General features: G+C 38.1%; 56 protein-coding genes and 1 pseudogene (2 of these 57 running past the window's edge). 23 read left to right on the plus strand and 34 right to left on the minus strand.

Annotated features, from left to right (window positions below):
* From H4J69_RS04790 to fadA, 6 genes are all read left to right on the plus strand, one after another.
* Nucleotides 1–238 carry the 3' end of an HlyD family secretion protein gene (locus H4J69_RS04790; protein ID WP_182244189.1) on the plus strand. 734 nt of this gene lie to the left of the window's left edge, so 238 of the gene's 972 nt are visible here — the last part of the coding sequence; its start codon lies beyond the left edge, outside the window; the stop codon is at nucleotides 236–238.
* Nucleotides 231–1,388: an HlyD family efflux transporter periplasmic adaptor subunit gene (locus tag H4J69_RS04795; protein WP_182244188.1), complete on the plus strand. Its 1,158-nt coding sequence runs from the start codon at nucleotides 231–233 to the stop codon at nucleotides 1,386–1,388. The genes H4J69_RS04790 and H4J69_RS04795 overlap by 8 nt, the downstream gene beginning before the upstream one ends.
* Nucleotides 1,385–2,596: an efflux RND transporter periplasmic adaptor subunit gene (locus H4J69_RS04800; RefSeq protein ID WP_182244187.1), complete on the plus strand. Its 1,212-nt coding sequence runs from the start codon at nucleotides 1,385–1,387 to the stop codon at nucleotides 2,594–2,596. The genes H4J69_RS04795 and H4J69_RS04800 overlap by 4 nt, the downstream gene beginning before the upstream one ends.
* On the plus strand, nucleotides 2,596–3,831 hold the full coding sequence (locus tag H4J69_RS04805) for an ABC transporter permease (protein ID WP_182214680.1): 1,236 nt from the start codon (nucleotides 2,596–2,598) through the stop codon (nucleotides 3,829–3,831). Before H4J69_RS04800 ends, H4J69_RS04805 begins: the two co-directional genes overlap by 1 nt.
* 419 nt (nucleotides 3,832–4,250) lie before the next feature.
* The gene (fadB, locus tag H4J69_RS04810; protein ID WP_182214679.1) at nucleotides 4,251–6,419 is read left to right on the plus strand and encodes a fatty acid oxidation complex subunit alpha FadB; all 2,169 of its coding nucleotides are present in this window, start codon (nucleotides 4,251–4,253) and stop codon (nucleotides 6,417–6,419) included.
* 15 nt (nucleotides 6,420–6,434) lie between these two features.
* Nucleotides 6,435–7,598 carry an acetyl-CoA C-acyltransferase FadA gene (gene fadA, locus H4J69_RS04815; RefSeq protein WP_070374925.1) on the plus strand — a complete coding sequence of 388 codons (1,164 nt, stop codon included), beginning with the start codon at nucleotides 6,435–6,437 and terminating at the stop codon, nucleotides 7,596–7,598.
* Between the two features lie 435 nt (nucleotides 7,599–8,033).
* Here the strand turns inward: fadA and H4J69_RS04820 are convergent, their stop codons facing one another.
* The 4 genes from H4J69_RS04820 to H4J69_RS04835 form a co-directional block, all read right to left on the minus strand.
* Entirely contained in the window at nucleotides 8,034–8,573 is a 540-nt protein-coding gene (locus H4J69_RS04820; RefSeq protein ID WP_182244186.1) for a GNAT family N-acetyltransferase, read from the minus strand.
* Nucleotides 8,574–8,575: 2 nt separating this feature from the next.
* Nucleotides 8,576–9,496 carry a manganese-dependent inorganic pyrophosphatase gene (locus H4J69_RS04825; protein ID WP_182244185.1) on the minus strand — a complete coding sequence of 307 codons (921 nt, stop codon included), beginning with the start codon at nucleotides 9,494–9,496 and terminating at the stop codon, nucleotides 8,576–8,578.
* A gap of 152 nt (nucleotides 9,497–9,648) precedes the next feature.
* Entirely contained in the window at nucleotides 9,649–10,839 is a 1,191-nt protein-coding gene (chrA, locus tag H4J69_RS04830) for a chromate efflux transporter (RefSeq protein ID WP_182214675.1), read from the minus strand.
* A 392-nt stretch (nucleotides 10,840–11,231) separates the two neighbouring features.
* The gene (locus H4J69_RS04835; protein ID WP_182243118.1) at nucleotides 11,232–12,200 is read right to left on the minus strand and encodes a class 1 fructose-bisphosphatase; all 969 of its coding nucleotides are present in this window, start codon (nucleotides 12,198–12,200) and stop codon (nucleotides 11,232–11,234) included.
* 222 nt (nucleotides 12,201–12,422) lie between these two features.
* On the opposite strand from H4J69_RS04835, the gene H4J69_RS04840 reads away from it, so the two are divergent.
* Entirely contained in the window at nucleotides 12,423–14,855 is a 2,433-nt protein-coding gene (locus H4J69_RS04840) for a zinc-dependent metalloprotease (protein WP_182244184.1), read from the plus strand.
* A 69-nt stretch (nucleotides 14,856–14,924) separates the two neighbouring features.
* On the opposite strand, the gene H4J69_RS04845 is transcribed toward H4J69_RS04840, so the two are convergent.
* From H4J69_RS04845 to H4J69_RS04855, 3 genes are all read right to left on the minus strand, one after another.
* A complete protein-coding gene (locus H4J69_RS04845) occupies nucleotides 14,925–16,034 on the minus strand; it encodes a M28 family metallopeptidase (protein ID WP_220467857.1) in 1,110 nt (369 codons plus the stop codon).
* 148 nt (nucleotides 16,035–16,182) lie between these two features.
* Entirely contained in the window at nucleotides 16,183–16,944 is a 762-nt protein-coding gene (locus H4J69_RS04850; RefSeq protein ID WP_182244183.1) for an ABC transporter substrate-binding protein, read from the minus strand.
* A 218-nt stretch (nucleotides 16,945–17,162) separates the two neighbouring features.
* Nucleotides 17,163–18,059: a DMT family transporter gene (locus tag H4J69_RS04855; RefSeq protein WP_182214669.1), complete on the minus strand. Its 897-nt coding sequence runs from the start codon at nucleotides 18,057–18,059 to the stop codon at nucleotides 17,163–17,165.
* Between the two features lie 197 nt (nucleotides 18,060–18,256).
* Between H4J69_RS04855 and H4J69_RS04860 the strand changes: the two genes are divergently transcribed.
* Genes H4J69_RS04860 through elbB form a run of 3 tightly spaced genes read left to right on the plus strand, consistent with a single transcriptional unit; the run spans nucleotide 18,257 to nucleotide 21,559 of the window.
* Nucleotides 18,257–19,705, plus strand: a complete 1,449-nt coding sequence (locus H4J69_RS04860) for a PLP-dependent aminotransferase family protein (protein ID WP_182221204.1) — start codon at nucleotides 18,257–18,259, stop codon at nucleotides 19,703–19,705.
* The gene (locus H4J69_RS04865; RefSeq protein WP_182243124.1) at nucleotides 19,702–20,904 is read left to right on the plus strand and encodes a multidrug effflux MFS transporter; all 1,203 of its coding nucleotides are present in this window, start codon (nucleotides 19,702–19,704) and stop codon (nucleotides 20,902–20,904) included. Before H4J69_RS04860 ends, H4J69_RS04865 begins: the two co-directional genes overlap by 4 nt.
* Before the next feature lies 1 nt (nucleotide 20,905).
* Nucleotides 20,906–21,559 carry an isoprenoid biosynthesis glyoxalase ElbB gene (gene elbB / locus H4J69_RS04870; RefSeq protein WP_182244182.1) on the plus strand — a complete coding sequence of 218 codons (654 nt, stop codon included), beginning with the start codon at nucleotides 20,906–20,908 and terminating at the stop codon, nucleotides 21,557–21,559.
* Between the two features lie 2 nt (nucleotides 21,560–21,561).
* Here the strand turns inward: elbB and H4J69_RS04875 are convergent, their stop codons facing one another.
* From H4J69_RS04875 to aroQ, 5 genes are all read right to left on the minus strand, one after another.
* Nucleotides 21,562–21,717: an oxidoreductase-like domain-containing protein gene (locus H4J69_RS04875; protein WP_182243128.1), complete on the minus strand. Its 156-nt coding sequence runs from the start codon at nucleotides 21,715–21,717 to the stop codon at nucleotides 21,562–21,564.
* 30 nt (nucleotides 21,718–21,747) lie between these two features.
* Nucleotides 21,748–21,945, minus strand: a complete 198-nt coding sequence (locus H4J69_RS04880) for an oxidoreductase-like domain-containing protein (RefSeq protein WP_182214663.1) — start codon at nucleotides 21,943–21,945, stop codon at nucleotides 21,748–21,750.
* A gap of 137 nt (nucleotides 21,946–22,082) precedes the next feature.
* Nucleotides 22,083–23,429, minus strand: a complete 1,347-nt coding sequence (gene accC / locus H4J69_RS04885; protein ID WP_070374912.1) for an acetyl-CoA carboxylase biotin carboxylase subunit — start codon at nucleotides 23,427–23,429, stop codon at nucleotides 22,083–22,085.
* A gap of 31 nt (nucleotides 23,430–23,460) precedes the next feature.
* Complete coding sequence (accB, locus tag H4J69_RS04890) at nucleotides 23,461–23,898, minus strand: acetyl-CoA carboxylase biotin carboxyl carrier protein (RefSeq protein WP_182214661.1); 438 nt, start codon at nucleotides 23,896–23,898, stop codon at nucleotides 23,461–23,463.
* 79 nt (nucleotides 23,899–23,977) lie between these two features.
* Nucleotides 23,978–24,433, minus strand: coding sequence for a type II 3-dehydroquinate dehydratase (gene aroQ, locus H4J69_RS04895; protein WP_182214659.1), 456 nt, complete (start codon nucleotides 24,431–24,433; stop codon nucleotides 23,978–23,980).
* 418 nt (nucleotides 24,434–24,851) lie between these two features.
* Here aroQ and H4J69_RS04900 point away from each other — a divergent pair, with 418 nt between their 5' ends.
* Genes H4J69_RS04900 through H4J69_RS04910 form a run of 3 tightly spaced genes read left to right on the plus strand, consistent with a single transcriptional unit; the run spans nucleotide 24,852 to nucleotide 28,912 of the window.
* On the plus strand, nucleotides 24,852–25,250 hold the full coding sequence (locus H4J69_RS04900; protein ID WP_182244181.1) for a hypothetical protein: 399 nt from the start codon (nucleotides 24,852–24,854) through the stop codon (nucleotides 25,248–25,250).
* Nucleotide 25,251: 1 nt separating this feature from the next.
* Nucleotides 25,252–26,436: a hypothetical protein gene (locus tag H4J69_RS04905; RefSeq protein ID WP_182244180.1), complete on the plus strand. Its 1,185-nt coding sequence runs from the start codon at nucleotides 25,252–25,254 to the stop codon at nucleotides 26,434–26,436.
* 13 nt (nucleotides 26,437–26,449) lie between these two features.
* On the plus strand, nucleotides 26,450–28,912 hold the full coding sequence (locus H4J69_RS04910; protein WP_182244179.1) for a bifunctional diguanylate cyclase/phosphodiesterase: 2,463 nt from the start codon (nucleotides 26,450–26,452) through the stop codon (nucleotides 28,910–28,912).
* A gap of 38 nt (nucleotides 28,913–28,950) precedes the next feature.
* Here the strand turns inward: H4J69_RS04910 and H4J69_RS04915 are convergent, their stop codons facing one another.
* Nucleotides 28,951–30,777: a protein-disulfide reductase DsbD gene (locus H4J69_RS04915; protein ID WP_182244178.1), complete on the minus strand. Its 1,827-nt coding sequence runs from the start codon at nucleotides 30,775–30,777 to the stop codon at nucleotides 28,951–28,953.
* Between the two features lie 5 nt (nucleotides 30,778–30,782).
* Nucleotides 30,783–31,094, minus strand: a complete 312-nt coding sequence (gene cutA, locus H4J69_RS04920; RefSeq protein ID WP_182214650.1) for a divalent-cation tolerance protein CutA — start codon at nucleotides 31,092–31,094, stop codon at nucleotides 30,783–30,785.
* Nucleotides 31,095–31,252: 158 nt separating this feature from the next.
* Between cutA and H4J69_RS04925 the strand changes: the two genes are divergently transcribed.
* From H4J69_RS04925 to groL, 3 genes are all read left to right on the plus strand, one after another.
* Nucleotides 31,253–31,765 carry an FxsA family protein gene (locus H4J69_RS04925; RefSeq protein ID WP_182214649.1) on the plus strand — a complete coding sequence of 171 codons (513 nt, stop codon included), beginning with the start codon at nucleotides 31,253–31,255 and terminating at the stop codon, nucleotides 31,763–31,765.
* A 117-nt stretch (nucleotides 31,766–31,882) separates the two neighbouring features.
* Nucleotides 31,883–32,176, plus strand: coding sequence for a co-chaperone GroES (locus H4J69_RS04930; RefSeq protein WP_070374905.1), 294 nt, complete (start codon nucleotides 31,883–31,885; stop codon nucleotides 32,174–32,176).
* A 120-nt stretch (nucleotides 32,177–32,296) separates the two neighbouring features.
* The gene (gene groL, locus H4J69_RS04935; RefSeq protein ID WP_182244177.1) at nucleotides 32,297–33,940 is read left to right on the plus strand and encodes a chaperonin GroEL; all 1,644 of its coding nucleotides are present in this window, start codon (nucleotides 32,297–32,299) and stop codon (nucleotides 33,938–33,940) included.
* Between the two features lie 386 nt (nucleotides 33,941–34,326).
* On the opposite strand, the gene H4J69_RS04940 is transcribed toward groL, so the two are convergent.
* The 5 genes and pseudogenes from H4J69_RS04940 to H4J69_RS04960 form a co-directional block, all read right to left on the minus strand.
* Complete coding sequence (locus H4J69_RS04940; RefSeq protein WP_182221197.1) at nucleotides 34,327–35,211, minus strand: LysR family transcriptional regulator; 885 nt, start codon at nucleotides 35,209–35,211, stop codon at nucleotides 34,327–34,329.
* 128 nt (nucleotides 35,212–35,339) lie between these two features.
* Nucleotides 35,340–36,170, minus strand: a complete 831-nt coding sequence (locus H4J69_RS04945; protein WP_182221196.1) for a sulfite exporter TauE/SafE family protein — start codon at nucleotides 36,168–36,170, stop codon at nucleotides 35,340–35,342.
* A 166-nt stretch (nucleotides 36,171–36,336) separates the two neighbouring features.
* Nucleotides 36,337–37,371, minus strand: a complete 1,035-nt coding sequence (locus H4J69_RS04950) for a methionine synthase (RefSeq protein ID WP_182214646.1) — start codon at nucleotides 37,369–37,371, stop codon at nucleotides 36,337–36,339.
* A gap of 54 nt (nucleotides 37,372–37,425) precedes the next feature.
* Nucleotides 37,426–38,403 (minus strand): annotated as a pseudogene (locus H4J69_RS04955) (DUF1852 domain-containing protein).
* A gap of 854 nt (nucleotides 38,404–39,257) precedes the next feature.
* Nucleotides 39,258–40,328 (minus strand): OmpA family protein, encoded by a 1,071-nt coding sequence (locus tag H4J69_RS04960; protein WP_182244176.1) that lies wholly within the window; start codon nucleotides 40,326–40,328, stop codon nucleotides 39,258–39,260.
* A gap of 261 nt (nucleotides 40,329–40,589) precedes the next feature.
* Here H4J69_RS04960 and H4J69_RS04965 point away from each other — a divergent pair, with 261 nt between their 5' ends.
* From H4J69_RS04965 to H4J69_RS04980, 4 genes are all read left to right on the plus strand, one after another.
* On the plus strand, nucleotides 40,590–40,856 hold the full coding sequence (locus tag H4J69_RS04965) for a hypothetical protein (protein WP_070374895.1): 267 nt from the start codon (nucleotides 40,590–40,592) through the stop codon (nucleotides 40,854–40,856).
* Nucleotides 40,856–41,680 (plus strand): mechanosensitive ion channel family protein, encoded by an 825-nt coding sequence (locus H4J69_RS04970; protein ID WP_182214641.1) that lies wholly within the window; start codon nucleotides 40,856–40,858, stop codon nucleotides 41,678–41,680. The genes H4J69_RS04965 and H4J69_RS04970 overlap by 1 nt, the downstream gene beginning before the upstream one ends.
* Before the next feature lie 19 nt (nucleotides 41,681–41,699).
* The gene (gene sigX, locus H4J69_RS04975) at nucleotides 41,700–42,233 is read left to right on the plus strand and encodes an RNA polymerase sigma factor SigX (RefSeq protein ID WP_182244175.1); all 534 of its coding nucleotides are present in this window, start codon (nucleotides 41,700–41,702) and stop codon (nucleotides 42,231–42,233) included.
* 110 nt (nucleotides 42,234–42,343) lie between these two features.
* Nucleotides 42,344–42,853, plus strand: coding sequence for a DUF3016 domain-containing protein (locus tag H4J69_RS04980; protein WP_182243142.1), 510 nt, complete (start codon nucleotides 42,344–42,346; stop codon nucleotides 42,851–42,853).
* 90 nt (nucleotides 42,854–42,943) lie between these two features.
* On the opposite strand, the gene H4J69_RS04985 is transcribed toward H4J69_RS04980, so the two are convergent.
* Together H4J69_RS04985 and epmB are read right to left on the minus strand one after the other, a co-directional pair.
* Nucleotides 42,944–43,255, minus strand: a complete 312-nt coding sequence (locus H4J69_RS04985; protein WP_182244174.1) for a hypothetical protein — start codon at nucleotides 43,253–43,255, stop codon at nucleotides 42,944–42,946.
* Between the two features lie 38 nt (nucleotides 43,256–43,293).
* Nucleotides 43,294–44,310: an EF-P beta-lysylation protein EpmB gene (gene epmB, locus H4J69_RS04990; RefSeq protein WP_182243166.1), complete on the minus strand. Its 1,017-nt coding sequence runs from the start codon at nucleotides 44,308–44,310 to the stop codon at nucleotides 43,294–43,296.
* Nucleotides 44,311–44,366: 56 nt separating this feature from the next.
* Between epmB and efp the strand changes: the two genes are divergently transcribed.
* Nucleotides 44,367–44,936 carry an elongation factor P gene (gene efp / locus H4J69_RS04995; RefSeq protein WP_070374890.1) on the plus strand — a complete coding sequence of 190 codons (570 nt, stop codon included), beginning with the start codon at nucleotides 44,367–44,369 and terminating at the stop codon, nucleotides 44,934–44,936.
* Between the two features lie 153 nt (nucleotides 44,937–45,089).
* Here the strand turns inward: efp and yjgA are convergent, their stop codons facing one another.
* On the minus strand, nucleotides 45,090–45,614 hold the full coding sequence (gene yjgA, locus H4J69_RS05000) for a ribosome biogenesis factor YjgA (protein WP_182244173.1): 525 nt from the start codon (nucleotides 45,612–45,614) through the stop codon (nucleotides 45,090–45,092).
* A 107-nt stretch (nucleotides 45,615–45,721) separates the two neighbouring features.
* Here yjgA and pmbA point away from each other — a divergent pair, with 107 nt between their 5' ends.
* On the plus strand, nucleotides 45,722–47,089 hold the full coding sequence (gene pmbA, locus H4J69_RS05005) for a metalloprotease PmbA (protein ID WP_404842817.1): 1,368 nt from the start codon (nucleotides 45,722–45,724) through the stop codon (nucleotides 47,087–47,089).
* Nucleotides 47,090–47,192: 103 nt separating this feature from the next.
* Here pmbA and mgtE read toward each other — a convergent pair whose 3' ends face one another.
* The 12 genes from mgtE to H4J69_RS05065 form a co-directional block, all read right to left on the minus strand.
* Complete coding sequence (gene mgtE, locus H4J69_RS05010) at nucleotides 47,193–48,551, minus strand: magnesium transporter (protein ID WP_182214634.1); 1,359 nt, start codon at nucleotides 48,549–48,551, stop codon at nucleotides 47,193–47,195.
* A 119-nt stretch (nucleotides 48,552–48,670) separates the two neighbouring features.
* The gene (locus tag H4J69_RS05015) at nucleotides 48,671–48,946 is read right to left on the minus strand and encodes an HPr family phosphocarrier protein (protein ID WP_070374887.1); all 276 of its coding nucleotides are present in this window, start codon (nucleotides 48,944–48,946) and stop codon (nucleotides 48,671–48,673) included.
* A gap of 13 nt (nucleotides 48,947–48,959) precedes the next feature.
* Nucleotides 48,960–49,814 carry an RNase adapter RapZ gene (gene rapZ, locus H4J69_RS05020; RefSeq protein WP_182176378.1) on the minus strand — a complete coding sequence of 285 codons (855 nt, stop codon included), beginning with the start codon at nucleotides 49,812–49,814 and terminating at the stop codon, nucleotides 48,960–48,962.
* A 31-nt stretch (nucleotides 49,815–49,845) separates the two neighbouring features.
* Complete coding sequence (ptsN, locus tag H4J69_RS05025; protein WP_182229930.1) at nucleotides 49,846–50,301, minus strand: PTS IIA-like nitrogen regulatory protein PtsN; 456 nt, start codon at nucleotides 50,299–50,301, stop codon at nucleotides 49,846–49,848.
* A gap of 45 nt (nucleotides 50,302–50,346) precedes the next feature.
* Nucleotides 50,347–50,634, minus strand: coding sequence for a ribosome hibernation promoting factor (gene hpf / locus H4J69_RS05030; protein ID WP_146798691.1), 288 nt, complete (start codon nucleotides 50,632–50,634; stop codon nucleotides 50,347–50,349).
* A gap of 23 nt (nucleotides 50,635–50,657) precedes the next feature.
* The gene (locus H4J69_RS05035; RefSeq protein ID WP_182221193.1) at nucleotides 50,658–52,166 is read right to left on the minus strand and encodes an RNA polymerase factor sigma-54; all 1,509 of its coding nucleotides are present in this window, start codon (nucleotides 52,164–52,166) and stop codon (nucleotides 50,658–50,660) included.
* Nucleotides 52,167–52,245: 79 nt separating this feature from the next.
* Nucleotides 52,246–52,977, minus strand: a complete 732-nt coding sequence (lptB, locus tag H4J69_RS05040) for an LPS export ABC transporter ATP-binding protein (RefSeq protein ID WP_070374882.1) — start codon at nucleotides 52,975–52,977, stop codon at nucleotides 52,246–52,248.
* A complete protein-coding gene (gene lptA, locus H4J69_RS05045) occupies nucleotides 52,974–53,516 on the minus strand; it encodes a lipopolysaccharide transport periplasmic protein LptA (protein ID WP_070374881.1) in 543 nt (180 codons plus the stop codon). The genes lptB and lptA overlap by 4 nt, the downstream gene beginning before the upstream one ends.
* Entirely contained in the window at nucleotides 53,497–54,063 is a 567-nt protein-coding gene (gene lptC / locus H4J69_RS05050; RefSeq protein ID WP_182214628.1) for an LPS export ABC transporter periplasmic protein LptC, read from the minus strand. Before lptC ends, lptA begins: the two co-directional genes overlap by 20 nt.
* On the minus strand, nucleotides 54,060–54,605 hold the full coding sequence (kdsC, locus tag H4J69_RS05055; RefSeq protein WP_182244172.1) for a 3-deoxy-manno-octulosonate-8-phosphatase KdsC: 546 nt from the start codon (nucleotides 54,603–54,605) through the stop codon (nucleotides 54,060–54,062). Before kdsC ends, lptC begins: the two co-directional genes overlap by 4 nt.
* A gap of 1 nt (nucleotide 54,606) precedes the next feature.
* Entirely contained in the window at nucleotides 54,607–55,572 is a 966-nt protein-coding gene (locus H4J69_RS05060; RefSeq protein ID WP_182176371.1) for a KpsF/GutQ family sugar-phosphate isomerase, read from the minus strand.
* Nucleotides 55,573–55,615: 43 nt separating this feature from the next.
* The gene (locus H4J69_RS05065; RefSeq protein ID WP_182176370.1) at nucleotides 55,616–56,599 is read right to left on the minus strand and encodes a calcium/sodium antiporter; all 984 of its coding nucleotides are present in this window, start codon (nucleotides 56,597–56,599) and stop codon (nucleotides 55,616–55,618) included.
* A 316-nt stretch (nucleotides 56,600–56,915) separates the two neighbouring features.
* On the opposite strand from H4J69_RS05065, the gene mlaF reads away from it, so the two are divergent.
* A protein-coding gene (gene mlaF, locus H4J69_RS05070; protein WP_182244171.1) for a phospholipid ABC transporter ATP-binding protein MlaF crosses the window boundary here: on the plus strand, nucleotides 56,916–57,671 show its 5' portion. Its footprint extends 51 nt past the window's final position; 756 of the gene's 807 nt are visible here — the first part of the coding sequence; it begins with the start codon at nucleotides 56,916–56,918; its stop codon lies off the right edge, out of view.

Genomic DNA, 57,671 nt, shown 5'->3' on the forward strand with positions numbered 1-57,671 from the left:
AGTTGACTATAAAAATATGCGTGTGGATAGCGTTGTCGATTTTAAGCTAGATGCTTTTCCACAATATAACCTTGTGGCTACATTAACCGAAATATCGAGCCAACCCGAAGAACGTAAAGAATGGGGCAACGATGTTTATTATCGCGCTGTGTTTTCTTTTACGCTTGATGAAGCCTTAACGTTATTACCGGGCATGAGCGCTCAATTAGAATTTACAGGAGTAAGCCCAAGTGAATAAATATTTTGCAATCATGTTGTTAGTATTGCTTTGTGCTTGTGAAAAAGCACCTAGCGAAACCGTGAAGTTAGAACAAGTGCGTCTAATTGTTACCGCTAGTGGAGAATTAGAGTCAAAACAAACGGCAATGATAGCACCACCGTCAGTTTCTGGTATGTGGCAGTATCAAATTAAGCAGCTAACACCGGAGAATACCCGTGTAAAAAAAGGCGAAGTGATCGTTGCCTTTGACAGTAAAAAGGTGGTGGATAGGTTGGTTGATAAACAAGCTGACTTAGACCGGGCGCAAAAAGAATTAGAAAATAAGAAAATTAAGGAAGAAGAATCAGAGCAAGAACTTATTCTCAGTATTGCTGAAAAGAAAATGGAATATGAAAAAGCGGAGCGTAAAGCCGATATTATTGATAACAGTCGCGCTGAAAATGATCGTAAAAAGTCTGTGATTGATTTTACTATTGCCGAAAATGATTTGTTTCTTGCGAAAGAGCGACTGACTTTTCATAAAAACAATAAAGCACTTAATTTAAAGTTAGCTAAAGGAAAAGTAAACCGCTTAACCGCAGAGGTAAATGATTTTAAAAGTGACATTGAGCGTTTGAAAGTTAAAGCACCGATTGATGGTATGGTTATCTACCGAGCTAATTGGCAAGGAGAAAAGCCAGCGGTGGGTGAGAGTATTCAATTTGGCCAACCGGTTGTTGAGCTTGCTGTTATTGAACAGATGCAATTAAAAGCACAAATTGCTGAACCTGACAGTGGTAAAATCAAACTTAATCAAAAAGTTAAAATTATGATTGATGGTACTCAAGAAATTGTTTTACAAGGTAGTATTGTTGAACTAGGACGTGTTTTTCGTGATAAGTCATCACAAGATAAACGTCGTGTTTTCGATGCAATCATTGCTTTTGAACAACCTAAAGATACGGTGATACGTCCAGGCATGACTGCGCGTATTGAGGTTGTTACCGCCATGATTGATAACGCGTTAACTTTGCCATCGCAGGCGGTTAAGTTAGAAAATGGCCAAGGGAGTGTTCGAATCACCGGTCTTTTTTCGGATCATGAAGAAACCATTGAGGTTGCTCATATAGTCGGAGATAAAGTGCTCATTAAAAGTGGCCTATCACAAGGAGATATAGTGGCTTTATGAAATATTCACAACAATCAATAATGAAAAAATCTTTTATCGTTAGTTTATTATCTATTGCAATAACCGCTTGTTCTGGGCAAGAAAACGATCCTTTGTTATATGAGGTGACCAAACAAGACTTTATCGTTAATGTCCCGGCAAAAGGCGAACTGTTTGCAGCAAAAGCCACGGTAATAAATGCGCCAATGAGTCGACAAGGACCACAAAACATTTCATGGTTAGCACCAGAATTTTCACACGTTAAAAAAGGTGATGTTATTGCCCGCTTTGACGGTGAAGCGATGGAAATTCAAAGTAAAGATAGACAAAGTGAATTGTCGATCACCGAACAAGAAATTATTGAAAAAACTGGCATGCTTACTCAAGCACTTAACTCAATTAACAAAGATATTGGCGTGGTAGGTCAAGAGAAAAATTTTGCAGAAAATTTTTCAATCAATGATGATCAAATACGTTCGAAATTAGACATCCTTGATTCATTACAAAACACCCAGTACTTAGGGTCTAAAGAAGAATATCTTTATTGGAAAAATGATAGTTTTAGTAGCAGTTCAGCGGGAGATATGGGCTTGCTGGAAATGAAGCAAGCGCAAAGCAAAAGTAAATTAAAACAGTTAAGTGAAGGCCTAGCAAAACTTGAAGTTAAAGCACCGCACGATGGCTTACTTGCTTATAAAGCTAATTGGCGTGGAGAAAAACCACGTGAAGGCCAGTCATTATGGCCGGGGCAAAAAATTGCCGAGTTACCTGATATCAGTAACATGAAAGTTAAGTTATTCGTTTTAGAAAGTGAGGCGGTAAATTTAGCCGTAGATAAATCGGTAATCTTCTTTTTAAATGCTTATGCGGATAAACCGTTTAAAGGAAAAGTTGAGACAGTTGCCCCGTTTCCTACCTCGATAAAGCGTGGTGATCCACAAAAATATTTTGAAATTATTGTTATTTTAGCCGAGCAAAATAGTGAGCTATTTGTACCCGGAAGAAAGTTAGAAGCTAATATTGAAATTATCGCCACCCGCCAAAAAATTATTATTCCGTTGCAAAGTGTTTTTGTCGAAGCAAAGCAGACGTTTGTCTACTTGTATAAAAATGGCGACTACACTTCATTACCCGTTACCTTAGGGCAGGCGAGTTTAAGCCATGTTGAAGTTTTATCAGGGCTTAAAGTAGGTCAGAAAATAGCATTAACCGACAAGGAGCATAGTTAATGAAATATTTAGCGATTTTTTTGGATACTTTTTCCGAGCTTGCTCAACATAAGTTACGCACGTTGTTAACTTTACTCGGCATGATTTTTGGCGTTGGTGCGGTTATCGCGATGCTTAATATTGGTGAAGGTGCGGAAGCTGAAGCGATGAAAATGATCGACTCGATGGGCTTACATAATTTAATCATTGAAGGGAAAGTTTTTGAAGAAAAAGAACTACAAGAACAACGTAAACACTCTCCGGGTTTAAGTATCAGAGACGGTGAGATTAGTGCGCGTTCATTACCTTTTGTTACTGCCTTTAGCGCGCAAAAACTTATCGATACTTACAGTATTTTCAGTGGTGAAGGGAAAAGTGATGGTGAAGCAACAGGGGTGAGTGCTAGCTTTTTTGCATTGTCTAAATTCCATGTAGCACAAGGGCGTTTACTCAACGACAGTGACGATAAAAACTTTTCTCAGGTGGCACTGCTTGGTTCATCAACCGCAAAACAGCTCTTTCCAAAAGGCAATGCCATCGGTCAAAATATTAAAATTAATCACCTGTGGTTTAAGGTGGTTGGCGTATTACAAGCGCCATTTTTAAAGAAACAAGAGTTTCAAGGCATAAAGCTCGGTGGTGACCAACGTCAGGTGTTTATTCCATTAAAAACCGCAATACATAAATTTGCTAGTAAAAAGCTAGCGAGTGAAGTCACCAGTATTAAACTTAAGCTTGATGAGAGTGTTGATCCTATTAGTGCAGCGCAAGCCGTGAGTCATTTGCTTAATCGTCGTCATAATGAAGTCGATGATTATAACTTAGTTATTCCTGCCGCATTATTGGCCCAGCAAAAACAAACACAGCAAATATTTAATATTGTCATGTCATGTGTTGCCGGTATTTCTTTATTAGTGGGCGGAATTGGTATTATGAATATAATGCTTGCTACTGTATTAGAGCGCACCAAAGAAATTGGCTTGTTGCGTGCGGTTGGTGCAACACAAAAAGATATTCGCTTACAGTTTATTGCTGAGAGTTTTACTATTTCAATTATGGGTGGCATCTTGGGGGTGTTTTTTGGGATTATGCTCTCAGAGCTTATCGCACTTTATTCTGAATGGGCGGTGTCATGGTCAACAAGTGCCATTATCTTGTCTTTTAGTATTTGTGCTTTAGTCGGTTTAACCTTTGGTGTTTATCCAGCCATTAAAGCGTCCAAGCTTGACCCTATTGATGCCTTACAAAGTGACTAGTTAAGATAACCTATTCCCCCGTTATTATAGCTTAAAGCGTCATTAGTATTTGATGACGCTTTGCTCTTTATTTTTATCTGAAGATTATCGCCGCTTTTTAGTCGAGAGTGCTAGCGGCGAATGTTAAATTTATTTTATCGATTTATTTATCTAGCACGGGCTTTTAGGATTAATCTTAGTCTCTTGTGTCTATCGTCTTTTAGGCCCTATTAATCGGCTTATACCGCGAGCCATTCTTTCTGTCTTAGTTAAAAAACCATAGATTAATACACCTAATTAAAACACCTGTTTAAAAAATTTGCATTTATTTTTCTTTCAAGGCACACTCAATCGTCTATTATTATAAAAACTGATCAGTTAAATTATCATTTAATTGAGTTCAGACCCTATTTTTATCCCACTAAACGAGGAAACTAGGCATGTTATTTCAAGGTCAAAACCTTTCTGCCGAATTACTGAATGACGGCATTGTTGAATTTAAATTCGATGCACAAGGCTCAGTGAATAAGTTTGATCAGCAAACTTTTAAAGAATATATCGAAGTGGTTGCTGCTATTAACAATTGTGCAGATGCTAAAGGCGTACTTGTAACGTCTGGAAAATCTAACTTTATTGTTGGTGCAGACATCACTGAATTTTTAACAATGTTTAAACTTCCTGAAGCGGAACTTATCCCTTGGATAAAAGGCGGCTCAGACGTTTTTGATTCATTTGAAGACATTAAGCTACCAACAATTGTTGCACTTAATGGTTTTGCTTTAGGTGGCGGTTGTGAAATGAGCTTAGCTTGTGACTACCGTATTGCTGATACAACATGTTCGATAGGTTTACCTGAAGTTAAATTAGGCCTTATTCCTGGTTTCGGTGGCACAGTGCGCTTACCAAGAATTATTGGCGCTGATAATGCTGTTGAGTGGATGTCTACGGGTAAAGCGTTTAAGCCTGAACAAGCAATGGCTGTTGGTTTACTTGACGCGGTTGTTGCGCCAGAGCATTTACGCGAAGCCGCTATTAACATGCTTAAACAAGCAATGTCTGGTAAGTTAAATTGGCAAGCTAAACGTCAACAGAAACTTGAAGCGTTAAAGCTTAGCCCTGTTGAATCAATTATGACCTTTAATACCTGTAAAGGTATGATTGCCGCTAAAGCGGGTAAACATTACCCTGCACCTATGATGATGGTAAAAACTATCGAAGCTGCTGCTTTACTCGGTAGAACAGAAGCCATGCTTATTGAGAATACAAACTTTGCTAAGCTTGCTAAAACTGATGCGGCTACGGCGCAAATTGGTTTGTTTATGGCAGATCAAGTCGTTAAAGGCAAAGCAAAAAAAGCCGCTAAAATGGCGACTAAACAAGTGAATAAAGCCGCTGTGTTAGGCGCTGGTATTATGGGCGGTGGTATTGCTTATCAGTCTGCTTATAAAGGCACGCCAATCATTATGAAAGACATTAATGATGCAGCACTTGATTTAGGCTTAAATACTGCTGCTGGCATTTTAACCAAGCAAGTTGAACGCGGTCGTATGAATATTAAGACTATGGCTGGCGTGTTAAATAACATCACACCAACCCTTAGCTACGATAGTGTTAAAGATGTTGATATCGTGGTTGAAGCGGTAGTCGAAAACCCTAAAGTAAAAGGTATGGTCCTTGCTGAAGTAGAAAGCTTTCTTTCTGAAGATGCCATTTTAACCTCTAACACCTCAACGATTTCTATCGATTTGTTAGCGCAAAGTGTAAAACGTCCAGAAAACTTCTGTGGTATGCATTTCTTTAACCCGGTAAACAAAATGCCATTGGTTGAAGTTATTCGTGGTAAAGCAACTTCTGAAGAAACCGTTGCGGCTGTTGTTGCTTACGCGGCTAAAATGGGTAAATCACCGATTGTTGTTAACGATTGTCCTGGCTTTTATATTAACCGTGTTTTATTCCCATACTTTGCTGGCTTTAGCCAATTAATGCTTGAAGGTGTTGATTTTGCTGCTGTTGATAAAATCATGGAAAAACAATTTGGTTGGCCAATGGGCCCAGCATACTTACTTGATGTGGTGGGTGTTGATACCGCTGATCATTGTACGGGTGTTATGTCATCTGGCTTCCCAACGCGTATGGCAAAAATTGATAATGACCCAGTAAGCACTCTATACAGTAATAAACGTCTTGGTCAGAAAAATGGCAAAGGCTTTTATGATTACGGTCAAGACAAGCGTGGTCGTCCAACAAAAGTAGCTTCAGCTGATGCTTACGCATTGTTTGAAAGTACCTGTGCAGACAAAAAAGAATTTAGTAGTGAAGACATTATTGCTCGCTTAATGATCCCTATGGTCAATGAAGTGGTGCGTTGTTTAGAAGAAGGTGTTGTTGATACTGCCGCTGAAGCTGATATGGGCTTAATTTACGGTATTGGTTTTCCACCGTTTAGAGGTGGTGCAATTCGTTATTTAGAAACGTTAGGTTTAACTAACTTTATTGCCATGGCTGATAAGTATGCGCATTTAGGTGAAATTTATCAGGTAACTGATGGATTACGCGAAATGGCTAAATCAGGTAAATCTTATTTCAACACCGACGTAAAAACAGCATAAGCTAAGGAGAAGAACATGAAAGAAGTAGTCATTGTAGATTGTATTCGTACACCAATGGGACGCTCTAGAGCTGGCGTTTTTCGTAACGTTCGTGCTGAAGGTTTATCAGCGCATTTAATGCAGCAACTATTAGTGCGTAACCCTAATTTAGATCCTTCATTAATTGAAGACATTATCTGGGGCAACGTTAAGCAAACTAAAGAGCAAGGTTTTAACATTGCGCGTAATGCACAGTTGTTAACAGACATTCCAAAAACAGTTGGCGCGGTAACAGTTAACCGTTTATGTGGTTCATCAATGCAAGCTTTGCATGATGCAACAACTAACATCATGTGTGGCCAAGGTGATGTATTCATCGTTGGTGGTGTTGAGCACATGGGACATGTTCCTATGATGTATGATGTAGACTTTGATCCGGCCTTGAGTAAGTATATTTCTCGTGCGGCTGGCAATATGGGTTTAACCGCTGAGTTACTCGGTAAGCAGTTCGGTATTACCCGTGAACAACAAGACGCTTTTGCGGCACGTTCACACAGAAAAGCTTATGAAGCACAACTTGCTGGTCGTTGGGACAATGAAATTGTTGCCACTCAAGGACACGATGCAATGGGCGCGTTAACCTTAGTTGAACATGATGAAGTTATTCGTCCTGAAACAACGATTGAAACGCTTGCCGGTTTACGCCCAGTGTTTGATCCAGTTAACGGTACAGTAACAGCCGGTACTTCTTCAGCGTTGTCTGATGGTGCATCAGCAATGTTAGTGATGTCAGCTGATCGTGCAAAAGAGCTTGGTTTAACCCCTCGTGCGCGTATTCGTGGTATGGCAGTTGCAGGTTGTGATCCGTCTACTATGGGCTTTGGTCCTGTTCCAGCCACGAAAAAAGCATTGAAACGTGCAGGTTTATCTTTAGCTGATATCGAACTAGCTGAATTTAACGAAGCCTTTGCGGCGCAAGCCTTATCGTGTGTTAAATCTCTAGGCTTAGAAGACCGTGCTGAAGATATGATTAACTTAAACGGTGGCGCTATCGCCTTAGGTCATCCATTAGGGTGTTCTGGCTCGCGTATCACGGGTACTTTATTGAACCTAATGGAAGGTCAAGACGTTAGCATAGGTTTAGCGACTATGTGTATCGGTTTAGGACAAGGTATTGCAACGGTAATTGAACGCGTTTAATTGTAAAATTTAACGGCATATTATCAAGATAAAAAAACTCACTTCGGTGAGTTTTTTTATCGCTGTTTTAAGAGGACCTCGACAAAATCGCACTTTATCTGTGCTAATTACTCAGTGCATAAATTAATTGATTATAAAGGGAATATACAGAAAATGATGGGGACAATTGCTTACAATATTAACGAATCAACGCGACCATACTTGGTCAGAAACGATTAAAGTTGAGTTAGATATCTCAACGTATAGTCGTTGTTATTGGTTTTATGATGATCAACCCATTAAAATTATGCCTTTAGCTAAGGTATTAGCATATAAAAATTATCAGATAAATCAACAGAATATACTCAGGTTTATTCGAGCAAGAACAAGCTATTTAAAAATACCCTTTCAGGAAAAGACATAAGCTTGGTGACTGCTAATGTAGAACATTAACCGTTAGGTATTTTGAAGCTGATAGTAAGCGACGGTACATTCAAATAATGGGTCAACATGAAGATATGTTTTAAGATATGACATACCTATTTTTTTCATTACACCTATTGAAGCTAGATTATTTTCGTCGGCAATAGCGCTAAATTTATCGTATTCAGGATTCACGGCTAAAGCATTTTTAATATGTTGAGCCGCTTCACTGGCAAAACCTTTGCCCCATGATGTTTGAAAAAATCGCCAACCGAGCTCTAGGTTATTAAACTCAGGTAAGGCAGAGAAAAAATTCATCGGCCGCACAAGCACCCAGCCAATATATTGATCAGTTTCAGTGATATTAACTTGCCACAATCCCCAACCTTTAGTTGGACTTAGGTATTTTTGCATACGAGGCAATAACACATTTGTAATGGTCTCGCGAGACGACGGATTACCATCACTGATAAAACGCATCACTTCTGGGTCTTGGTCAAGTTGATAAAATAACTCTGCATCGTCAGCAGACATTAATTTGTAGCTTAGTCGTGCAGAGTTATTGATTTTCATTTTTAAGCTAATGAATCTTGGAGAGGTGGAACAACTTGTTTTTTACGACTCAATACGCCGTCTAACCATACTTTACCGTCAACAAGTGGTTTGCCATAAGCTTTTTCTGTTAAATCAGCATTGTCGCTAATAACTAACATTTCAGAGCCTTCTTTCATAATGTCTGTCAGTAATAATAAAACCGTGTGTCGGTTACCTTCGGCTTTTAATTTTGCAATGTCAGCAAATAATTCAAGCTTCATATCATCAAAGATGGCGAGGTCAAGTACTTCCAACTGACCGATACCTACTAAGTTGCCATGCATGTTAAAGTCTTTAAAATCACGTAAGACTAGGTCACGTATAGGTGTACCTAATACAGCAGATTTTACCTCAAACATTTCCATACCCAAGGCTTTTGCGTCGCTAATGCCTGCAATTTCAGCTAATGCTTCAACACATTTGATATCAGCAGTGGTACAGGTGGGTGATTTAAAAATAACCGTATCAGACAAAATAGCGCACATCATTGCACCAGCAATATTTTTTGGAATTTCTACATCATAGAAATCGTACATCATTTTAATGATGGTATTGGTACAGCCTACAGGACGAACCCAAATTTCTAATGGGGTAGAGGTAGTAATATCGCCTAATTTATGATGATCAATAATACCTAATATTGTTGCTTCATCGATATCATCGGGTCCTTGAATACGGTCGGAATGGTCAACAATATAGATACCTTCGCCAGCAAAACTTGTTTTTAATTCAGGTTGCTCAAAACCAAACTTGTCTAAAATAAATAAAGTTTCTGGTGAAAGCTCCCCTAAACGGGCTGGGACGGTTTCTTCACCTAGCGTGGTTTTTAAATAGGAAAGGGCGATAGCTGAACAGATTGAATCTGAATCAGGTGTTTTGTGTCCAACAGCGTAATTAGGCATAAGTTTCTCGTATTAGCGTTTATATTGAGGCTATATTTTAAATTGGCGATATTTTAGCAAACAAACCATGGCGGTGAAAAGTTAAAGCTCACATTATCGGCACTAAATCATATCAATAGCACTAAGGCGCTTATTACTCTGCGATAACCGACTTAGTAGAATTGCGTTAATAAACCAACGCCAACAAATGTCACCACTAAAACAATAATAGGCAGTTTGACTATCCGTAATAAATAAAAACCAATAAGCACAGAAAATAAGTCAAATAGTGAACTAACAGCACTAGTAAAAATAGGGTGATAAAGCGCAGAAAATAATAGACCAACCACAGCGGCATTTACCGCCATAATCGCACCGGCGACTTTGGGCTTTGTTGCTAATGATTGCCAAGTACTTTCAAAGGTGAGTACCAATAAAAATCCAGGTAAAAATATTGCTAAGGTTGCGACTGTCGCTCCTATTAAAGGGGCTTGTGGAAATAGCTCTGCACCCAGAAAAGTCGCTAGGGTAAACATTGGGCCAGGAACTGCTTGCGCTGCGGCATAACCGGTAAGAAAAACATCGTTCGATAACGCTTCACCAATTGTTTGTTGTAATAGTGGCAAGACAACGTGTCCGCCACCAAAGACCATACTGCCCGCTTGAAAAAACTGATTGAATAAGACCATGATATCGGCTGTGTTAATCGGTGCTCCAACTACGGTTGCTAGTGGTAAAGCAAAGAGGATGATTAAGAACAACATCAATGGCAGTATTTTAAACTGTCTTGAGGTTAGAGCTGAAGGTTGGGTGACTTCAGTGGTAACTGATTTTAACGATGGATTAACAAAAAAACCAAAGCTTGCTGCGATAGTCAGTATGAAAATTTGCATCGTTAAACTCGGTAAAGTGATTAAAGCAATCGCTGTTATAACCGCAATAAGTCTGTGGGTGTAATTATTACAGAAACTTTTAAACATAGTTAAACAAGCGTCAGCCACTACAACCACAGCCAGTAATTTCAAACCACTTATAACATGAAAAACCCAAGGTTGTTCAGCACCGCTAATATTAGTGGCGAGTAAATAGATAAGAATAAATGACGGTAAGGTAAAACCGATAAATGCGGCAATGCCGCCAGGCAGTCCAGCTTGTCTCAATCCAATAGCAAAACCTAATTGACTAGAGCCAGGACCCGGTAAAAATTGGCTTAACGAGATTAAATTTGCATAACTTGTTTGATCTAACCACTTTAGTTTATCGACAAATGTTTTTTGGAAATAGCCAATATGTGCGGCAGGTCCACCAAAACTGATACAACCTAAAAAAAGAAAACGCCAAAATACTTCAAATAGTTTTTTCATAAAAATGTCGTTAAAATCCAGTCAATTATATTAACTATTATATCGTAAAACTATGAAGGGAATATTAAATTTAACGGTAAAAAAGCTCAATGAATGGAGCTTTTTTACCGACATAAGAAAAATGTTAGTGACATGTAATAAGCTAAACAGGCTTCATCTTGGTTTTTAGAAACCTGTTAATTGGACTTATACACGTTGATACATGCTAATTTTCGATTATTTGTAATAAGCTAAACAGGCTTCTACTTCATTTTTCGAGCCCTGTTAATTGGACTTCGACATGTTGATGCATGCTAATTTTTGATTATTTGTAATAAGCTAAACAGGCTTCATCTTTGTTTTTAGAAACCTGTTAATTGGACTTATACACGTTGATACATGCTAATTTTCGATTATTTGTAATAAGCTAGACACGCTTCTACTTCATTTTTCGAGCCCATAATTACTTCGACACGCTGATGAATGCTGTTCGGCTCCATATCCATAATGCGTCCTTCACTGGTCATTGCCAGTCCACCCGCTTGTTCAATGAGAAAACTCATTGGATTCGCTTCATACATTAAGCGTAGCTTGTGTGGTTGTTGCGGGTTTTTACTATCTTGTGGATAAGTAAAAATACCACCACGTGTTAATACACGATGAATGTCACCAACCATAGCGGCAATCCAACGCATATTGAAATTTTTGCCACGAGGGCCGGTATCACCTGCAAGTAAATCACTGATGTAATTCTGCATAGGCGCTTGCCAAAAACGTTGATTTGACATGTTAACAGCAAATTCTTGTGTGTCCGCAGGCACTTGAACATTACGTTCAACTAATAAAAAACCACCATGAGTACGGTCAAGTACATAAAAATGGGTACCGCTACCCGTAGTCATTACCAACATAGTTGACGGACCATATAAGACATAACCCGCACAAAGTTGTTTGTTACCCGCTTGCTTAAACATGTCTGGATCACTAGCATCCATATCACTTGGTGCTTGATGAATAGAGAAAATTGTGCCAATTAATGAGTTGATTTCGATATTAGAGCTGCCATCAAGTGGATCGAAAGAAACCAGATACTTGCCATTTTTTTCACCTGCAACAGAGCTATCTTCTTCTTCAGAAGAAATCGCTTTAACAAAGCCAGACTCTAATAAAATATCTTTAAGTAATTCATTTGCAACAACATCTAATTCTTTCTGAACTTCACCTTGAATATTTTCATCCAAAGTTGAACCCATCAAATCACTTAAGTGACCTTGGCTAACACGAAATGAAATTTCTTTAGTTGCCGCTAAAATCGTTTTGATCAGCGAAATTAAATCGAGTGGAACATTATCTTGACGTAAAGCTGGTGCTAGTCGTTGCATCGGGTTACCTAATTGATTTAGAGTAAGACTCTTAAAAATTGAGTCATAAAATTGTTGGTTATTTAATGTCGTAAAATAATAATAGCAGCTACATATTACATTATTTTACGATTAGAGGTGACGATGAAAGCTATCACCTCACCTGTAAGGCTAATGATAACAAAAATAATGGAATGACTTGAATATATATTTATAGAACCAAAAATCAAATAGGGAAAAACGATGAAACTGACGCTAGGTGTCTTTTTAATATTTATTTGTAGTACCTTTTCAATAGCCGCGCTCAGCGAAGAAATTCTTAGTTATAATGACTTTGTTAAAGATAAAGATCACCAGCAAGGCTATTTTTCTTTTTTTCATGATAAAAAAAAGGGCAATGTTTATTTAGAGGTCCAGCAATTTGAACAAGACTTTTTATTTCAAAGCGGTTTACCTCAAGGAGTCGGTTCTAATGATATTGGACTTGATAGAGGCCAGTTAGGTGATACCCGTCTAGTACGCTTTGAAAAAGTAGGAGAGAAGGTCTTTCTCCGCCAACTTAATACTTATTATCGAGCGGATACTGAAAACAACTTAGAAAAAAAAGCCGTTAGCGAGGCATTTGCCAGCTCTATTATTTGGGGGTTTAAAGTTGCCAAAGAAAGTAAGGACGGTAAAAAAGTATTAATTGATTATACACCCTTTCTTTTATCTGATATTCATCAATTATCAAGTAAACTTAAACAACGTCAACAAGGTAACTTCAAAATTGATGAAAGCCGAAGTGGTATCTATATAAAACGCAGCAAGGCCTTTCCTAATAATACTGAGCTTGAAGCAACAGTGACTTACCAAGGAACTGATGCAGGTAAATACTTACGCTCAGTAACGCCAGACTCAACCGCTGTTACAGTGAACTTACATCATTCGCTGATTAAATTACCTGACGATAAATACCAAGCACGTACTTTTCATCCTTACAGTGGCTTTTGGTCAAATAGTTATGCCGATTACGCCAGTGCTATCGACCAACCGTTAATTCAGCGTAATATTCCACGTCATCGCTTAAACAAAAAAGATAGAAATCTTGAGGTCAGCGAAGCAATTGAACCTATTATCTATTATTTAGATGCCGGCGTACCTGAACCTATAAAAAGTGCTTTACTTGATGGCGCTCGTTGGTGGGACCAAGCATTTTCAGCCATCGGTTATAAAAATGCTTTTCAGGTAAAAATGTTACCAGCCGATGCAGACCCTATGGATGTTCGTTATAACGTTATTCAATGGGTACATCGAGCGACAAGAGGTTGGTCTTATGGTTCATCAGTGATAGACCCAAGAACAGGAGAAATATTAAAGGGGCATGTAACATTGGGCTCTCTACGTGTTCGTCAAGATTATCTCATTGCTTTGGGCTTAACATCTCCTTTTAAGTCATCTATAACAGACACTTCACCAATGAAAGAAATGGCTTTAGCACGCATTCGTCAATTGTCGGCTCATGAAGTTGGGCACACTTTAGGTATCGCGCATAATTTTGCCGCAAGTGCTAATAATCGCGCTTCAGTAATGGATTATCCTCACCCGTTAATTACCTTGAAAAATGGTGAAATTGATTTATCAAATGCCTACGCTACAGATATTGGTCGCTGGGACAAATCAGTTATTGCTTATGGTTATGCTGATATAACGGCTGATAAAGAAGCCGAGTACTTAGCGAAAGTTATAGCAAGCGCGCAACAAGCAGATTTGCTGTATATGTCAGACTCAGATGCGCGCTCTTCTTCGAGTGCACATAGTCGCGCACATTTGTGGGACAACGGAGTAGATGCCGCCGATGAGCTTAATAGAGTCTTAAAAATACGTGAAAAAGCGCTAACAGACTTTGGTTTAAATAGTATTCCTCTAGGGCGACCTTTGTCAGAAATTGAAGAGGTTTTGGTGCCCATCTATAATTTTCATCGTTTTCAAGTTACCGCCGCAGCAAAATTAATTTCAGGTATAGACTATCGCTATCAACTGCGAGAAGAAAATGTTCTAAAGCCATTGGAGGTAGTCTCAGGTAAACAGCAGCGAAAAGCGCTGCAGGTTTTATTAGCCACTCTAGATACAAAAATATTAACCTTGCCAGAACACATAGTGAAACTTATTCCACCAAAAGCTTATGGTTATTATCGTAATCGCGAAAGTTTTGCTGGTAATACGGGGCTTACTTTTGATCCGGTTTCTGCTGCGCAGGCTAGTGCTAAACACACGGTGTCTTTGCTTTTAAATGAACAACGTTTAGCACGTTTACAGCAACAGTCAGTAATGGATAAGCGTATTTTGAGTGTGCAAGAATTGATTAACGCTTTAATAGAACAGTCAATTAAAGTACCGGCTGAAAAGGGCTTGGCTTTGTTGGTTCAACAGCGGGTCAATCAACAAGTTATTGAGCATTTATTAGCACTTTGGCATAACAAAAATTTAGTAACAGAGGTGCGTGCAGAAGTTTATATGGCTTTACTTAATATAAATGAATGGTTAAATGATAATTATGACTCTAAAAAGTACAAGCGCTTAGCTGCTCAGTTTATGTTGTTAGCAGCGCAGATTACCCATAGTCTTGAGCAAGGAAAACTTGTTCATCCTGCTGCTAGTATCACTATGCCGCCGGGTTCACCTATTGGTAGTTAATTATTGAAGTGTGGGTGGCTTGAGTCTTAATAAAACCGCCCACACCTTTAAAATATTATTTTTATTTTTTTACTTTGACGGTAAATATTTATCAGGATTAGCTAATAATTCAATTAGCACCTCAACATTATTATTAAGCTGCTGCTTAACACGTCCCGGAAATATTTCATCAAGTTTATCTAAACGGTCAAATTGAGTATGCCAAATATTTCCCCAGTTTTTCTCGGCTTTATTATCACAAGCTGTTGAAGTCTTTTTATCATAACAAGTCCACAATTTTTTTGCGGTTGATTGAGAGTAACCATCAAAGCCATTCTGGCCATTAATTGAAAAGTTGGTTGATTCTACATACGCAATAGGAATACCAGCACAGGCAAAACTAGCATGATCAGACCAAGAGCCAGTTACACCTTCAGGATAGCCTTCATAGTCAGGATGAATAACATACTTGTTTTGTTCGCCTAACACCTTAATTGATGCCTTGAGTAAGGCATTTCGCATAAAAGTGTCGCTGTTATAAGTTTCATTTTTACAATTATCATAAGCTTGTGTATGCGCACTATGTACATAAACCTTATCGCCACCTGCTATGGTGTCAAAATTAATCATCGCTGCGATATTATCTAATTTGTTATGGGTTAATAAGTCGTTGACGTAATAGTTTGAACCTTGCAAACCAATTTCTTCTGCGCCAAAGGCAATAAAGCGAATACTATAATTATTTGGCATTTTTGTGGTCAATGCTTGGGCTATCGCTAACATTGCCGCAACACCTGCGCCGTTATCTGTGGCGCCCATTGACCCCGTTTTCATTGCCGTTGAATCATAATGTGCGCCAAGTATGATGGTTGGCTTTGTTACGTCACCAAATTCAGCAATAATGTTCTTTGATTCACCGACCATTTTTCTACTGTTATAGGAAAAATTTTGCTCGGTAACTCGATAACCAAACTTTTCAAATTTAGTTTTAATATAGCGGGCTGTTTGCTGTTCTTTTATCGTTCCAGCTTCGCGAGCACCTATACCTTCGGTGGGTGAAACAAGTTCTTTAAGATAGGTATAAGCAGCAGTTTCATTGTTATCTTTTTTGGCTTGTTCGCTTGATAACGAGCAAGATGTTACGAGCAATAAAGAGCTAGAAAGCAAACAAGGTAGCACTGAGCGATGGAAATATTTCATATTACCCTTAAATTTTAAGACGAGATAAAGCGGATTATTTTAAGGTAATAGGATAATGGAGTCACTTGTTATTAACAACTACGCGCGATAATAAATGCGCAACAACTAACCTTATAAAGTACTTAGTTATAAATTAAGTCGATGAGCATTATATATAAGCTTTTATAATACTTTCGAGACTACCATCTATTTTTAATCGTTGAATGGCATCATTGATTTGGGGTAAAAGATATTTTAGCTCTTTTCTTAGTCTAATTTTTAAGTAACCATCAGAATGGACGGGGCCTAAAATAATGGGTACTGATAATATTTTTGCCCAATATTGTGCTGGTTTATCACCACTAATAGCAAAGGTGATCCTTTTTCTAAAAAGTGCTTTTATTAACTCTTTTTCTGAAGGGTAATCTAGGCGATTAAATAAATTATCATTGTGATAATAGTAACCTCGAACGGTACCTATATCTTGGTCGGTTAATTGTTGATCTTCCCCTAAGTTTTCAGGAATAACGGTACCGGCCAAATAGATAATATGCTCTTTAATTGGGATCACGCTATCGCTAAAGACATAGTCGTCAGACTGTTGCTCTTTAGATAACCAATCAGGATTAATTAAATCAAAATCAACGAGACCATTTTTCAATGATAAATTGGTGCGTTTTGGCGGTAAAATTATTTCCTTACCACTTATATTGGCAGTGGCGAGTATTATGGCTACGGCGTCAACGACGATGCCACGTTTTTCACCGGTATTAATATAATAGGGATACCAAGCATTTGAGCCAGAAGGGTCAAACTTTAACGTTACTATGGGTAAATAATGATTATTATTTATTTTTTGGCAAGCGGCACTCGTCGTCAAAAGTAACGATAGCGCTAGTATTAACAATTGACCCCATGAGTTATTTAACATCTTGCCCCTAATTAATGATTTTATAAAAATTAATCACTCTAAAAAGAGTAGCATCTCAATAAAATTATGCCTTTATTTTAACTCGATTTTTATTGAAAATAACAGCGTCACTTAGCGTTTTTATACGCTGCTTATGTTATTACCTATAAATTACTTGGTAAAGTCATTTTGGGTTAACAAGCTGATTTAACATAAATATATTTAAAAGTAGGATACTTTTATGGTGTTATTATTATATTTTTCTTTTTTGGTTTAGTTAACACAACAATATTCCCGGCGACAATAATTAATAAGCCAATGACAGTATAAATATTCCAGCTAAAACCTTCAAATATCGTTGAGATAACGACGGCAACAGCAGGGAACATCACGCTTGCATATGAGGCCTTATGGGCTCCGATGTTATTTAAAAGTGTTAAGTAACTGGCAAATGCAATAATAGAACCGAAAACCGATAGGTAAATCAGCGAACTAATATAGGGTAAGGTATATGAAAAACTAAATGATTTTCCTTGTATTAATAGCAATATAGTCATAAATATTGAGCCATAAAACATACCCCAAGCATTGGCTTGCATCATAGGTAAATTCATAAGTTTATTTTTCATTGAGACCATATTGCCCGTTGATGCGAACAATGTTCCAACGAAGCAAAGTGATAAACCTAGTAATGTTTCTGCGCCTAACTCGGTATCGTTAATTTGTGGCCAGAATAAAACCACAATGCCGGTTAAACCTAGAAAAGCGCCTAGATAAGTTTGTTGAGTAATTTTAGTGTTAAACCAAATGCGGGCATTGACCACATTGAAAAACATAATCATTGAAAAAGCGATTGAGGCAAGCGCAGAATTTATATGCTGTTGAGCTGAATATAAAAAATAGTAATTACAGCCAAATAACATCAAACCAAAGAACAGAAATTGTAGATGCTGTTTTTTGTTAAAGGCAAGTGAGAGCTTTTTAAAACGACAATAAGCAAATAGCAGAAGTGCTGCTAAGCCAAAACGATAAACAATAGATGCTTCGGCGGGAACATCACCTAATTGATAATTAATGGCGATCCAAGTTGTTCCCCAGATAAGTACGGTGATCACATATAATAGTGTGTTGTTCATTATTCTTTCCTGAAAAATTTAAGCGTAATCTTCTCAATTAATTTTGACTAAATCACTGTAACAGCATTTCTTATATGAAGTACTATTTCTTAGGGGCGACTTATTTCTAAAACACTAGTTTATAGATAGTTCTGTTGTGTAACAGATACAAAAAATATAAAATGTAACCTGTACAGTTTTTGTTGAGGTGAAATAAAATGCGACTTTTAGATAAATCTTCTTCAGAATTTTTATATCAGCAAGTCATTGACTTTGTTGAAGACCAAGAAAAAAGTGGTGCAATAAGAGCGGGAGACAAGCTACCTAGCCTACGTAAACTCAGTAGACAATTTGAGATAAGTATACCGACAGTAAAACAAGCGTATATTGAACTAGAGCGTCAGGGTAGTATTTCTGCAAGGCCACAATCAGGCTATTATTTAAAAGCTAAGCAAGCACGAACCTTAAAACCTATGCGGTCATTATGGGCAAGTTGTCAGCCCGTTGAAATCTCATGTCGAAGCATAATAGAACAAGTTTATGAAGCTGTTCATTTACCCGATACTGTCGCATTGGGTATTTCTAACCCGGTCAATGCACACCCACCAGATAAAGCCTTAGCACGATTAATGCGTTCGGTATTGAGTAAGAATGCTGAAAAAGCGGTTAGTTACGGACCGGTAAATGGTGATCCAAAACTGCGTTTAAACCTTGCTTTTCGTTATCATGAGCAAGGCGTAGCCATTAATCATGACGATATAATTATCACTAGTGGTGCCCAAGAAGCACTATCAATTGCCTTACAGTGTGTCGCAGAACGTGGTGATATTATCGCTGTAGAATCACCGTGTTTCTTTGGTTTGATTGAATTAATTGAAAGTTTGGGTATGAAAGCTCTGGAAGTTTATACCTGCACTGAAGAGGGGATTTGTGTTGAAGAACTGGCTAAAGTTATTGAGCAACATCCGGTAAAAGCGTGTTTGTTTTCTACCGCTATCTCTAACCCACTTGGCTCTATGATGACTAATCAACAGCGCCAGAATATGGTCAGTTTATTAGAAAAACATGATATTCCACTTATCGAAGATGAAGTTTACAGTGACTTATATTTCAGCAAAGATAGACCAGTACCCGCGCAGCTTTACTCCAAAAAAGGCCTAGTGCTAACGTGCTCATCTTTTTCAAAGACCGCTGCACCAGGTTATCGGGTCGGTTGGCTATTACCAGGCAGATATGAAGAAGCAGCAAAACGTATTAAACGCGCCCAGTCTTGCTCAACACCAATGTTACAGCAATGGACATTAACTGATTATTTGATGAGTGGTGAATATGATCGTCACTTACAAGTGTTAAGAAAAACCTTACGTTATAACTGCGAGCGGATGCGCGCCTTAATCGCTAGTCATTTTCCAAAAGAAGTCTGCATTTCACAGCCACAAGGTGGCAGTGTCTTATGGATACGTTGCCGTTCTCATGTTGATACTAGCCAATTTTTTACTCAGGCTATTGCTAAGGGGGTGAGTTTTGCTCCCGGTGAAATTTTTTCCCCAACCGGGCAATATAAAAATTTTATGCGCATTAGCTATGGGGTGAAATGGTGTGAAAAAATAGACAAAGCGATTGCTGACCTTGGCAAACTTGTTTACGACTATCCGGAAAAATCATGAGAAACCTAAAAGTTAGTGAACAAACAGAGCTTTCATTAAAATTATTGTTACCCTTATTAGCAGCCATTATTGCTATTTCGCCATTGGCAATCGACATGTATTTGCCGGCAATGCCAATACTGGCAGAGCATTTGTCAACTGATATGCCAATGGTACAAAATAGCCTGAGTATATATTTACTAGGCTATGCTTTAGGTCTGTTATTTTTTGGCCCACAAGCGGATAAACACAGCAGAAGAAAATTAGTGATGCTCGGTATCTCAGGTTTTATCGTGATGAGTATAGCGATAACGTTTGTCACGAGTATTGAACAGTTTTTATCCTTACGATTTTTTCAGGCATTTATTAGTAGTGCGGCAACGGTTGTTGTGCCGGGAACAATAAAAGAGCGATATGGCAAAGATACCGCCAAAGGGTTTTCTTATGTATCTATGATTATGATGATAGCGCCTATGATAGCGCCCGCTATTGGCTCAGTGTTACTGCTGCATAGTTGGCAGCTTATATTTTTAAGTTTAGCGGCCTACAGCTTTATTATTTTACTCTTGGTGTATCGATTTTTACCTGAAGTAAAGCGTGAGAAAAATTTAGCACCGGTTAGTTTTCTGCAACGCTATAAAATTGTCTTATCTAATAAAAAGTCACAACTAAATATTGTTACGTCTATGGTTATTTCATTAGCTTTTTTTGCTTATATTACCGCGATCCCTTTTGTCTATCTAACGGTTTTTAAGGTCTCGGAATTTGAATTTAGCCTACTATTTGCCGTTAATGTTTTGGCGTTAATGACCGCCCATTTTATTAATACCCGCTTAGTTAGTCGTAAAGGGTCATTTAAAATGTTGACCTACGGTTTAATCGTTGCGTTATGTTTTTCTTCATTGTTGGTGGTGGTAAACTTTTTGCAGCTACCATTAATGTACACGGCAGTTGCGGTATTGCCGTTGATGGGCAGTTTATCGATGATAGCGGTCAATGCTGATGCACTTATTATGCAAGAATTTACTCGGGAATCAGGTACAGCTAGTGCGGTAATAGGTACTCTTCGCTTTGGCATTGGCGCATTAGCAGGACCAATATTAGCGTATTTTTATGATGGTAGTGCTTTACCATTTGCATTATTGATGTGGTGCTCGATAATAGTTGTTTTATTATGTCAGTTACCTAATATGACAAAGAATATAGGAATAAAGGATTAACATGAAAAAAATAGCGATTATTTTATCTGGCTGTGGCGTTTATGACGGCAGTGAAATACATGAAAGTGTTTTAACGTTATTAGCGATTGAACAGCAAGGAGCAAGCTATCGTTGTTTTGCACCAAACATTAATCAACATCATGTGATTAACCATTTAACTGGCGCGGTTAGTGAAGATGAAACACGTAATGTTTTGGTTGAATCTGCGCGCATTGCCCGTGGTGACATTGAAGACATTACTGAGCTCTATCATGAAGAATTTGATGCGCTAATTTTCCCTGGTGGCTTTGGCGCGGCAAAGAATCTCTGTGGCTTCGCGCTTGATGCAGAAAACTATCAAATAAATGCTGAAGTACTTGTTGCTGCTCAACGCTTTATTAAAGCGGACAAACCGCTTGGCTTTATGTGTATTGCTCCGGCAATGATCCCCCTTATTTACGGTGAGGATGTTCAAGCAACGATTGGTAAAGACCGTGATATCGCAGAGTCGTTAATAAAGCGTGGTTTAGCACACGTTGATTGTGAAGTGGGCGATATTGTTATTGACGGAAAACGAAAACTTGTTTCAACACCGGCCTACATGTTAGCGACATCACTTGTTGAGGCAGCTAGTGGTATTAACAAATTAGTGAAAAAAGTGATTTTACTCAGCTAATATTACTCAGCTTTGGCATCAGTTTGTAATTCGGCTTGTTGTAAACGCCACTTTTCGTATTCACTATAGTAGTGGTCCCATACACAAGGGCAACAAGCGCCGCCGCCGCAACAGTCATCGTCGGCAGGAAGGGAAGGTTCTTTAAGTAATTCAGTCATACACAGTATCGCTTAGAAAGTCGCTTAGTCTTAATTTGACTCGTTGTCTTGGGCTTGTTTTTCTTTTAGTGCGACTTGTTGCAGGCGCCATTCTTTACGCTTTGCATAGAAATTGTCCCAAACACATGGTGTACATGCGCTGTCACAACATTCACCATCGGCAGGTGGTAAAGGTTTTTCAAGTAATTCAGTCATATTTTTAAATTCAATGAGTAAAGTATAAGCCATATATTGTTATCTATGGTAACACGACATCATTGCTATTTGGGTGTAGGAATTTCACTTTTATGTAAACGTTTAATACCGTTATCCCTGATATAAAAAAGCCCTGCGATGCAGGGCTTGATTGTTAAATTTGTAGAAACTTATTCAGCTTCAGCTAATTTCTTTTCTAGATAATGGATGTTGGCACCGCCATTAACAAAACCTTTATCATTTAAAATATTTTGATGTAAGGCAATGTTGGTTTTAATACCATCAATCACTAATTCGGCTAAGGCATTGCGCATACGTGCGATTGCAACATCTCTGTTATCACCCCAAGTGATCAGTTTGCCGATCATAGAGTCATAATTTGGTGGTACCGTATACTCAGCGTAGATATGAGAATCCCAACGAACACCCAATCCTCCTGGAGGATGGAAACGAGTGATTTTGCCCGGTGAAGGAACAAAAGTACGAGGGTCTTCAGCATTGATACGACATTCAATTGAATGGCCAGCGATTTTAATATCATCTTGGGTATAAGATAATGGTTGACCAGCAGCAACACGTAATTGCTCTTTGATCAAATCAACACCGGTGATCATTTCAGTAACTGGATGCTCAACTTGAATACGGGTATTCATTTCAATAAAGTAGAATTCACCGTTTTCGTATAAAAATTCAAAAGTGCCGGCGCCACGATAATTAATATCAATACAAGCTTTACAACAACGCTCACCAATTTTGGCGCGCATTTCTGGAGTAATACCTGGTGCGGGAGCTTCTTCTACCACTTTTTGATGACGACGCTGCATAGAACAATCACGCTCACCTAAGTGAATTGCAGCACCTTGACCATCAGCCATTATTTGAATTTCAACATGACGAGGATTTTCAAGGAATTTTTCCATGTAAACCATATCATTTTTGAAAATAGTACCGGCTTCTCTTTTGGTTAATGCAATCGCGTCGACTAAATCTTCTTCGCTGCGCACAACACGCATACCACGACCACCGCCGCCACCAGCCGCTTTGACGATAATCGGGTAGCCAATACGTTTAGCATGAGCTTTATTGGCCGCTTCATCATCATTAAGCGGGCCATCTGACCCTGGAACACAAGGAACACCCGCTATTTTCATTGCTTTAATTGCCGCAACTTTATCACCCATAATACGGATGCTTTCAGCTTTTGGACCGATAAAGGCAAAGCCTGACTTTTCAACCTGTTCTGCAAAATCAGCATTCTCAGCTAGAAAACCATAGCCAGGATGTATTGCTACTGCGTTAGTGACTTCAGCTGCCGTTATTATTGCAGGAATATTAAGGTAGCTGTCAGGCGCTGGCGCTTTGCCAATACAGATAGTTTCATCGGCTAATAAAACATGTTTTAAGTTTCTGTCAGCCGTAGAGTGTACTGCAACAGTTTTTATACCGAGTTCTTTACATGCACGTAATATTCTTAGTGCAATTTCGCCTCGATTGGCGATAACAACTTTATCTAACATGGAATGATCCTTTTGTTTGATATCTATAGGATTATTCAATGATGAATAGCGGCTGGTCAAATTCTATAGCGTCTTCATTGCCCGCTAGAATTTCTTTAATAACACCAGACTTATCAGCTTCAATTTGGTTCATCATTTTCATTGCCTCAAGAATACATAAAGTATCACCAGCATTGACATGTTTACCTACTTCGACAAATGCAGGTGAATCAGGTGATGCTGAAGCGTAGAAAGTACCAACCATTGGCGAACGAACAACGTGACCTGAAATAACAGCAGGTGCCGTTTCAGTGACTACAGGTGCAGCAATAGGTGCAGCAGCAGGAGCAGAGTGCATCATTGGAGCAGCTTGTACCATGGTACCGCCACGACAAATACGTACTGATTCTTCACCTTCAGAAATTTCTAATTCGTTAATCCCTGATTCTTGTACTAATTCAATTAATTTTTTTATTTTACGAATATCCATTTGAATACCTTTTTATCAATGTGTAATTTATGTTGTAAATAGAGCCGCTAAAGTTAAGCCACTCTCTGTTGTTTTTTCATTAACTTTTATGGTCAGTCAACCAAGTATAAGCCGACGCTAACGCATATTTATAACCATCGGCACCTAAGCCGCAAATAACACCAATAGCTTTGTCTGATAGATACGAATGATGTCTAAACGACTCTCTAGCATGGACATTTGAAAGATGAACTTCAATATATGGAATGTCCACAGAAAGGAGTGCGTCACGTATCGCTATACTAGTATGAGTAAATGCGGCGGGATTAATGACAATAAAGTCTATTTCATTATGAGCTTGATGTATTTTTTCTATTAGTAGGTGTTCAGCATTTGATTGCAAATGACTTAATTCAATTCTCAGTGGTATAGCTTGCAATGTTAAATCGTCAATAATATCGGTTAATGATTGCGCGCCATAAATTTCAGGCTCGCGTTTCCCTAACATATTTAAGTTAGGGCCATTTATCACTAAAACTTTAAACTTTGTAGTCATTTTCTGAGAAAAACCTATTAAATAGCAAATATTACAAATATCATCACATAAAAGCTAGAGTGATGGAACAGCTAATAACAAAATCGAGCATTTCTGCTGTTAAGCGATTATTATAGTGTTTTCGCAGAATATAGCAGCAAAATACTGGTCTGATCTGTTGTTGTTAACTTTTTATCAATAAGTTGACAATAAAGTTTTGTATTTTAGGAAAAATTTACTACAATATTATTATCTATATTTAGTAATTAATTCATTGGTTTAGCGGTTTTTATATACAGGTTAACATATAGTAGTGGGTTGCGTGGTCTCCTTTACTCGGTTACTACTAGTGGCTACGGAGCACTTTGTTAGATACACAAAGAGCTCTTTATTTCTCATTAACAAGGATTTAGTTATCAGCCAAATTCTAATCAGATTAATGGTTCTTGTCATATTAATTGGCAGTCCGGCAACTCATGCGGTCGAAGTTATTACCAATATCACTGCTGATACTGTGTCAATAACAACCACTCAGTTGCGTCGTATATATTCAATGCGTCAAACTAAATGGGCCAATGGCCTACCAATAACTATTTTTGTTTTATCAAGTACTAATCCCACCCATCAAAAATTTTGTAAAGACACCTTACGCTTATTTCCGTATCAACTTGACCGCATATGGGACAAATTGACTTTCTCAGGTATGGGTATTGCACCAACTGTGGTGTTGAGTGAAGAAGCGTTAATTGAAGCCGTTAAATCAACCACAGGTGCCATTGGTTACATTGAAAATATTAATGAGGTAAGTGATGTCAATCTGCTTAAAATCGATCAATAAAATGAATTATAAAGTAATGTGCTTATCAGCATTACTTGCGCTTAATGCGCACGCACAGGAAGGGCATTCGGCAGATCCGTTAAAAATACATGGCTTTGTTGCGCAAGGCGTTATTGACGTCGACAATAGCAACTTCGTTAATGATAACGGCGAAATATCGTTAAAGTTAACAGAAATAGGACTTAATACCTCGTATCAATTATCTGACGATTATCGCTTTGCGGCACAAGCTGTTTATTTAAACGGGGGCAATCGCTACAAAGAAGGTTTGCGTGTTGATTACTTCTTAATGGATTGGAGCGCTTATAGTTCAGAGCAGTGGCAAGCCAATTTATTTGTTGGTCGTTTTAAAAATGCCCATTGGTTACATTCAAGTACCCGTGATATTCCTTTTGCACGGCCCTCAATTTTGTTACCGCAAGGGACTTATTTTGATGGCTTTCGTGACATCGCTGTTGGTGGCGATGGTGCTGCATTAAAATTGACTTACAATAATGATAAATATGGCGAATTTGATTTCAATTTTAGTCGTGGTAAAAGTCCGATTGATAGTGATGATTCAGAAGTCATTCTTAGTAAGTTAGCACAGGGAGATATCGAGCATGAGCTTGATACGCAGGCGAGTGTTTATTGGCGGCCAGTATTTTCACAATGGCGCTTTGGTCTAACCTTATTGGATTCAGAATTTAACTATAAAAATGAGAGTCCTGATTTTTTTGTTGATGGACGATTTGTTTTTCAGTTTTATACGGTGAATGCTATATATGAAGGTGAACACTGGGAGTTTACCAGTGAAATTTTACAAACAAGGTTTTTAACGGAAGGTTTTTATGCTGCTCAGTTTAACCAAGTCAATATTGGTCAAGGTGGTTATGTTCAAGCGGTTTACAAGGTAAATCAACGATTGAAATTTATTAGTCGTTTTGAAAATTTCTATGCAAATAAGGATGATAAAAAAGGCCGTCAATTACAACAACAAAGTTTTGGCACCATACCTTATTATTTTGCTTATCAGCACGATAAAATGCTAGGGTTTTCATACGATTTTTCTGATAATTTACGAGTCAATGCGGAGTACCATTGGGTAAAAGGCGCTGCGCGCGTTAATCCTATTGTGTTACCCAACCCAGAGGCGAACAGTGAGCATTGGAAAATGTGGGCCTTACAACTAATGTACTGGTTCTAGCGGGGCTAACTTGATGAGAAAAAGATTTGTTAGCGTTCCTGTTAAATTATTAGTGCTAGTTATTGGGGCGTTATTGCTCCTAACGGCTATTTTTTCTTACTTGTCTTTATCAAGGTTAAATCAAGAATTCACCCAATATCAAAGTGATACTTTACGTAAAGGCCAGGCACAATTTTCTGTGCAAAATAACGTATTACGTCAAAAGATACTGACGTGGCTAGAGTCGTTTTCAGATATTGTGCGGTTAAAAGAACAGGCTGATTTTGACGTTTTAGCCCAAGAGTTTGCCGCGCAGTTTGATACCCTGCAAATGAATCAAAATGTTGAAAATGTATGGTTAGTTTCAGCAAATAATGAAGAGTTATACCTTTCTAATGCTATTCCTAAATTTGTTCAGCTGAGTATTGAAAATGTACTAAAACATCAGCAACCAGAACACACTTTGTACTGTGAGGGTCAATGTGTTCAGTTGATCACCATACCGGTATTAAACGGTAAGGGGGATATGGCGATTGTTGCGATGACAGTTTCACTTGTTGACATGATTTATTATATAAATCAAGCGCTTGATAATGAGTTGGCTGTTGTAAGTTTTTCTCGTGTAGACAAACTTGTATCAACAACAGGTAACAAAGAGGCTATTATACTTGCTGACGCTAAATTTATCTCTTCAACAAATACTCAACTAGTCAGTGAATTATTTATGTCGAACCAAGAAATTGTCAACAGCGAGATGATTAATTTTCAAGGTATAAAAGCTACAGCCAACGATAGCCGTTATCTGATTAACTTAATTCCCATCGCAAATACCCGTGATGATTTTTATTACCTGGCACTGATTGATGACGCCACTATTTTTACAGATAAGTATCAGCAAAATCGTTGGCAATTTTTAATTTTTACCTTAGTTGTGCTTATTGCTTTAGTGATTGTTGTTCATTTTGTTGCTAGCCCCTTTACTCGTCGCTTACTAGTCTTGTCAGATGTTTTACCTCTATTGGCGAAAAAAGAATTTGATCGGTTTCGTCAAACAGACCTACAAAGAAATGGTAAATATATTGATGAACTAGATATTTTAGCCAATGCGGCCACCGAGTTAAGTTTTGAACTTGAACAGTTAAATATTGAAATTGAACAAAAAACGAAAGAGCTCGAAAATATTGCCATGTATGATTTGTTAACGGGATTGCCTAACCGCAATATGCTTAACTATCAACTGCGTAAAGCGTTTCTCAATGTGTCACGCAGTGACGGACAAATTGCCGTTTTATTTTTAGATCTCGATGATTTTAAGAAAGTAAATGATAGTCATGGTCATACTGATGGCGACAAGTTGTTAATTCAAGCGGCTAATCGTTTGCGCTCCAGTATTCGGAGAGTTGATATGGCTTGTCGATTTGGTGGTGATGAATTTGTTGTGGTACTTGGTCATATCGATAATGAAAATGATGCAGTGCTTGTCGCACAAGAAATTTTAGAAGCATTTAAAGAACCAATTAAAATACAAAATAGCCTTTTTTATGTAAGTACCAGTATTGGAATAGCCTTTGCTCCTGAAGAAATGACTAAGTCAGAAGATCTGATCAGTTATGCCGATATCGCTATGTATGAAGCTAAAGATGATGGTGGCGCCAAATATCATATTTACCATGAAGAGATGTATAAAAAAGTTGCCCTTCGGGTGATGATGGAAAGTGAAGTTAGACAGGCTTTAGCTAAAAATCAATTTAGCTTAAGTTTACAACCTCAGTTAGATGCAAAAACAAAAAAACTATACGGCTTTGAAGCGTTACTTCGATGGCAGCATCCTGAACGGGGCATGGTTTCGCCGGAAGATTTTATTCCTCTCCTTGAAAATTCTCAGCACATGGTTGAACTGGGTTATTGGGTGATCAGACGCTGTTTTGAACTTTGCCAAACTTTTATTGATAAGGGTTTAACTGATGTCCGTATTGCGATAAATCTGTCAGCAGGTCAATTTGCCGATCCTCATCTAACCCCTTATCTAACCGATTTACTTACTGAGTTCTCGCTTGAGGCAAGTCATTTCGAACTAGAGCTGACTGAACAAACCTTAGTAAAAAATATTGATAGTGCAATTGAAATGATGAATGGCTTGAGAGATGTAGGGTTTAGTTTTGCCATTGATGATTTTGGTACCGGTTATTCGTCATTAGCTTATTTGAAAAAAATGCCAGTCGACGTTATTAAAATAGATAAAAGCTTTGTATTTGGCATGTTAGAAAATCGAGCTGATTATCAAATTATTATGTCAACCATTGCTATGGTGAAGAACTTAGGTTTGCAGGTTATCGCAGAAGGTGTTGAAACGAGTGCGCAGTTACGCAGTTTAACAGAAAACGATTGTGATATTATTCAAGGATATTACTTTTCTAAACCTATTCCTGAAACCAAACTGATGGAATTTCTTGATACAAAAATTATTAATGGTTATTGGAAAGTATCAGCACTTTAACCCGCGAGTTCTGCGAGTTAAAGTTTGCTTGTTAAAGGTTAAAGGATTTTTTGTAGATGTTCAGTAAATTCTTCTGCGCCCATAAACCCCGTTACGCGCTGCTGAGTTAATTCTTTACCTTGTTGGTCAAAGAAGAGAATACTCGGTAAGCCAAGTACTTGATACTTTTCCGCAAACTCAGCATTGTCAGTCGAATCGAAGTCAGTCATATCAATTTGTAACCATACCGTGTTACTCAGCACTTTTTGTACTTGCGGGGCATTAAAGGTGTATTCTTCAAACTCTTTACAGGCGATACACCAGTCGGCATACAAATCGACCATTACAGTCTTCCCTTGTGCATTCGCATTGTCTACTGCTGCTAACAACTCTGGTAATGTTGCTACTTTAGTAAAGTGTTGTTGTGGAGCTTCCTGATTACTTGTAGCAACATTTTGGCTAGGACTTATCAGTTGAAAAGCTTGGTTGGCGCCAAAAAATATCATTACAAATATCACCACACTTCTCACACCAAACCAAAAGTTATTCTGGGTCTGTTGATTGACGGTATAAAAATAACCTGCGCTTGATAAGACCAATATTGCCCACATGGCTTGTGTTACCAATGAAGGTAAAAACCTTTCCATTAAAAATATCGGAACAGCGAGTAGTAATAAGCCAAATACATTTTTAATTACCGTCATCCATGTACCTGCTTTTGGTAATAATTTACCACCAGAACTACCCAAAACAAGTAATGGCACACCCATACCTAAACTTAATGCGTAGAGCGCTGATGCGCCTAACCAAATATCACCCGATTGTGAAATGTATAGCAGAGCACCTGTTAAAGGAGCGGTAGTACATGGAGACGCCACTAAACCAGAAATAGCACCCATAACAACAACACCGAAGTATGAGCCTCCTTTTTGGCTATTACTGATGTTGTTCAATTTATTTTGCCAGCTACTTGGCAAGGCAAGATTAAAAACTCCAAACATAGAAAGCGCTAAAAAGATGAATAAAACACTTAACACAATTAAAACGGCAGGATGTTGAAACATTGCTTGGAACTGAGCGCCGGCCAGTGCAACAACAATGCCCAGTAAGGTATAAGTTATTGCCATGCCTTGTACATAAGCAAACGATAAACGAAAGGCTTTTGACGTTGATAATTTATCGCCTTGCCCAACGATAATACCGGTCAAAATAGGGTACATAGGAAATACACAAGGCGTAAATGAAAGCAGTAAGCCTCCAACAAAAAAAGCGAGTAGTGTTAGCCAAATATTATCACCTTTGAGCATATCGGCTAATTGATGTTGTTCGCTGGCATTTTCAGCGGCAATAGATGTATTGCCCGTTTCATTATCAGGTGATATCGCCGCCAAAACATTGTTGGTGTTAATGGCTTCTTCATTATTAACTTTTGATAGAGCTACAACTTTACTTTTAGGAGGGTAACATAAGCCTTTTGCTGCGCACCCTTGATAGCGTATTTTAATGCTGGCATTACTATCAGCGTTAACAAGTTTAATAGTGAAGTTAAGCTGTTCGGTAAATATTTGCTGAACACCAAAAAATTCATCTTCATGGTCTTCACCTTTAGGCAGTTCGACAGGGATTATTTCTGCGTTTTCAACACTGAACTTAAACTGGTGACGATATAAGTAATAGCCCTCAGCTATGGTAAAGGAAACAGATAATTGATCATCCTTCTGGTGAAAATTAAATTCAAAGGCTTCTTCGACACTAAGAAACTCATCATCGTTACTGAATAACGAAGCGGACGAAGTATCAAAAATTGAATCTTGAGCTTGAGCATTGGGTACTTGCAAAAAAATACTGGTTAAAACTAACCAAAAAAGTAAGACAATTTTTTTCATAACAACTATTTTAAAGACTCAGTGATCCAGTTTAAATAACTATCGTCGCCTTGCTGGATGTTCATGGCGATAATTTCAGGGGTATCATAACGATGTAAGCGTTTAATTTCACTAGCTACATCGTTAAACTTATTGGTTTGTGTTTTTATCATTAACTGTATTTCTTCATCACATTCAATATTATCTTGCCAGCGATAAACAGAGATAACGTTAGGAATAATATTGACACAAGCGGCTAGTTTCTCTTGTATTAAGTGTTTTGCAATCAATTTCGCATTGCTAATATCAGGACAAGTGCACATTATTAATTGAAACATTAACGTATTTTCCTTAACAAAAACTTAAGCTATTTAAATGACAATTAATAGCTTATTACCATATGAACTAGCTTGTATTTACCTGATGCTTGAAAAAGACCTGCACAACCCCATATATGTTTCATCTTATATAAAATTTTTTAATGAAGAGACTTTAAATGTTTCGATTTCTATTTATCCTTTTTATTGTCGTTCCTATTATCGAAATTATGGTACTGATCAATGTTGGTACTTGGCTTGGCGCATGGCCAACAATTGCTATTGTTATTATTACTGCATGGCTGGGTGCCAGAAATGTTAAACAGCAGGGGATTGCCACCTTAAACTCAGTACAAACTAAAATGGCGCAAGGAGAAATGCCTTCAGATGAAATAGTTGCAGGACTACTTTTACTGGTTGCGGGCATACTTTTAGTAACGCCTGGCTTTGTTACTGACATTTTTGGGCTATCTCTCCTGATCCCTAGTGTGAGAAGTCTGTTGATAAAGTCAGTGCAGTCACATTTAGTCATGAATCAAAGCGCGGCTGGTTTTACTTATCAAAGTTCGGTGCATACTCAGCAAGAACAGCCAGTTACGTCTGATCCATTTGAGCAGGGTTTAGGCACTAAGAAGCCGATTGAACACCACCAAGGTGAAACGCTTGAAGGTGAGTATGAGCGCAAAGAATAAAAAATTTTTTAACGGGGCTTGTGAAGTTTTAAATTAGCCCCATCTTTAATTGCAACAAAGTTTTATAACCTTTTATTTAAATTTATTGAGAGTGAATAAACTCTCAGGAGAAAATTAATGAGCATTCGTCCATTACATGACCGCGTAATAATTAAACGTAAAGAAGTAGAATCAAAATCAGCTGGTGGTATTGTTTTAACAGGAAGTGCTGCAGAAAAATCAACGCGCGGTGAAGTTATCGCTGTCGGTAACGGTCGCATTTTAGAAAATGGCGAAGTACGTGCTTTAGACGTAAAAGTAGGTGACCAAGTTATTTTTAGTGAAGGTTACGGCGTTAAAACTGAAAAAATTGATGGCGAAGAAGTTTTGATCCTTTCTGAATCAGACATTTTAGCGATTGTTGAGTCATAGTAACGCTACTGACTTTATATAAACTGTAGGAATTCGTTAGGCTAAGCCTCAACTTACAGTGTATTAATTATTGTAGTCGAACGATGTTCGACAAACTAACAAAATATAGGAAGAAACAACATGGCTGCAAAAGACGTATTATTTGGAAATGACGCACGAGCAAAAATGCTACGTGGTGTAAATGTTTTAGCTGACGCGGTAAAAGTAACATTAGGCCCTAAAGGTCGTAATGTTGTATTAGACAAATCTTTTGGTGGTCCAATCATCACTAAAGATGGTGTTACTGTTGCAAAAGAAATTGAATTAGAAGACAAATTTGAAAACATGGGCGCACAGATGGTTAAAGAAGTTGCTTCTAAAGCCAATGATGAAGCTGGTGACGGAACAACTACTGCAACTGTTTTAGCGCAAGCTATTGTAAATGAAGGTTTGAAATCAATTGCTGCCGGCATGAACCCAATGGACTTAAAACGTGGTATCGACCAAGCAGTTATTGCCGCCGTTGAAGCATTAAAAAGTTTGTCACAAGAATGTAGTGATAACAAAGCGATTGAGCAGGTAGGCACTATCTCTGCTAACTCTGACGAAACTGTCGGTAAAATCATCGCAACAGCGATGGAAAAAGTGGGCACTGAAGGCGTAATTACTGTTGAAGAAGGTCAAGCGTTAACTGACGAATTAGACGTTGTTGAAGGTATGCAATTCGACCGTGGCTATTTATCTCCTTACTTTATCAACAACCAAGAAAGTGGCACTGTTGAATTAGAAAGCCCATTCATTCTATTAGTAGACAAAAAAGTAGGCAGCATTCGCGAATTACTTTCTACTTTAGAGGGTGTTGCAAAATCAGGTAAGCCATTATTAATTATTGCTGAAGATGTTGAAGGTGAAGCTTTAGCAACATTAGTGGTAAACAACATGCGCGGCATCGTTAAAGTTGCAGCAGTTAAAGCACCTGGTTTTGGTGACCGTCGTAAAGCAATGTTACAAGATATCGCGACATTAACGGGTGGTACGGTAATATCTGAAGAAATCGGTATGGAGCTTGAAAAAGCAACATTAGAAGATTTAGGTCAAGCTAAACGTGTTGTTATCACTAAAGACAATACAACGATTATTGATGGTATTGGTAACGAAGCTGATATACAAGGTCGTGTAATGCAAATTCGTGGTCAAATCGAAGACTCATCTTCTGATTACGATAAAGAAAAGTTACAAGAACGTTTAGCTAAATTAGCTGGCGGTGTTGCGGTTATTAAAATTGGCGCAGCAACAGAAATCGAAATGAAAGAGAAAAAAGCCCGTGTTGAAGATGCATTGCATGCAACTCGTGCCGCGGTAGAAGAAGGTGTTGTTGCTGGTGGTGGTGTTGCATTAGTTCGTGCTGCTGACCTTATCAAAGACCTTGAAGGTGCCAACGAAGACCAAACACATGGTATTAACGTTGCAATTCGCGCAATGGAAGCACCTCTACGTCAAATCGTTGCTAACTGTGGTGATGAAGCTTCAGTCGTATTAAACGAAGTGCGTAACGGTAAAGGTAACTTTGGTTACAATGCTGGTAACTCTACTTACGGTGATATGTTAGAAATGGGTATTCTTGACCCAACTAAAGTAACGCGTAGTGCATTACAGTTTGCTGCTTCTGTCGCTGGCTTAATGTTAACAACCGAAGCTATGATCACTGATGCACCCGTAAAAGATGCTGGCGCTGGTGGCATGCCTGATATGGGCGGTATGGGTGGAATGGGCGGCATGATGTAATTATGCTTGTCTAAACTGTTAATTTCTTCGTTGCGTTATCGTTCGTTTAAGAAACACTAAACGACACAATAAAGCGCCTTGAAGTAAACCGTTTATTCTGCGCATAAATAGTCAAAACCATTTATAGCTCAAAATTGAAAAGCCTGAATAGCGATATTCGGGCTTTTTTTATTTACTATGCAAGAACATGTTTACGCTCTTAATTATACGAATTGCCAGCCTTAGCTTATTGATTTGTGTTAGATCGGATTTAAGCTCATTTTTGTCGTGAGCAAAATACCATCTGGGTGAGCAAGAGGCAGTCTCATAGATTAGCGACAAGCTCGCCGTCTTTTCTATTGCAGGTGTTTAATTTTATGCAGCCCCTCTAAAACCGGATTAACTAATTATTTTGTTTTTTTAGCTTGAGCAATGAAATCATTTAAGTAGTCAATATTTTGGTCGGTCTTGCGAATACCTACAAAGATTTGCTTACTAATACCTTTTTCTCCAAAACGGAGACTCTTAATAGGCATTGATTTTGAGTACTCATCTACTAGCCAGCCCGGCAAAGCACAAATACCTCGACCAGCAGCGACCATTTGTAACATGATCTCAGTTGTTTCAATGTTTTTGTGTTTTTTTACTGAACACTTTGCTGGATTAAGAAATTGACTAAAGATATCGAGCCTTTGCGGCTCAACAGGGTAACTAAACAGTACCTCTTCGCTTAATTGCTCGGGTAAAACAAAAGCTTGCTTTGCAAGTTTGTGAGACGCTGAAACGACCAGCCTATGTTCATAGTCAAAAACGGGTATGTAGACTATTTTAGGTTTAAAGAGTGGATCTGGTGTAATAAGTACATCTATTTCGTAGCTAAGCAATGCACCTAAAGCACCAAACTGGAACTCCTGCTTCACGTCCATATCAATGTCCGGCCACTGTTCTAAATAAGGCTGAATGACTCTAAGTAACCATTGATAACAAGGATGACATTCCATGCCAATTCGTAGAGCCCCCATTTCACCTTTTGCAATCTGACTCAGTAATAATTCTGTATGTAAAAACTGAGGTAATACTCTATTTGAAAGCGTTTGAATACGCTCTCCAGCAGCTGTAAGACGTAGGTTTCGACCCTCTTTTTTCCATATTGGAGTAGCAATTTGGCCTTCTAATTTTTTAATGCTGTGACTTAACGCAGATTGAGATAAGTGCAACGAATCAGCAGCTTTAGTTAGGGTTCCATGCTCTTTTATTGCGGTTAGTATTTCTAAATGGATCCTTTCTAACACCTGTTAACTCCTGTTTTTAGCTTTGATGATGAACTTCATTGATTGATGAATGTTGTTCATTTTATCAATCAAATAAGTTGATTTACAATTATCATTTACTGTTCAACAACAATGAACAGCAATAAAATCTATAAGAAAAGTTGCGCCAACATACGTAAGCCCGTAAATAGTAATACGAAGGCAAAGATTTTTTTCAGTTTTTCCGCATCTAATTTCGCTGCTAATGATGCCCCTAACGGTGCGAATAATACGGTTAACGGCACAATACAAGTGAAGGCAAATAGATTGACCAAACCAAATGTACCCGCTGGTGCATCGGTTGGCGTACTACCGAAGGTCAGCATTGTTAGCGCACCAGGCAATGAAATTATTAACCCTATTGCCGCTGCTGTGCCAATGGCTTTGTGGGCGGGATAGTTATATAGAGTGAGCAGTGGCACCGAAATAGTACCGCCGCCAATCCCGACCATAGAACTGAAAAAGCCAATGGATGCTCCCATAACCGTTTGTCCTGTTTTATTAGGTAGTTTCTGGTATAGAGCGGATTTCCCCGTGCGGAACAACATATTTAGTGCCGATAAAACCGCTATCACCCCAAACAACATAGTAAGCATAGTACCTTCAACAAGAGTCACTAACCAGCTACCAACCAATACCCCGATAAGAATAAAGACAGCCCAGCGTTTGAGCAGGTCAAAATCGACATTACCTTTTTTATTGTGAGAACGAATAGAACTAACAGATGTGGGTACTATGGTGGCTAGTGAGGTTGCTGTCGCAACCAGCATCGCAGACTCTGGTGATACGCCAAAGCTCTGAAACAAGAAAAATAATACAGGTACGATTACGATACCACCACCTACACCTAACAAGCCCGCTAAAATACCTGCGAATACACCTGTGGCAACCAATGCAAAAAACGGTGAGATATTATTTGTTATAAATTCAATGATATTCATTAACGACTACTTTTATTTTTAATAACGCTAAAGACCCTACTATCAATTAAACGGGCAACTGCAGCATACGTTGTTAGGTCTTTAAGTAAATAATAGCTCAAGCATAGCCAATTTTGCTCGATTGTGAGAAAGCCATAGCCTACTTTACTAAACACTATTATATCAGTTAGTTACTATTAGAAAGTTCTCTTCTAACTATTTCTGCACCTGCACTTAACGCATTTAATTTCCCTTTTGCTACCTTACGAGATAAAGGGGCCATGCCACAGTTTGTACATGGGTAGAGCTTGTCGGCATCGACATACTTCAGGGCTTCTCGTAGGGTCTTGGCGACTTCCTCTGGTGTTTCAATGATATCGGTTGCGACATCAATGGCTCCTACCATCACTTTTTTACCTCGAATAAGTTCAAGTAGCTCGATTGGTACATGAGAGTTATGACATTCTAACGAAATAATATCGATAGTAGATTTTTGCAGTTTGGGAAAGGCTTCTTCATATTGTCGCCACTGAGACCCCAAAGTTTTTTTCCAATCTGTATTGGCTTTAATGCCATAGCCATAGCAAATATGTACAGCTGTTTCACACTTAAGCCCTTCAATTGCTCTCTCTAAACAAGCCACACCCCAATCATTAACCTCATCAAAAAACACATTAAATGCAGGCTCATCGAATTGAATAATATCAACACCCGCTGCTTCTAACTCTTTGGCTTCTTGATTAAGGATTTTGGCAAATTCCCAAGCTAGCTTTTCTCGACTTTTATAATGGTCATCATAAAGTGTATCTATCATCGTCATAGGGCCTGGCAGCGCCCATTTAATCGGGTGTTTTGTTTGTTGACGTAAAAATTTGGCATCTTCAACAAAAACTGATTTTTGGCGTGAAACAGCACCAACAACCGTAGGTACACTCGCATCATAGCGATTACGAATTTTTATGGTCTTGCGTTTTTGAAAGTCAACTCCGTTGAGGTGCTCAAGAAATGTAGTAACAAAATGTTGGCGTGTTTGTTCGCCATCACTGACAATATCAATACCTGCTTGTTGTTGATCTTGTAATGATAAACGTAGAGCATCTTGTTTTCCCTCAATTAATTCGTCACCTTGTAATTTCCAAGGAGACCAAAGAGTCTCAGGTTGTGCAAGCCAAGAGGGTTTAGGTAAACTGCCTGCCGTTGAAGTAGGTAATAATTTTTTCATGATAGTTGATGCCATAATTTTAGGATATTTATAAAAGATAAGTATTAAATATAGCTATTGAGCGTAACTAGCAGACCATTGCTCAAGAACCGTTTGGTAGGGTTTGATGAAATGCTCTTCAGCAAATTTTCCCTGGTGATTAGCCATCTTGCTACGTTCTTCTCGATCATAAACAATGTGAGTTAATGAATGATCTAAATTCATTAAATTTGGTTGATAGCATTTACCTGCAACAGCATTCGCATTATAAATCTCAGGTCGGTAGATTTTTTGAAAAGTTTCCATCGTACTGATAGTGCTTAAAAGCTCAAGATTAGTATAATCATTAAGCAAATCACCAAAGAAGTGAAAAGCCAAAGGCGCAACACTATTTGGAGGCATAAAATAGCGAACCTGTAAGCCCATTTTTTTGAAATATTGCTCAGTCAAAGAAGATTCATTTGGCTGGTATTCAACACCTAATACGGGATGGTGGTTTTCAGTCTGATGATAGGTCTTGTTATTAGAAACACTGAGACATATTACCGGTGGCTTCTTAAAGTGTTGCTGGTAAGCACTCGAATTTACAAAGTATTTAAAGAGCTTCCCATGCAGGTCGCCAAAATTATCTGGAATGCTAAATTTTGATTGACCCTTATTATGATCTAACAACAATACGCTGAAATCATAATCTCGCACATAAGAGGAAAAATTATTTCCTACAATGCCTTCAATGCGTTTGTTATTTTTATGATCAACAATATTCGTTTTCAATATTTCAATTGATGGGAAGGTTTGGCCACTGCCTTCAATATCTATATCAACGGAAATGATTTCAAGTTCGACAGAATAACGTGCTGCTTGGTGATTATCCTAATGTGCCAATGCATTGAAACTATTGTCAATCATATTTAAAGCGTTGCGTAAGTTCGCTTGACGGCTGTTTCCTCTCGCTAAATTAGCAAAGTTGGTCGTGATACGCGTATTGTCTGAGGGCTGATAATTTTCATCAAGACAAGTGCTCTTAATAGTAAATGTAAAGTCTTTATTCATTGTGAACGTAATCCTATTTCCTGAGATAAAACCTAAATTTATTTCGTGATCTTTGAGGCTTTTAATTTTATTTTTTGGTTTTCCCAGTCAATGTCTTCATCGTCTTTTGGGTATATACCTAAAGGCTTAATTGAGAAACAACTGTAATATGGTTTAAAGTTAAAAGCAGAGTGTGTTTTATACTTGGTTCGTTGTATGAATAAAATTGATTTTATTTCATTGATTTATGAGCTGTGTTCATGTGTTTGTTTATTGATAAGCTTTGGATCATTCCTACTCGTAATTTCGAGGTTATACGAGAACACATTTCGTTTTAAACTGATTATTGTTCAAACATCGCTTTAGAAGAATCACGCTCATCTGGAGAGATTAAAATGTGAGTATTAATGAGCAGCTATCTTTTGCGATATAAGTTGAGTTGGTAGATAAATTTAGACCACTTAAAATAGCACTTTTAAGCCGTGCCGATAAATCGCGAGAATGACCGATTTGATAGCTAAGCGGGGCAGAGTCGAAATAAATTAAGACCTCAACTTAGTGAGCTTTGTGGCAACCGCTAGCAAAGATAGCCTAAAAGTTACTTTGATGGGGAGTTGGAATATTCGGGCTTTATTTGTTTATTAAGGTCTGTAAATTTTACGGCCAATAATGCGAATGCATAATATTGACGAGGTCTTATGTCCTTCAGATAATCACTTTATCTGAGTGATTGTCATTAATTAGCCCAAAGTTGTATAGGCTTTTAATACTGCGCTCTATACACATCGAGTAAACTGATTTATCAAGAGACTTTCATTGAGAGTAATAAAAAAGGGAAGCCCAAATGGCTTCCCTTTTAGTTAGGCAATTTAGCCTTATTTTGTAATCACTTTTTTAACGACAGTTTCTATTTTCGCTACAACTCTGCGGTTTACACTATTGTCTGCAGGCGAAGTTCCTTTAGCAATCAACTGTGTTTCACCAAAGCCTTTTGCAGATAAACGGCTAGCATCGATAGAAAACTTATTAATTAATAAGCCTTTAATGGTATCAGCACGTTTTTGCGAAAGCATTAGGTTATATTCTTCACTACCAGAAGCCGAACTGTGTCCTTCAATAACAACACTTGTGTTTTGGTATTCTTTCATGAAATCAGCTAAACGCTGAACATCATCAACCATTGCTGGCTTAACCAATGAACTGTTATTTTCAAAGATAACATTTAACTTAATTTCGACTGATTTTTCTGAATATAACGTACAGCCTTGAGAATCAACCTTTACATTTGCCGGTGTATTAGCACAACGGTCGTTGTTATCACTAACACCATCGTTGTCAGTATCAACCATCATCACTTTTTTAACGACTGGCGTTGACTTCATCGTTTCCATAACAGGTTTGTTAACAACAGCTTTGTTAACAACAGGTGATTTTTTAACATCGCCAAAAGTATATTTTACACCTAATTTAATACCTTGATCTGTTTGACCGTAATCAAGATCGCGATAAACAGCGGCTTCGCTGTATAGAGAGAAACGATCATTAATTTGAAGGTTATAACCAGCACCTACATTAGCCGCATTATAGCTTCTAACATTATTAAAGCGCTTTACACCAGTGAAAAGGTAAAAGCTGCTATCTTCAACTTTATAAATTGCATCGATACCGGCACGTGTTCCGTAATCTTTATCATTGCCATTTTCAATGTCGTAACGTGTTTTAGCTAATTCTAAACGAATGTCCCAACGCTCATTAATGATTTTTTGTAAATCAATACCAAGGCTTTTGCCCGCTTCAATTTGTTGCCAGTCAATATTGTTTTCTTTGTTTGTATCTGACTTGATGTAGTCGCTAAACACACCAAGCTCCCATGTTTTATCAATAGTTTCTGCAGCTAGTGGAGAGCTTATTAATGCAGCTATCAGAGTCATGTTAAAAGTTTTCATGGATAAATCCTTATTAAGTTTCGGGTAATGTGATGTAATTTCTGGCTCTATAACGGATAAGAAACTCAAAAGTCACAAGTTTTTCTTAATTTTACTAAATTAACGCTAAAACTCAAAATTGTTTAGCGTAGAATGCACCCGATTTAAAAAAGTTAATGTGTATAGATAAAAATAAGAATAAAAAACATACAGATTTAATGTGACTTTTTAACGGCTCAGTCGTTAAAGAATAAAGCGATAAAACTATTGCTCGAGGATGAGATGAAAGACATAGAAAAGAGTTTAGCGAAAGAATTAAGCCGTGATGCAGATGTTGCTTTTAGTACATCAGATGATCAGCTTTTTAAGCGCGCAACCTTAACAGCAAATAATCAGCAAGGTACAAAAGATCTTGTTGCATTAGGCTTAGCTTCACTTTGGGTTGTTTTTATTAGCCTATTTATGAAAGTTTTAAAACCGATATTTAAACAGATGGCACCTTGCCCTAAGATAACAAGCAATAGCATAACTAATAATGAGAATAGATAATGGATACTGAAAACATCACCGACAAAGCTTACTCTGGCTTAATAACTGTTTGGCATAAAGTGGTTACTTTTTTACCTGATTTAATTGTCGCTATTTTATTTCTACTTGTCGGTTGGATTATTTCAACACTCATTAAAAACTTTCTTAATAAATCATTAATTAAAATTGGTTTTGATACGTTTTTAAATAAACTGGGTCTAGATTCACTGCTGAAAAAAATGGATGTTACTTTAACGGGTAGCCAAGTTGTTGCTAGTCTTATTTCGACATTCTTCTTACTTATCTTTTTATTAGCGGCTCTAGATATTTTAGGCTTAACCGTACTTTCCGGCTTAATCGACACTTTGGTGTTGTTTTTACCTAAATTACTTGCTTCACTCGCTGTTTTAATTTGTGGCTTCTTTGTTGCGCAAATTGTTTTTAATGGCGTAAAAATAGCCGCTAAGAATACTGGTGTTGACTATGGCCGTTCCGTTGCCGAAGTATGCCGCGGTATTATTATCGTTATTACTGTTTCTTTATCTATTACGCAATTAGACATAGATGTTTCTCTGCTAAATAACATCATGACAGTACTTATTGGCAGTGTCGGTTTAGCGGCGGCTATTTCTTTAGGTATCGGCACTAAAGCCATGGCCCAAGAAATTGTTGCTGGCGTTTATCTTCGAGAGATGTACCAAATAGGTGACGTTATTGAAGTAACAGACATTAAGGGCACCTTAGCTGTTATTGGCAGTGTTGCGAGTAAAGTGATGGCAGCCGATGAGTCGCTAACGACGATACCGAATACTTTCTTATTAGCTAATAAAGTTATTAAGCAATAGTTGAGGCTTATTTTACGGTTTGACTACGCTTAATGAACGCGAGCTTGTTACCTTAGTGCAAGCAAGCCTACCTTATGATACGCGTCTTTTTCAGCAACTAATTACACCTTATTTACCTGTTTTAAAAGGATACTGTGTAAAGTTACTTAAGCATCAGCCTGATGCCGAAGACGTCGTACAAGAAATAATTATAAAGGTACTCGCCCACTTAAAAAGCTTTAAGTGGGCGGTATCTTTTAAAGCATGGCTATTTAAAATTGCCCATAACGAATGTATCAATAAAATAAGAGATCGCCGTTGGGATACTATCGAACACAATGATGAATATCTTGAAAGTATAACCAATGATGATAATAGCCACGAAGATTTTGGGACAGCACTTTCATTATTAATGGTTAACCTGTCCTTTGCTGATCGTAATATTATGCTACTACGTTACCGCACAGGTTTGGAATTTCAAGAAATAGCCGATATTTGTCACCTCAATATTTCAGCGGTAAAAATGCGTCATAAAAGGGTTGTAGATTTTTTACAACAGCGATTAAAGCAGTAAAGTTTGGTAACCTGTGTAACTATGGATAAGATAATTTTAGGGCCGTTTTATTCAGGGTAAATATAAAAAAATCACTCGGCATTAATAAACTTTATGGTTAAGGATATATGATGATTAAACCACTATTCACTTTATTGACTGCTTTAATACTAGGCGGTCTGATCTTAACGATTCCTACAGCACAAGCTGCTGAGGTGAACATCACTTGGACGGAGCCTGATAAATACCGAGATATTGATTCAGGAACGGAAGGTCGAAAACGCTTTCGAGAAAATATGTTTAACGAATTTGAAAAACATTTATCCAAACTTGCTAAAGCATTACCCGCATCTCAAATACTTAATATAGACGTAACAGACATTGATTTAGCGGGTGACGTTCTCGCCAGCGGTCTACATCAAATCAGAGTGATTAAAGACCTTTATTTTCCAAGAATAAAACTATCATTTACATTAATAAATGCTGAGAAAGTCATAATACTTAGCGACAATGTTAATTTAAAAGATATGAGTTTTATGATGGGTGGACGCTTAAAATATAGAAATAATGCGTTAGGCTATGAAAAAAAATTGCTTGATGATTGGTTTAAAGATGCTTTCGCAAACTATGTTGATAAATAAGCGTCCCATTTTTAACGTTATATAAAGCAAAAGGCCATCTTTATAGTGTAATAAAGATGGCCTTTTTATTTTTACTTTTAAGCGGTACCGTTAATGGCTAACCGTTGCACTGTTTTCAAAGTTCGCTAAAACGGTAAAAAGCTTTTCTATTTTCTTTACCGTATCTATTAGCGTTTGTTGATCTGATGTTTTTTGCCAAAAAATTAAATCGTTCGCGACTTCTTCAACATAAGGCTGAAAAGTATTTGCCGAACATTTGAAACCAGCGTCTGCTTTAAATATTGCCTCAAAGCTTGCTTGCTTGTTTTTTCTTAAATCGGCTAAAGTCGCATCAGCGGCTAGCGATTTTTTTAAAATAATTGAAATATTATCAACGAGTTGCTTACTAACAGTTGCGCTCATAGTGTCTCTATATTGACGATTGTTTTGATATATCGCTATTATGCCAAATTGATGGGCGTTTTGTTAGCTTCTCCCGCAATTTCTCGTACTAATTTTGGCATTAAAAAGCCAGGTAATATCGCCATCATTTTTTGGACGATTATTTTTGCCTCTTCTTCACAAATATCAAAGTGAGCAACCCCTTGTACGGGATCAAACATATGTAAGTAATAAGGTTGAATACCACTATCAAATAAAGTTTCGCTGAGTTGACATAAGAGTTTGGCGTCATCGTTCACTCCTTTTAATAATACGCTTTGATTGAACAAAGGAATTCTTGCCACACGAAGTTTTTCGAGTGCTTGCTTTACTTCATCATCGATTTCATTAGGGTGATTAATATGTAAAACCATGGTTGCTTTTAATCGAGTTTCAGACAAAATGCTCACTAATGATGTTGTTATACGCTGCGGGATAACAATGGGTAAACGCGTATGAATACGCAAGCGTGTCAAATGCTTAATCGGCTCAAGTTGTTCAATAAGCCATTGTAGGTGATCATCACTTGCCATTAAAGGATCGCCACCACTGAAAATCACTTCATTAATTTCAGGATGATCGGCAATATATTTTAGCGCCGGCTGCCAACGAACCTTATTGGGACTGTTTTCATCATAAGGAAAGTGGCGACGAAAACAATAACGGCAATTAACCGCACAGCCTGACTTTATAATCATCAATACTCTGTGCTTATATTTATGCAATAAGCCTTCGGCAACAGTGTCGTGCTCTTCTAGTGGATCCATTGAATAGCCATCAGAGACAACAAACTCATCAGAGAGTGGCATAACCTGTTTAAGCAGCGGATCGTTAAAGTCGCCTTTTTTCATTCTTGTAATAAAAGGTCGGGGTACACGGACCGGAAATAACTTACGTGCGGAAAAGTGTTGCAGATAATCTTGGCTGTCAATTTCTAGCATATCTAAAAGCTTTTTCGGATCTGTAACGACATTACTTAACTCTTTTTGCCAAGAAATGTGCAATTGTTCGCTTATTTGGGGTATTATCTGCGGCATTTGTAATTTCAATTTAAATCTCTGCGTTATTTGTTTGAGTATAAGAGAACATTCATATGGCTAATTTTAGTACAAACCAATTTAAGGCTGGCCTTAAATTAATGATTGACGGCGAACCATGTAACATTTTAGAAAACGAATTAGTAAAACCAGGTAAAGGCCAAGCCTTTAGCCGCGTAAAAATTCGTAAACTAATTTCTAATAAAGTCTTAGAAAAAACCTTTAAATCAGGCGAGTCTTGCGAGGGCGCTGATGTAATGGAAACCGAGCTAGCGTACTTGTATGCTGACGGTGAATTCTGGCATTTTATGAATAATGATACCTTTGAGCAAATTGCCGCTGATGAAAAAGCAGTTGTAGATTGTATTAAATGGTTAAAAGAAGGCGATCTTTGTACCATTACTTTATGGAATGGTTCACCTATCACAGTAACAACCCCTAATTTTGTTGATCTAGATGTTACAGAAACAGATCCAGGATTAAAAGGTGATACTGCCGGTACGGGTGGAAAACCAGCAACTTTACATACCGGTGCGGTTATTCGTGTACCGCTATTTATTCAAATTGGTGAGACAGTTAAAGTGGATACGCGTACGGGTGAATACGTATCGCGTGCAAGTAAATAAGCACTTTTAACGATTATCTACTGTGCTATTTTCAATAAGCGTCTTAATAAGTAGCCAGTGCATTTGGGCTACTTAGCTTTATTGTCACTTAGCAATGAATAAAATTTAGTATTAAAAAAACCTGCTAATGCAGGTTTTTTTATAGATAAACGACTAGTTTATCTGTCTAGTATGAAGTTTTAGATAATCAAATAGCTCTTTGTAATACTTGCCAAGCTTTTCTGCTTTTTTCTCTTTTGCCGCTTGTCGTATTAATTGACGTAGCTTTTGTCTTTCCATCGACTCATGCTCGTTCAGTAAAGCTTCAACAAAGTCATTACCCTCATCAATAGCGTCATCACGCATCTTTTCAAGCTTAACAAACTTAGCTGTTTCTTGTTGATGCTTATTTGCCATAACATCAAGAGCATGTTTAATTGGCTCTAAATCAGATTCTGATAATATTCTTGCCAAGTGGCGAACATGGCGACGTAATGCTTCATGTTTGTTTTTAATTTTATCAGCTAAAATTAAGGCGTCCTTAATCTCCTCAGTAAAAGGAATTTTACTGCGCTGATGCTTAGATAAATCAATAAGCGACTGTCCAAAGATTTGTAACTGGATCATTTCACGCTTTACTTCTGATTTACTTTTTAATTCTTCATCTAATTCATCGATATCGTTAGCAGAGTCGGGCATAATATTCGTTATTAAAGTGATAATTATCGCTATTATACTCGTAAGTGCTTATGGTATACAGCGCATATTCTCCAATTTCCTGCATTTATAGAAGAAAACAATAAATTATGACTGAAACGATGAACGCTAAACAATCGATGAACGAACAATTAAGAGACGTTGAGCAACGTGTAGCACAAGTACTCGACTTAGCAAAATCGCTAGGAGCAGATGCAGCTGAAGCTTCTATAAGCCGCCAACAAGGGTTAAGTGTTGGTACGCGGTTTGGTGAAGTTGAAACGGTTGAGTTTACTAATGACGGTGCATTGGGTATTACTGTTTACCAGCAAGGTCGTAAAGGGAGTGCTTCAACCGCAGATTTATCAGAAGCGGCGTTAAAACAAACAGTACAAGCGGCGGTTAATATTGCAAAGTATACCTCTGTTGACGACTGTTCAGGATTAGCAGACAAGGACATGCTTGAAATGTCGCCTGCTGATTTAGACTTATATCACCCAAAAGTTTTAACAACAGACCAAGCTATTCAACTCGCCAAAGAATGTGAAGATAGTGCGCTAGCGTATGATCCTCGTATTACTAACTCAGATGGTGCATCACTTGATAGCTTTGAAGGCTATAAAGTGTATGGCAATAGCAATGGGCAGATTGTTGGCTATCCAAGTTCTCGACATAGTTTGAGCTGCGTAATGATCGCCTCTGAAGGTGATGATATGCAAAGAGATTATGCTTACACCGTCAATCGTGATTTTGATTTAATGGATAATGGCATCGCTATTGGTGTGCAAGCATCAAAAGAAGCGCTATCGAGATTAAATGCTCAAAAATTACCGACAGGAAAAGTGCCGGTGATGTTTCGTGCCGACATTGCTAATTCCATTTTTGGACATTTTATAGCGGCGATCAGCGGTGGTAATTTATACCGTAAATCATCTTTTTTAATGGACGCTATTGGCAAACAAGTTTTTCCTGACTTTTTAAATATCAGTGAACGCCCTCATATTTTAAAAGGGTTAGCGAGTAGTGCTTTCGACAGTGAAGGAATAAAAACGGTTGACCGTGAAATTATTGTTGATGGTTGTTTAGAGACCTATCTATTAACCAGTTATTCAGCACGTAAGTTAGGACTTAGATCTACTGGCCATGCCGGAGGTATTCATAATTGGCAAATTAATGCCAAAGGTTCTGCCAATGGCGGTGACTTTAATGCCATGTTGAAAAAACTCGGTACTGGCTTTCTTGTCACTGAATTAATGGGACAAGGCGTTAATGTAGTCAATGGTGATTATTCACGTGGCGCTGCCGGTTTCTGGGTTGAAAACGGTGAAATTGCTTACCCGGTATCAGAAGTTACCATTGCGGGTAATTTATCTGATATCTTTAAAGGCTTAGTTGCTGTCGGTAGTGATGTTGACTTACGAGGCAGTATTTTAACGGGTTCATTGTTAATTGAAGAGATGCAGGTTGGCGGCAATTAATCAAATCGTGTTATTTTAATAAGGTACATTTGATTATTAAAACCAACAGACTAGTATTGAGATCTTGAAAAGGTATCAAGATCTCAATAAGCCCATATCTAGTTTAGGTTAGGAATAAAGTTGCAGTACCTAAGAAAGCGAATATTCCAACCACATCGGTAATCGTTGTTAATATCACACTACCAGCGAGAGCAGGGTCAATATTCATCCTTTTCAAAAACAGCGGGATAGCGACACCAGCGATACCAGCAGCGGTTAAATTCATTAACATTGCAAAGGCTATAACGCCACCAAGCATTAAATTTTGTTGCCAAATAGCCACAACACCAGCAATTAATACCGCCCAGATAACGCCATTAAGAAAACCAACAGCAAGTTCTTTCTGAATAAGTATTCTCGCATTTGAGTCGCCAACATGGCCTAGCGCAATGGCGCGAACAACCAGTGTTAAGGTTTGGTTACCGGCAACACCACCCATACTAGGCACTAAAGAATTTAAAATAGCTAAAATAGCCAGTTGGCTTAAAACACCTTCGAACATACTCGATACAGCAACAGCAAGTAGTGCGGTAATGAGATTAACGCCAAGCCAAATAGAGCGTTGTTGCGTGCTTTTTAAAACCGGAGCAAAGGTATCTGCCTCTCCATCTAAACCCGCCATACTCATCATCGAATGTTCGGCATCTTCACGAATAATATCGATAACATCGTCTATCGTGATACGACCAAGCAAACGGCCTTCATCATCAATCACTGGTGCAGAGAACCAATCAAATTTTTCAAAGAGTTGTGCTACGTCACTATCAGACAAATGCACTTGAATTGCTTCGATATCTTTATCAATGAGTGTTGAGACGATAATTTCAGGTTTGGCGGTAATTATCGCCGCTAGAGAAACGGCGCCAATAAAGTGATTTTTACCATCGACCACATAAAAAGAATCGGTCGCTTCAGGTAAATCACCTCGTAAGCGTAAATAGCGCAATACCACATCAACCGTTACATCGGGACGAATTGTTATGGTATCGGTGTTCATGATACCGCCAGCGGTATCTTCTTCAAATGATAACGCTGCTTCGACTCGACCTCGGTCTTGCGAGTCCATAGCACTTAATACTTCTTGATAAACACTATCGGGTAGAGTACGTAAAACTTCAGCTAAATCATCAACATCCATGCCTTCAGCAACGGCGGCTAATTTTTCAGGGCGGATAGTTTTTAAAATGCCTTTTCGAACTTCCTCATTGAGTTCTTCAAGTACTTCACCGTGATTATCAGCGTCGATAAGTTGCCATAAAACGGCACGACTTTTCGGGTGAGATGACTCTAATATTAAAGCAATATCATAAGCTGGCATGTTCTGTAGTAATTTTCGAACGTGCACAAACATTCCGCTACCAAGTGCTTTATTGACTTGTTGCAGGCGTTGATGATTTTGTTGTTGCTCTGATATTTCCGGCATAAAGTTTTCCTGTGCCGCAGTAATACGAAAATTATATTGTTTATATCTTAGTCAAGATGCGCTGGCTAAGGTGTTGTAATGAATGATAACGTAACTTTATTTTTTATTCAGTCTTTTTATCATTCGTCTTCATCAAATTTATCAGAAAATAACTGGCATACATCGTTAAGTGCTTGTTGAGCATCTTCTCCTTGGGTAATCACCTCTACGGTTTTTCCAAAGCCACCGGCCAGTAACATTAACCCCATAATACTACTGGCATCAGCTTCTTTGCCCTCTAAGCAAATAGTAACGTTAGCATTAAGCTTTTGGCTTAACTGGGCAAGTTTAGTGGCAGCACGTGCATGTAATCCCAGTTTATTGCTAATGGTTAATGATTTATTATATTTTGGCATACAGTGACCGTTATTAAGTGCTTTGTATTTTAATATCGCGATGATGAGACTGAACATCTTCGCGTTCTTTTCTAAGATTGTTTGCTAATATTTCTGCAATATAAACCGATCGGTGTTTTCCACCCGTACAACCAATGGCGATAGTAATATAGCTGCGATTGTTTCTTTCTAAGTGGGGTAACCACGTCATCATAAAACTGTTAATTTGCCAGATAAATTTAGTGACAATCGGTTGGCTAGCAAGAAAGTCTCGCACGGGTTGATCTAAACCGGTAAAACCTTTTAAGTCTGTTTCCCAAAAAGGGTTAGGCAGAAAACGGGCATCAAAAACATAATCTGCGTCTTGTGGTACACCGTGTTTAAAGCCAAAAGATTCAAACACCACCACCATAGATGCCGAGGTTTTGCCTAAAATTCGCTCACGCACTAAATCAGATAATTGATGAGGTGATAACTGACTGGTATTAATATACAAACCCGCACGCGTGGAAATAGGCTCAAGCAGCTTTTTCTCTAAAGAGATGGCTTGGTCGAGTGGGATATTTTGTTTAATCAAAGGATGTAAACGACGCGTTTCACTAAAACGTCGAATAAGATCAGAGTCATCAGCATCTAAATACAGAATATCGAGTTTTACTGTTTTTGGTAGATAATCTAATATTTCTGAAACGTCATTAGGATCATTGGGTAAGTTACGTACATCTAAACTAACCGCTACCTTGTCGTAATCATTAATAACGGTATGTGCTAATGCAGGCAATAAATTCACCGGAATATTATCGACACAGTAGTAGCCTAAATCTTCGAGTACACGTAAGGCGACACTTTTACCTGACCCTGAGCGACCACTGACTATCAAGAGTTTCATTTGAGTTTTCCTGGATTATTATTAGATTTTATTAACGTTTAGCATGCTTTATTAAAGTAAAAAGCTCTTGCGAATTTTGGCATTTTCTTACTTGCTTTGCGAACTGTTTAGTACTAAATATTTGCGCAATACTTTGTAAGGTATCTAAATGTTGTTGGCAGTTTTCTTCGGGGACAAATAACGCAATAATAATATCGACAGCACGGTTGTCTATCGCATCAAATTCAACGGCTTGTTCACTGGTCAGCAATACAGCAATAACTTGTGACGTGTTAGTTAATCGACCATGAGGAATCGCAATGCCATTTCCTATGCCGGTAGAGCCAACTTTTTCACGCGCCATTAAGCTTTCGAATAATTGATGAGTATCAATATTATCGAATTTTTTTGCCGCAGTTTCGCTAATTATTTCAAGGAGTTTTTTTTTGCTTGTACCCTTAATCGCACACAGGGTGCAATCAAGGGTAAGGATATCTTGCAACTTCATTATACTACTTAGATTCTTTGGTGAGTGAACAGGCGATAAACAGCATTAATGCTGATTCGTTTTACCTTTGTACTTCAATATTTGCCGGTCAAGCTTAACAACAAGACTATCAATAGAGGCATACATGTCAGCATTTTCAGCTTTTGCATGTAAATCAGAGCCACTAACGTGAACAGTCGCTTCAGCAATTTGATTTGATTTTTCAACGGTGAGAACAACATGAACATTATTGATATGATCAAAATGTCGGCTTAATTTTGCCATCTTAGTCGTGACGTTTTCTCGTAAAGCTTCGGTAATGTCAACATGGTGGCCAGAAAGATTAATTTGCATAAGCTTAATTCCTCATCTTTTCGTTAAAGTAAACTTTTTCGTTGGTTAGAAGGTGGAATAGAAAGTGACTCTCGATATTTTGCTATGGTGCGTCGAGCTACATTTATCCCTTGATCGGCTAATAAATCAGCCATTTTACTATCACTAAGTGGTTTTGCTGGGATTTCGGCAGCAACAAATTTTTTGATTAATGCACGAATAGCTGTTGATGAGCATTCGCCACCGCTTTCGGTGCCAACATGGCTTGAGAAGAAAAACTTCAGTTCGAAAATTCCACGTGGCGTATGCATGTACTTTTGTGTCGTCACTCGTGAAATGGTTGATTCATGCATATCGACAGCTTCGGCAATATCATTTAAAACCATTGGACGCATGGCTTCATTACCATGTTCAAAAAAGCCAATTTGACGTTGCACAATACAGTTTGACACTTTTAATAAGGTATCATTACGGCTTTCTAAGCTTTTAATAAACCATTTAGCTTCTTGTAAATTTGAGCGAATAAATTGTGTGTCAGCTGTCGACTTCATCGAACGTGACATCGAAGCATATTGCTGATTCACCGAAAGTTTTGGCGCAGTATCAGGATTTAATTCAACCACCCAACGGCCATTTTTCTTTTCAACAGAAACATCAGGAATAACATACTGATCGTCACTCTTCATCACACTATCGCCGGGTCTAGGGTCAAGTGATTGAATAAGACGCACCACTTCGCGCAGTTGCTCTTCTTTTAGTCGAGTTTTACGCATTAATGTACGATAGTCTCGGCTACCCAGCAGATTAATATGGTCACGCAAAACTAACTTACTTTCTGCTAACCAAGGTGTAGCGGGGTCAAATTGATTAAGTTGAATGATTAAACATTCTGAAATAGAACGAGCAGCGACACCGACAGGATCAAAGAGGTTAATACGTTTTAGTACCACCTCAATTTCATCAAGCTCTACTCCTTCAATGGCAACACTTTCTAAAATGTCTTCACTAGATACCGTTAAGTAACCGGCGTCATCAACAGCATCAATAATTGCTGTCGCTATAGCGCGGTCTGTTTCGGTAAAAGGGCTTAATTCCATTTGCCAGCGCAAATGATCTTGAATGGAGTCTTGAGTCTCGCCTTGGTAAGTATAATCTTCTGAAGCTGGGCCTGAGCTTGAACTTGCTGCACCGGCCGTGTAGTTATCATCCCAAGTGGTATCCATGTTTAATTCTTCAGGGATATCGTTCTTGTCCATGGCTTCAGTGGTGGTGATTTCATCAATGGTAGGCGTAGCGTCTTCGCTACCATCAGAAGCAGGGGCTTCTTTAACATCACCAGTACCGGCAGTGTGAGCTTCTTCAAGGTTGTCAGTACTTTTATCTTCGGGATTATTTGAAGACTCATCCATTTCTAATAATGGATTACTTTCTAAGGCTTCCTGAATTTCTTGTTGAAGCTCTAACGTAGACAGTTGCAGCAATTTGATTGCTTGCTGCAATTGTGGCGTCATGGTTAATTGTTGTCCTATGCGGAGTTGTAGAGTAGGGCGCATTTAGGTCATTAACTTCCTATTATTTTTAATGGGATATTTTCGTTTTTTTCATACGAAGATACTATTCATTTACTGACTACTATAGCGTGAATTGTTCACCAAGGTATACATCTCTTACGTGTTGATTTGCAAGAATTTGATCTGCAGTACCTTCTGCAATAAGTTCACCATGACTAACAATATACGCATGTTCACATACATCGAGAGTTTCACGTACATTGTGATCAGTGATCAACACACCAATGCCACGTTCTTTTAAGTGTAGAATAATTTTTTTAATATCACCTACTGAAATTGGGTCAACACCAGCAAAAGGTTCATCTAATAAAATAAATTTTGGTTCAGCAGCTAATGCGCGAGCAATTTCTACTCGGCGGCGTTCACCACCAGATAAGCTCATGCCTAAATTATCTTTGATATGACCTATGTTGAATTCTTCAACAAGATGTTCTAATTTCTCTTCACGTTCAGCATCTGATAATTCTTTTCGTGTTTGTAAAATAGCCATAATATTGTCGTAAACACTGAGTTTTCGAAAAATAGAGGCTTCTTGTGGTAAATATCCGATGCCTTTTCTCGCACGCTCATGCATAGGCGCTAACGTCAGGTTTTCGTCATTTAAGATAATATCGCCACTATCACTTTCAACTAAACCCACAATCATATAAAAAGAAGTTGTTTTTCCGGCACCATTTGGGCCCAGTAAACCGACTATTTGTCCTGCTGAAACTTGCATACTGACATTTTTAACCACTTTTCTGCCTTTATAGGCTTTGGCAAGGCCTTTTGCCATTAGGGTGCTAGTGCTCATAAATTAATTTTTTCCTGAGTTTTCGCGTCTGTGGTTGTCGCTTTAATTTTTTCTTTCGGCTGAAAAATCGTTTTAGTGCGTTCGTTAGATTTACTTTCAGCATTGACATACTGAGTGGCAATATTGTAAGTAATTCTACTGCCACTAACCTCACTACCTTCTTGCTGTAATAACGCATTTCCTGAAATTATCACTAAATTATTTGCGGGCTCATATCTTATTTCGTCTGCTTGTAAGCTAAGAGGAGTGCCATCGGCTAAGGTTTGTTTAAAGGTTGCTGGCTTCCCTTTAGCGATATAGGTTTTTTCTTCACTGCCAGATTGAGTCAGCACTTGTACTAAATCAGCACGTATAACTAATGAACCTTGAGTGATCACCACGTTATCAATATAGCTGAATATTTTATTTTTAAGATCAACGGCTTGTCTTGAAGCGTTAATTTCAATCTTTTGTTTTATATCAAATTTTTCAGCGAAAGCTGACGAAAATAGCGGAGTTGATAACAATAAGCACAGTAGGCTATTTTTTAACAATTTCATAAATTGATTTCACATGTTTAGTTAGTGTCATTTGGTTGGTGTTTAAGTCGACAATTAAACCTTTACCATCGATGGTAAATCCTTTACCGATAATTTTAATTTCTTGTTCTGAACTTATGATGTTAGTTTTTAGATCAAGTTCAAAGTATTTTCCTTGAACTTCTTGTAATAAGCTATCGGGATCTGTTGCTAACAGGCGGACATGCTTTGCTAATTTTACCCGGTTGTTATTGTATAATATGCCTTCATTGGCAGATATTTTCCATGCGGGCGCATCATTTTTTGGATGAAGTGTGTATTGAGGAAACTCAAAGTTGGTAATACTTAACTCAGGGTAATGTTCCATACGATGGGCATCAACAACATAAGCTAAGCTTCCTTGATGTTTATAAACATTACTGTGTAAATTTTCGGCAATAAAATCAGGGGTCAGCGTCTTATCAATCGCTTGTAATTGTGGTGCTGAGGAATTTCTCCATTCAATTATACCGTAAACGCCTCCCGCAATTAGAAAAAACAACAAGGTTAAACTATAAAGTCGATTCATATACTCGCACCCGAAGCATTTGCTAAGGTGTTTTGGCTAAGCATGATTAAATCGCATATTTCTCGAACAGCACCAAAACCGCCATGGTTAAAAGTGGTGTAATTTGCGATAGATAAAATACTTGGGTGGGCATCTTGAACAGCAATACCCAAGCCTACAGCGTTGATACACTCATAATCAGGCATATCATCACCAATATAAGCAATTTCCTCGAGGGATAGCTTTAATTGCTTAGCCATCGTTTTCAAGGCGGGTAATTTATTTTCTTCACCTTGCACTATATATTTAACATTTAAGGCTGACATACGTGTTGCGACAATATTTGATGTTCTCCCGGTGATCACCGCTACATCGACACCGCTGGCGCCTAATGCTTTTATGCCGTAGCCATCTTTAGTGTGAAAAGCTTTTAATTCTTCACCATCGTTACCCAAATAAATACGGCCATCAGAAAAAACGCCATCAATATCACATATCAGCAGCTTTATTTTTTTCATGGTATTGAATGCTGTGTCAGTAATTTCGCCATAGAGTGTTTGCATATTAGATAAGACCTGATTTTAGTAAGTCGTGCATATTCATTGCGCCAATAGGTATATTATTGTCATTAACAATAATTAAACCATTAATTTTTTTGTCTTCCATGATTTTTAAGCCTTCGGCGGCTAGCATATCTTGATGAGCCACAGTGGGATTTTTTGTCATCACTGATGCAATAGTATCAAGATGTATATCAATACGTTCATCAAGAATACGACGTAAATCTCCGTCAGTGAATAAGCCTTGTAATTGACCACTCTCGTCGACTACCGCCGTCATCCCCAAACCTTTTAATGATACTTCAACCAACGCATCCTTAATTTTAGCATTAGCATTTACAGTTGGTAAGCGCTCACCACTATGCATTATATCGCTAAGACGTAGTAATAGGCGTTTTCCTAAACTACCACCGGGATGAGAGAGTGCGAAGTCGTCAGCGGTAAAGCCGCGAGCATTTAATAAGGCAACAGCGAGTGCATCACCCATTACTAGGGTTGCTGTGGTACTTGATGTTGGCGCTAATCCTAGTGGACAAGCCTCTTGTGAAACAGCAACACAGACATGGGTATCGCCTAGTTTTGCTAAGGTTGAGGCTGGATTCCCCGTCATCGCAATAAGTTTAGCGCCAATACGTTTTATGACTGGCACTATTGCTAACACTTCACTGGTTTCGCCCGAGTGCGAAATAGTTAACACGACGTCATCACCGGTTATCATACCTAAATCACCGTGACTTGCTTCACCAGGGTGAACAAAAAAAGAAGGTGTGCCGGTGCTCGCCAGCGTTGCAGCAATCTTGCCACCGATATGGCCTGACTTGCCCATGCCAGCAATAATAACCCTACCTTTACAGTTAAACATTAACTGACAGGCATATTCAAAGTTCTCATCAATGTACTGGGCTAACTCTGCAATAGCCTGTTGTTCTATGTGAATAACGTCTAACGCTAGTTGTTTGAAATCGTTCATTATTAGCCCGTTTTTATTTTGTAAATTGCTATTATAGTGTTTGTTATTGCTTTATTTGACTAAAAAGTAGCGCTTGATAAGCGATAAAAGCGCCTATTAATAACAAACCTTTTAAGCGGCCAATGCAAAACTTTCCGGCACGACGAGTAAAACACAGTATAAATAATAATACGGTAACGCCAAGCATGTAAGGAGCGTCACGTGCTGCGGCATCTGAATCTACTTCGCCCGGTGCAATTAAGCCAGCGAGCGAGAGTACGGCCAAAATATTAAAGATATTAGAGCCAATAATACTCCCTAGCGCTAAATCATCTTCTTTCTTGATAATACTCATAATACTTGCAGCAAGTTCTGGCAAGCTTGTGCCAACGGCAATAACGGTCAAACCAATCACTAAGTCACTTATGCCAAATGCTTTAGCAATAAAAACGGATGAATCGACCAGGTAGCTAGCACTCATAGGTAAGAAAATAATACCAACGACTAGCCAAAGTAAAGATTTAGGTTTGCTAACCGCGTCAGGCACTTCTTGTTCAGCTTCAATGATCAATGGATCATCAATTGGCCGAGTTTTAGAGGCTCTTATGGTGATAAAAAGTAACGCAAATATATAAACAAAAAAGCCGATCATCAGTGATAAGCCTTCGTTAAAGCCAAAGTAATCGTCAGAAAGCATCCAATAGGCTAGGGCGGTAACAATTAAAATTAATGGAATTTCTCGTCTTACCGTTGATGAGGATACGTTTAAAGGTTGAAATAATGCCGTTATACCCAGTACCAAAGCAATGTTAGTAATGTTTGAACCGATTGCGTTACCGATAGCTGTATTATTGTTACCGTCTAAAGATGCTGTCGCTGCAATCATCATTTCTGGAGCAGATGAACCCATGGCAACAATAGTTAAACCAATAATCATCGGTGAGATACCAAAATTTCTTGCTAATGATGAGGCACCAAAAACAAATTTATCAGCACTCCATACCAGAGTAACAAGTGAAACAAGTAAAATTAGAATCTGTAATAACATTAAGGGCTCCTATATTAAGAGCGTAAATTGTCGCTGGTTGCGAAGCAAAAACAAAGAGAAATAATCAGATCTTGGTAAAAAAGTGCCCAAAAGGCGGTTTTTTTACATGCCATTGTTAAAAAATAGCCAAAGTAAAAATTTCATTAAAGCAAAAATATATCTTCTGAGAGTAAAATCTTACACTTTATTACGTTTTTACACGCTTTCTTACGATTTTTATTTACATTTTTAACGCAATTTTAATGACGTTTTTTGATTGCTCAGGTAAAATTCACCTGACTTTAATAATAACAACCAGTGACGTTATATAAATCTTATGCCTGAAAACTTGGTCGATATCCAGAACCTTACGTTTAAACGTGATGAACGAGTGATCTATGATGATATTAGTTTGTCGATCCCTAAAGGAAAAGTTACCGCGATAATGGGGCCAAGTGGTATTGGTAAAACCACCTTATTACGTTTAATTGGCGGTCAACTCAGACCCAATTCAGGTAAAATACTTTTTGACGGACAAAATATTCCAACATTATCACGCAGTGCACTTTATGAAGCGCGTAAACGTATGAGCATGTTGTTTCAAAGTGGCGCGTTATTTACCGATATGAGTGTTTACGACAATATTGCTTTTCCGATGCGCGAACACAGTACCTTGTCAGAATCGTTAATTGAAAAAATGGTATTAATGAAACTTGAGGTCGTTGGTTTACGCGGTGCACGAAATTTAGCACCTGGCGAACTTTCTGGTGGCATGGCACGAAGAGTTGCCCTTGCCCGCGCTATCGCCTTAGACCCTGAACTTATTTTGTATGATGAGCCTTTTGCGGGACAAGACCCTATTTCAATGGGTGTTATTGTTCGTTTAATAAAAGATTTAAATGAAGCATTAGGTTTAACCTCAGTTGTGGTCTCACATGACGTTACAGAAGTAATGAGTATTGCCGATTACATTTATATTATTGCTGAAAAGAAAATTATTGGTCATGGCACACCGTCAGAGATAAGTAAGCAAACATCACCACTGGTGCAACAATTTATTCAAGGTGAAGCTGATGGTCCCGTACCATTTCAT

This window comes from Colwellia sp. BRX10-9 (assembly GCF_014077405.1).
Lineage (GTDB): Bacteria > Pseudomonadota > Gammaproteobacteria > Enterobacterales > Alteromonadaceae > Colwellia_A.

Excerpts from the sequence above, each read along its gene's own strand:
- lptC (WP_182214628.1), bottom strand. The coding sequence starts at position 54,063 with ATGAATCGACTTTATAGTTTAACCTTGTTGTTTTTTCTAATTGCGGGA.
- accB (WP_182214661.1), bottom strand. The coding sequence starts at position 23,898 with ATGGATATTCGTAAAATAAAAAAATTAATTGAATTAGTACAAGAATCA.
- rapZ (WP_182176378.1), bottom strand. The coding sequence starts at position 49,814 with ATGAAACTCTTGATAGTCAGTGGTCGCTCAGGGTCAGGTAAAAGTGTC.
- H4J69_RS04800 (WP_182244187.1), top strand. The coding sequence starts at position 1,385 with ATGAAATATTCACAACAATCAATAATGAAAAAATCTTTTATCGTTAGT.
- H4J69_RS04930 (WP_070374905.1), top strand. The coding sequence starts at position 31,883 with ATGAGCATTCGTCCATTACATGACCGCGTAATAATTAAACGTAAAGAA.
- lptB (WP_070374882.1), bottom strand. The coding sequence starts at position 52,977 with ATGAGCACTAGCACCCTAATGGCAAAAGGCCTTGCCAAAGCCTATAAA.
- H4J69_RS04840 (WP_182244184.1), top strand. The coding sequence starts at position 12,423 with ATGAAACTGACGCTAGGTGTCTTTTTAATATTTATTTGTAGTACCTTT.
- H4J69_RS05065 (WP_182176370.1), bottom strand. The coding sequence starts at position 56,599 with ATGTTATTACAGATTCTAATTTTACTTGTTTCACTTGTTACTCTGGTA.
- H4J69_RS04905 (WP_182244180.1), top strand. The coding sequence starts at position 25,252 with ATGAATTATAAAGTAATGTGCTTATCAGCATTACTTGCGCTTAATGCG.
- accC (WP_070374912.1), bottom strand. The coding sequence starts at position 23,429 with ATGTTAGATAAAGTTGTTATCGCCAATCGAGGCGAAATTGCACTAAGA.
- mgtE (WP_182214634.1), bottom strand. The coding sequence starts at position 48,551 with ATGCCGGAAATATCAGAGCAACAACAAAATCATCAACGCCTGCAACAA.
- H4J69_RS04960 (WP_182244176.1), bottom strand. The coding sequence starts at position 40,328 with ATGAAAACTTTTAACATGACTCTGATAGCTGCATTAATAAGCTCTCCA.
- H4J69_RS05035 (WP_182221193.1), bottom strand. The coding sequence starts at position 52,166 with ATGCGCCCTACTCTACAACTCCGCATAGGACAACAATTAACCATGACG.
- H4J69_RS05060 (WP_182176371.1), bottom strand. The coding sequence starts at position 55,572 with ATGAACGATTTCAAACAACTAGCGTTAGACGTTATTCACATAGAACAA.
- H4J69_RS04910 (WP_182244179.1), top strand. The coding sequence starts at position 26,450 with ATGAGAAAAAGATTTGTTAGCGTTCCTGTTAAATTATTAGTGCTAGTT.
- H4J69_RS04950 (WP_182214646.1), bottom strand. The coding sequence starts at position 37,371 with ATGAAAAAATTATTACCTACTTCAACGGCAGGCAGTTTACCTAAACCC.
- chrA (WP_182214675.1), bottom strand. The coding sequence starts at position 10,839 with ATGAAAAAACTATTTGAAGTATTTTGGCGTTTTCTTTTTTTAGGTTGT.
- H4J69_RS04825 (WP_182244185.1), bottom strand. The coding sequence starts at position 9,496 with ATGCCTAATTACGCTGTTGGACACAAAACACCTGATTCAGATTCAATC.
- H4J69_RS04900 (WP_182244181.1), top strand. The coding sequence starts at position 24,852 with ATGGTTCTTGTCATATTAATTGGCAGTCCGGCAACTCATGCGGTCGAA.
- H4J69_RS04845 (WP_220467857.1), bottom strand. The coding sequence starts at position 16,034 with ATGAAATATTTCCATCGCTCAGTGCTACCTTGTTTGCTTTCTAGCTCT.
- H4J69_RS04865 (WP_182243124.1), top strand. The coding sequence starts at position 19,702 with ATGAGAAACCTAAAAGTTAGTGAACAAACAGAGCTTTCATTAAAATTA.
- efp (WP_070374890.1), top strand. The coding sequence starts at position 44,367 with ATGGCTAATTTTAGTACAAACCAATTTAAGGCTGGCCTTAAATTAATG.
- H4J69_RS05015 (WP_070374887.1), bottom strand. The coding sequence starts at position 48,946 with ATGCCAAAATATAATAAATCATTAACCATTAGCAATAAACTGGGATTA.
- H4J69_RS04915 (WP_182244178.1), bottom strand. The coding sequence starts at position 30,777 with ATGAAAAAAATTGTCTTACTTTTTTGGTTAGTTTTAACCAGTATTTTT.
- H4J69_RS04880 (WP_182214663.1), bottom strand. The coding sequence starts at position 21,945 with ATGGCTTATACTTTACTCATTGAATTTAAAAATATGACTGAATTACTT.
- hpf (WP_146798691.1), bottom strand. The coding sequence starts at position 50,634 with ATGCAAATTAATCTTTCTGGCCACCATGTTGACATTACCGAAGCTTTA.
- kdsC (WP_182244172.1), bottom strand. The coding sequence starts at position 54,605 with ATGCAAACACTCTATGGCGAAATTACTGACACAGCATTCAATACCATG.
- H4J69_RS04855 (WP_182214669.1), bottom strand. The coding sequence starts at position 18,059 with ATGAACAACACACTATTATATGTGATCACCGTACTTATCTGGGGAACA.
- fadA (WP_070374925.1), top strand. The coding sequence starts at position 6,435 with ATGAAAGAAGTAGTCATTGTAGATTGTATTCGTACACCAATGGGACGC.
- cutA (WP_182214650.1), bottom strand. The coding sequence starts at position 31,094 with ATGTTTCAATTAATAATGTGCACTTGTCCTGATATTAGCAATGCGAAA.
- groL (WP_182244177.1), top strand. The coding sequence starts at position 32,297 with ATGGCTGCAAAAGACGTATTATTTGGAAATGACGCACGAGCAAAAATG.
- H4J69_RS04985 (WP_182244174.1), bottom strand. The coding sequence starts at position 43,255 with ATGAGCGCAACTGTTAGTAAGCAACTCGTTGATAATATTTCAATTATT.
- pmbA (WP_404842817.1), top strand. The coding sequence starts at position 45,722 with ATGACTGAAACGATGAACGCTAAACAATCGATGAACGAACAATTAAGA.
- H4J69_RS04980 (WP_182243142.1), top strand. The coding sequence starts at position 42,344 with ATGATTAAACCACTATTCACTTTATTGACTGCTTTAATACTAGGCGGT.
- H4J69_RS04860 (WP_182221204.1), top strand. The coding sequence starts at position 18,257 with ATGCGACTTTTAGATAAATCTTCTTCAGAATTTTTATATCAGCAAGTC.
- H4J69_RS04820 (WP_182244186.1), bottom strand. The coding sequence starts at position 8,573 with ATGAAAATCAATAACTCTGCACGACTAAGCTACAAATTAATGTCTGCT.
- yjgA (WP_182244173.1), bottom strand. The coding sequence starts at position 45,614 with ATGCCCGACTCTGCTAACGATATCGATGAATTAGATGAAGAATTAAAA.
- elbB (WP_182244182.1), top strand. The coding sequence starts at position 20,906 with ATGAAAAAAATAGCGATTATTTTATCTGGCTGTGGCGTTTATGACGGC.
- lptA (WP_070374881.1), bottom strand. The coding sequence starts at position 53,516 with ATGAAATTGTTAAAAAATAGCCTACTGTGCTTATTGTTATCAACTCCG.
- H4J69_RS04875 (WP_182243128.1), bottom strand. The coding sequence starts at position 21,717 with ATGACTGAATTACTTAAAGAACCTTCCCTTCCTGCCGACGATGACTGT.
- ptsN (WP_182229930.1), bottom strand. The coding sequence starts at position 50,301 with ATGAAGTTGCAAGATATCCTTACCCTTGATTGCACCCTGTGTGCGATT.
- H4J69_RS04965 (WP_070374895.1), top strand. The coding sequence starts at position 40,590 with ATGAAAGACATAGAAAAGAGTTTAGCGAAAGAATTAAGCCGTGATGCA.
- aroQ (WP_182214659.1), bottom strand. The coding sequence starts at position 24,433 with ATGACTACAAAGTTTAAAGTTTTAGTGATAAATGGCCCTAACTTAAAT.
- H4J69_RS04945 (WP_182221196.1), bottom strand. The coding sequence starts at position 36,170 with ATGAATATCATTGAATTTATAACAAATAATATCTCACCGTTTTTTGCA.
- H4J69_RS04835 (WP_182243118.1), bottom strand. The coding sequence starts at position 12,200 with ATGCAACGACTAGCACCAGCTTTACGTCAAGATAATGTTCCACTCGAT.
- epmB (WP_182243166.1), bottom strand. The coding sequence starts at position 44,310 with ATGCCGCAGATAATACCCCAAATAAGCGAACAATTGCACATTTCTTGG.
- H4J69_RS04850 (WP_182244183.1), bottom strand. The coding sequence starts at position 16,944 with ATGTTAAATAACTCATGGGGTCAATTGTTAATACTAGCGCTATCGTTA.
- H4J69_RS04970 (WP_182214641.1), top strand. The coding sequence starts at position 40,856 with ATGGATACTGAAAACATCACCGACAAAGCTTACTCTGGCTTAATAACT.
- H4J69_RS04805 (WP_182214680.1), top strand. The coding sequence starts at position 2,596 with ATGAAATATTTAGCGATTTTTTTGGATACTTTTTCCGAGCTTGCTCAA.
- H4J69_RS04925 (WP_182214649.1), top strand. The coding sequence starts at position 31,253 with ATGTTTCGATTTCTATTTATCCTTTTTATTGTCGTTCCTATTATCGAA.
- fadB (WP_182214679.1), top strand. The coding sequence starts at position 4,251 with ATGTTATTTCAAGGTCAAAACCTTTCTGCCGAATTACTGAATGACGGC.